35 protein-coding genes are annotated in these 40,400 nt (G+C 61.0%); 11 read left to right on the top strand and 24 right to left on the bottom strand.

Features of this window, described 5'->3' with window-relative positions; genetic code table 11:
* The 13 genes from MTX36_RS27520 to MTX36_RS27460 all read right to left on the bottom strand — a co-directional run.
* Positions 1–982 (bottom strand): YncE family protein (locus MTX36_RS27520; protein ID WP_243622837.1); only part of this gene is annotated, 982 nt, incomplete at its 3' end.
* A gap of 197 nt (positions 983–1,179) precedes the next feature.
* Positions 1,180–1,920: a metallophosphoesterase gene (locus MTX36_RS27515; RefSeq protein ID WP_374230556.1), complete on the bottom strand. Its 741-nt coding sequence runs from the start codon at positions 1,918–1,920 to the stop codon at positions 1,180–1,182.
* A 176-nt stretch (positions 1,921–2,096) separates the two neighbouring features.
* A complete protein-coding gene (locus MTX36_RS27510; RefSeq protein WP_243622835.1) occupies positions 2,097–3,488 on the bottom strand; it encodes a CoA transferase in 1,392 nt (463 codons plus the stop codon).
* A 29-nt stretch (positions 3,489–3,517) separates the two neighbouring features.
* Entirely contained in the window at positions 3,518–4,396 is an 879-nt protein-coding gene (locus MTX36_RS27505; RefSeq protein ID WP_243622834.1) for a 3-methyladenine DNA glycosylase, read from the bottom strand.
* A 3-nt stretch (positions 4,397–4,399) separates the two neighbouring features.
* Positions 4,400–5,488 carry a hemolysin family protein gene (locus MTX36_RS27500; RefSeq protein WP_243622833.1) on the bottom strand — a complete coding sequence of 363 codons (1,089 nt, stop codon included), beginning with the start codon at positions 5,486–5,488 and terminating at the stop codon, positions 4,400–4,402.
* Positions 5,481–6,860, bottom strand: coding sequence for a hemolysin family protein (locus MTX36_RS27495; protein WP_243622832.1), 1,380 nt, complete (start codon positions 6,858–6,860; stop codon positions 5,481–5,483). The genes MTX36_RS27500 and MTX36_RS27495 overlap by 8 nt, the downstream gene beginning before the upstream one ends.
* A gap of 317 nt (positions 6,861–7,177) precedes the next feature.
* The gene (locus MTX36_RS27490; RefSeq protein ID WP_243622831.1) at positions 7,178–8,614 is read right to left on the bottom strand and encodes a GuaB1 family IMP dehydrogenase-related protein; all 1,437 of its coding nucleotides are present in this window, start codon (positions 8,612–8,614) and stop codon (positions 7,178–7,180) included.
* 3 nt (positions 8,615–8,617) lie between these two features.
* The gene (locus MTX36_RS27485) at positions 8,618–9,499 is read right to left on the bottom strand and encodes a DMT family transporter (protein WP_243622830.1); all 882 of its coding nucleotides are present in this window, start codon (positions 9,497–9,499) and stop codon (positions 8,618–8,620) included.
* Between the two features lie 5 nt (positions 9,500–9,504).
* Entirely contained in the window at positions 9,505–11,013 is a 1,509-nt protein-coding gene (locus MTX36_RS27480; protein ID WP_243622829.1) for a DEAD/DEAH box helicase, read from the bottom strand.
* Between the two features lie 56 nt (positions 11,014–11,069).
* Positions 11,070–12,527, bottom strand: a complete 1,458-nt coding sequence (gndA, locus tag MTX36_RS27475; protein WP_243622828.1) for an NADP-dependent phosphogluconate dehydrogenase — start codon at positions 12,525–12,527, stop codon at positions 11,070–11,072.
* Between the two features lie 216 nt (positions 12,528–12,743).
* Entirely contained in the window at positions 12,744–14,801 is a 2,058-nt protein-coding gene (locus MTX36_RS27470) for a DEAD/DEAH box helicase (RefSeq protein WP_243622827.1), read from the bottom strand.
* Between the two features lie 261 nt (positions 14,802–15,062).
* Positions 15,063–16,016 (bottom strand): M56 family metallopeptidase, encoded by a 954-nt coding sequence (locus MTX36_RS27465; protein WP_243622826.1) that lies wholly within the window; start codon positions 16,014–16,016, stop codon positions 15,063–15,065.
* A 35-nt stretch (positions 16,017–16,051) separates the two neighbouring features.
* Complete coding sequence (locus MTX36_RS27460) at positions 16,052–16,456, bottom strand: BlaI/MecI/CopY family transcriptional regulator (RefSeq protein WP_243622825.1); 405 nt, start codon at positions 16,454–16,456, stop codon at positions 16,052–16,054.
* Between the two features lie 174 nt (positions 16,457–16,630).
* Here MTX36_RS27460 and MTX36_RS27455 point away from each other — a divergent pair, with 174 nt between their 5' ends.
* Positions 16,631–19,204 carry a rhomboid family intramembrane serine protease gene (locus MTX36_RS27455; protein ID WP_374230555.1) on the top strand — a complete coding sequence of 858 codons (2,574 nt, stop codon included), beginning with the start codon at positions 16,631–16,633 and terminating at the stop codon, positions 19,202–19,204.
* A 51-nt stretch (positions 19,205–19,255) separates the two neighbouring features.
* Here the strand turns inward: MTX36_RS27455 and MTX36_RS27450 are convergent, their stop codons facing one another.
* From MTX36_RS27450 to MTX36_RS27440, 3 genes are read right to left on the bottom strand one after another with little or no spacing between them, the layout of a single operon-like run.
* Positions 19,256–20,128 (bottom strand): ABC transporter ATP-binding protein, encoded by an 873-nt coding sequence (locus MTX36_RS27450; protein WP_243622824.1) that lies wholly within the window; start codon positions 20,126–20,128, stop codon positions 19,256–19,258.
* The gene (locus MTX36_RS27445) at positions 20,125–21,219 is read right to left on the bottom strand and encodes an iron chelate uptake ABC transporter family permease subunit (RefSeq protein ID WP_243622823.1); all 1,095 of its coding nucleotides are present in this window, start codon (positions 21,217–21,219) and stop codon (positions 20,125–20,127) included. Before MTX36_RS27445 ends, MTX36_RS27450 begins: the two co-directional genes overlap by 4 nt.
* Positions 21,216–22,667, bottom strand: coding sequence for an iron ABC transporter permease (locus MTX36_RS27440; protein WP_243622822.1), 1,452 nt, complete (start codon positions 22,665–22,667; stop codon positions 21,216–21,218). The genes MTX36_RS27445 and MTX36_RS27440 overlap by 4 nt, the downstream gene beginning before the upstream one ends.
* 223 nt (positions 22,668–22,890) lie before the next feature.
* Here MTX36_RS27440 and MTX36_RS27435 point away from each other — a divergent pair, with 223 nt between their 5' ends.
* Together MTX36_RS27435 and MTX36_RS27430 are read left to right on the top strand one after the other, a co-directional pair.
* Positions 22,891–23,643, top strand: coding sequence for a hypothetical protein (locus tag MTX36_RS27435; RefSeq protein ID WP_243622821.1), 753 nt, complete (start codon positions 22,891–22,893; stop codon positions 23,641–23,643).
* A 258-nt stretch (positions 23,644–23,901) separates the two neighbouring features.
* Positions 23,902–24,330, top strand: coding sequence for a PaaI family thioesterase (locus MTX36_RS27430; RefSeq protein ID WP_094272916.1), 429 nt, complete (start codon positions 23,902–23,904; stop codon positions 24,328–24,330).
* Positions 24,331–24,399: 69 nt separating this feature from the next.
* Here MTX36_RS27430 and MTX36_RS27425 read toward each other — a convergent pair whose 3' ends face one another.
* Complete coding sequence (locus tag MTX36_RS27425) at positions 24,400–25,797, bottom strand: NAD(P)/FAD-dependent oxidoreductase (RefSeq protein WP_243622820.1); 1,398 nt, start codon at positions 25,795–25,797, stop codon at positions 24,400–24,402.
* 974 nt (positions 25,798–26,771) lie between these two features.
* Positions 26,772–26,921, bottom strand: coding sequence for a hypothetical protein (locus MTX36_RS27420; RefSeq protein ID WP_243622841.1), 150 nt, complete (start codon positions 26,919–26,921; stop codon positions 26,772–26,774).
* A 118-nt stretch (positions 26,922–27,039) separates the two neighbouring features.
* On the opposite strand from MTX36_RS27420, the gene MTX36_RS27410 reads away from it, so the two are divergent.
* From MTX36_RS27410 to galE, 5 genes are read left to right on the top strand one after another with little or no spacing between them, the layout of a single operon-like run.
* Positions 27,040–29,136 carry a glycosyltransferase gene (locus tag MTX36_RS27410; RefSeq protein WP_243622819.1) on the top strand — a complete coding sequence of 699 codons (2,097 nt, stop codon included), beginning with the start codon at positions 27,040–27,042 and terminating at the stop codon, positions 29,134–29,136.
* A gap of 29 nt (positions 29,137–29,165) precedes the next feature.
* Complete coding sequence (locus MTX36_RS27405) at positions 29,166–29,438, top strand: PqqD family protein (protein ID WP_243622818.1); 273 nt, start codon at positions 29,166–29,168, stop codon at positions 29,436–29,438.
* A gap of 3 nt (positions 29,439–29,441) precedes the next feature.
* Positions 29,442–30,323, top strand: a complete 882-nt coding sequence (locus MTX36_RS27400; protein ID WP_243622817.1) for a hypothetical protein — start codon at positions 29,442–29,444, stop codon at positions 30,321–30,323.
* Complete coding sequence (locus MTX36_RS27395) at positions 30,302–31,432, top strand: nucleotidyltransferase family protein (RefSeq protein ID WP_243622816.1); 1,131 nt, start codon at positions 30,302–30,304, stop codon at positions 31,430–31,432. Before MTX36_RS27400 ends, MTX36_RS27395 begins: the two co-directional genes overlap by 22 nt.
* Positions 31,429–32,463 carry a UDP-glucose 4-epimerase GalE gene (galE, locus tag MTX36_RS27390; protein WP_243622815.1) on the top strand — a complete coding sequence of 345 codons (1,035 nt, stop codon included), beginning with the start codon at positions 31,429–31,431 and terminating at the stop codon, positions 32,461–32,463. The genes MTX36_RS27395 and galE overlap by 4 nt, the downstream gene beginning before the upstream one ends.
* Positions 32,464–32,638: 175 nt before the next feature.
* Here the strand turns inward: galE and MTX36_RS27385 are convergent, their stop codons facing one another.
* Positions 32,639–32,911 (bottom strand): hypothetical protein, encoded by a 273-nt coding sequence (locus MTX36_RS27385; RefSeq protein WP_243622814.1) that lies wholly within the window; start codon positions 32,909–32,911, stop codon positions 32,639–32,641.
* 200 nt (positions 32,912–33,111) lie between these two features.
* Here MTX36_RS27385 and MTX36_RS27380 point away from each other — a divergent pair, with 200 nt between their 5' ends.
* The gene (locus tag MTX36_RS27380; RefSeq protein WP_243622839.1) at positions 33,112–33,867 is read left to right on the top strand and encodes a metalloregulator ArsR/SmtB family transcription factor; all 756 of its coding nucleotides are present in this window, start codon (positions 33,112–33,114) and stop codon (positions 33,865–33,867) included.
* Positions 33,868–34,506: 639 nt separating this feature from the next.
* Here the strand turns inward: MTX36_RS27380 and MTX36_RS27375 are convergent.
* The 3 genes from MTX36_RS27375 to MTX36_RS27365 form a co-directional block, all read right to left on the bottom strand.
* On the bottom strand, positions 34,507–35,085 hold the full coding sequence (locus MTX36_RS27375) for an RES family NAD+ phosphorylase (RefSeq protein WP_243622813.1): 579 nt from the start codon (positions 35,083–35,085) through the stop codon (positions 34,507–34,509).
* A 69-nt stretch (positions 35,086–35,154) separates the two neighbouring features.
* Positions 35,155–35,751 (bottom strand): hypothetical protein, encoded by a 597-nt coding sequence (locus tag MTX36_RS27370; protein ID WP_243622812.1) that lies wholly within the window; start codon positions 35,749–35,751, stop codon positions 35,155–35,157.
* Positions 35,752–35,819: 68 nt separating this feature from the next.
* The gene (locus tag MTX36_RS27365) at positions 35,820–36,593 is read right to left on the bottom strand and encodes an alpha/beta fold hydrolase (RefSeq protein ID WP_243622811.1); all 774 of its coding nucleotides are present in this window, start codon (positions 36,591–36,593) and stop codon (positions 35,820–35,822) included.
* Positions 36,594–36,818: 225 nt separating this feature from the next.
* Here MTX36_RS27365 and MTX36_RS27360 point away from each other — a divergent pair, with 225 nt between their 5' ends.
* Positions 36,819–37,277 carry a MarR family winged helix-turn-helix transcriptional regulator gene (locus MTX36_RS27360; RefSeq protein ID WP_243622838.1) on the top strand — a complete coding sequence of 153 codons (459 nt, stop codon included), beginning with the start codon at positions 36,819–36,821 and terminating at the stop codon, positions 37,275–37,277.
* On the opposite strand, the gene MTX36_RS27355 is transcribed toward MTX36_RS27360, so the two are convergent.
* A complete protein-coding gene (locus tag MTX36_RS27355; protein WP_243622810.1) occupies positions 37,244–38,251 on the bottom strand; it encodes a hypothetical protein in 1,008 nt (335 codons plus the stop codon). The genes MTX36_RS27360 and MTX36_RS27355 overlap by 34 nt on opposite strands.
* Positions 38,233–39,147: a hypothetical protein gene (locus MTX36_RS27350; protein WP_243622809.1), complete on the bottom strand. Its 915-nt coding sequence runs from the start codon at positions 39,145–39,147 to the stop codon at positions 38,233–38,235. The genes MTX36_RS27355 and MTX36_RS27350 overlap by 19 nt, the downstream gene beginning before the upstream one ends.
* Before the next feature lie 247 nt (positions 39,148–39,394).
* Between MTX36_RS27350 and MTX36_RS27345 the strand changes: the two genes are divergently transcribed.
* Complete coding sequence (locus tag MTX36_RS27345; RefSeq protein ID WP_243622808.1) at positions 39,395–39,856, top strand: antitoxin Xre/MbcA/ParS toxin-binding domain-containing protein; 462 nt, start codon at positions 39,395–39,397, stop codon at positions 39,854–39,856.
* The last annotated feature ends 544 nt before the right edge of the window (positions 39,857–40,400 follow it).

Raw genomic sequence — 40,400 nt, 5'->3', positions numbered from 1 at the left:
TATTGACGGTGGGGGATGTGGGATCGGTATCGATGGTCAATACCGTGCCGTTCTCTCGGTTGGTGACGTAGGCGCGACTGCCGTCGGGTGTGAATGCGATCCCCGCCGGATTCCCGCCGACCGGGATGGTGGAGGTGACGGTATTGACGGTGGGGGATGTGGGATCGGTATCGATGGTCAATACCGTGCCGTTCTCTCGGTTGGTGACGTAGGCGCGACTGCCGTCGGGTGTGAATGCGATCCCCGCCGGATTCCCGCCGACCGGGATTGTCCCGGTGACGGTGTTGACGGTGGGGGATGTGGGATCGGCATCGATTACCGACACGGTGCGGTCTTCGGTGTTGGTGACGTAGACACGGGAACTGTCAGGGGTGACCGCAACCATCATCGGACCCCAACCGACGGGGATCGTGGCGGTGACGGTGTTGACGGTGGGGGATTCGGGGTCGATATCGATTACCGACGCCGTGGTTCCACCCCAGTTGACTTTGTAGTTGGCGATGTAGGCGTGTTTGCCGTTGGGGGCGATCGCGATCCCCATCGGATTATCTAGGACGGGGATGGTGGCGGTGACGGTGTTGACGGTGGGGGATTCGGGATCGGTGTCGATTACCGACACTGAGTGGCCCCACTGGTTGGTGACGTAGGCGCGACTGCCGTCAGGGGTGATCGACACCCCAGTCGGCGTTTCGTCGACCTGGATGGTGGCGGTGACGGTGTTGACGGTGGGGGATTCGGGGTCGATATCGATCGCCGATACCGTGTCGCCGATGGCGCTGATGACGTAGGCGTGGGCACCGTCGGGGGTGATCGCCAATGCAGTCGGATAGTTGTTGACAGTGATGGTATTTACGACGGTGTCCGCGGCTGCGGTACCGACCGCGGCGCCGAGGGTGACGGTGACGGCTACCGCGGTAGCGCTGAATGCTGCGGCAGCTTTGCGCCCTCGCTGGGGTGGGTGTCGCCGATCGAGAACAGTCACAGATGTGTGCCCTTCAGGTTGTTCGCACCCCGTTGGCGGGCTGCGTGGGCGGTCGCGGGAAGGCGACCACCGATTGGAAGATATCGGACATTTCGGTCGTGCGTGGTGATTTGGTGTGGCCGGTTGCGGCCAATATTGAGTCTTTATTTTGGTGGCCACAAGTGCCCCCTTTGTGTACCTAGGGTGCACGGGCACGCCTATCCCACGATTCGGTGTCGCCCTAGGTCGTCGAGGTTGATCACGACCATGTTGTTGTCGATCGGACCCTTGTCGCGTCCGAGTCCGTCGACGACCGTCCGATAGTCGATTCCCTCGAGGATCGCCTGGTAACGGTGGTGGAAATGGCCATGCCAGAGGCGACGGGGTCGTACGCCGTCGACGATCTGCCTCAGTTTCGCCCGGTTCGCTTCGGAGGCAGACAGTTCTGCCTCCGGGAATCCGTACCGGGCTCGGTCCATCGCCGGCCCGGTGATGCCGGAGGGGCAGTCGTGGCAGAACATGACGTCTGCACCGCCGGCCCCGGCGATGTCTCGGACATCGTCGGCAGTCAAGACTTCCTGGGGCCACCACGCTCTACCCGGCATCCGGAGAATGCGGTCGATCGAGTACGCGCCACCGACTGCCAGGCAACGTGTCTCGCCCCACGACCAACGGAACCCACGGGGGAGATGAACGATCCGATCGCGTAGATACCGCAATCCATCCGGTGCGATGGGTTGTGCGAGTAGCCAGTCGAAATTCTCGTGGTTGCCGTCGACAAATCCGAGGACAAGATCGTGTTCCTCGAGCGCACCGTCGAGAGCATTCAGATAGGGCTCGGTGAAGGTGAACCCGAAATCTCCAAGGTGGACCACAACATCCGCATTGCGTTTGCGCGCGTGCGCTATTGCTTCCGTGCCGTATCGGGTATTGGCATGCCAATCTCCCGCGATTGCCACACGCCTTGGTGGAGAAAGGAATTGCGATGCGCTCGATCCACCAGAAGGGTTACCGTGCATGGACAACCTCCCAACCGAGCAACTTCGCCGTGTCACACGTGTGAGAAGCCATCCGCACTGATAGGCGCAATGAAGGCGCGCCTCATCGGCTGTCTTCACGATACGCCCGCGTCGGCCTACGGAGAACGGTCGAACCAAGTCAGCTGATCAGTTCCCCACGCATGTGGCGGCGCCGGATAATCGTCGAATTCGGCGAGCGCCGGCCGGGCTGTTGTTACCTCACCGTGGGTGACGACGACGTCTTCCCCGGGTGCGGTGGGTGGATCGGGGTGGAGGTTTCGGCCCGGGGCATCGAGCAGTCGCGCCCCGGTTCGGGCCAAAGCTACGTCGACATCGCGTCCGCTACCGTCCTGGGCGCGCAAGGTCAGTGCATCCACGATTCCCGCAGCGAGGAAGTATCCGGTCGCATGATCAAGTGCCTGGGCGGGCAGCGCCCCGGGCTTGTCGACGCCTTCGAGGAACGAAATTCCCGATGCAGCCTGAACGATGGAGTCGAATCCGCGCCGATCCGCCCACGGTCCGTCCCAGCCCCATGCGCTGACACGTCCGTGTATCAAGTGCGCGGGGAGTTCTTGCCCGATCAGGGATTCGATTGCGCCGGGCCGGTAGCCCGTGACCAGCACGTCAGCGCTCCCTAGAAGGTTCCGGAAAATTGCCAACCCGTCGGCGTTCTTCAGATCGAGGACAGCTGAGCGCTTCCCTTGACCGGTGTCGAGGTGCTGCCATTCGATTTCGGGGATAACCGGGGGATCGATGCGTAAGACGTCGGCGCCGAGAAGCGCAAGGGCACGCGTCGCGACCGGACCGGCAATGACACGCGTGAGGTCGAGAACACGGAAACGCGTCGGACGCTCCCGTGGCGCTCCAGCGGCCCTGTCCCGAATGGATACAAGCGGCGCCGACCGTGCCGCAGCGGACTGCTCGCTCAACCGCCATTCGTTCTCGGTGCGCACGCGCACTGCAATGGCACCGTTCTCGGCAGCGGCCTGCTCGATCTCTATCGCATCCCTTGCGGATATGCGGTGCGCGACTTCCGCTTTGGAGGCGCCCGGTGCTAGTTCGAGGATCGTGAGGAGGCGGTCCCGATGGTGCGGATAGTTTCCGTGGGTGCGTAGCCAGCCGTCACGGGCGGCAAAGAAGCCGGAGTATTGCGAGAACGCGTCAACGGGCTGACCGCCTATCCGCAGTAGTCGGTCGCTGGTGAAGGAGGCGGCAATTCGTTGCGGATCGAGTTTCCAGCGGGCGCTTCCCGTGCTCGAGTGCACAGAACTTGCGTCAACTCGCGGGTTTCCGCCTACATCGTGAACTTGTGGACGATTACGCACGGTCGCGCGATCGATCGCCGAAGCAAAGGCTGCCACCGAACCCGCAGCCAGATCGAACACGGGAAGATGCGCCGAGAGGTATCCCGCGGAATCAGGGCATTCGATAAACTCGCGGCGGTTGTCGACCTGTAGTCCGACATCGCGCAGATACTCGTCCAGATAGAACCCGTACCCATGCTCCATGCGTGATCCTCCCGTATACCGACAGTGCGTTACATCTCGAGCAGAACTTGGCACTGCTGCGTCAGAGCGGCCCGCAGCGGTAGTGCCCGATCAGCCAGCTGCTGTTGCTGACGAACGTACTCGGCGCGGCCGGCCGGAGTTTCGATCGCAATCGGGGAATACCCGTATTCGCTCAGATCGTAGGGGCTGGCGCGCATGTCGAGTTCGCGGGCCAGAAGTGCGTGCTCGAAGCACTTCATCACCAAATCCGAATCGACCAGCGGCAATAGTTTGAATGCCCATTTGTAGAGGTCCATACCGGCATGTAGGCAACCGGGCTGCTCGTAGTCGATCTGCGTGTCCCGGACCAGGGTCAAGGCATTCTTGGGCGCAGCATCGGGTGTGAAGAACCGGAATGCGTCGAAGTGTGTGCATTTGAGCGGCAAGGACTCTACGACGGCGTCGGTACCGGCGAACCCGAGCCGAAGGGGAACTGCCTGGTGACGGATTGCTTCCTCACCGCCGCGGTAGACCATCGCCCATTCGTGGAGGCCGAAGCATCCCAGAACGGCAGGGCGAGTGGCAGTTCGGCTCAGGAGATTCCACACGAATTCGACGGTGTTGCGTCGACGCTCCAACACGGAGTCGTCGACGGTTGCACAACCTGATTCATCGACGCGATATCCGGAGAACTCGGCGTACGAGGAACCGTTTTCCAAAGCCACGCCGTACCCGGGATGCCAACGCCGCAATTGGGCGGGCTTGAAGTTGTAATACGTGAACAGAAAGTCGTGCACGGGGTGCGAGATCCCGGCACTACGACGCGCTCGGTGCGGCCCGACAAGCTGCTCCACCTTGTCGAAATGGAGTGCTTGCCGGGCCGTCCACTCGCTGTGCGCGAGTGCGAGTGTTGCCACCGAACGTGTCATGGGTCAGTTGTTCCGTTGTCCGGGAACAGCATCGGTTCCGCGGTGAGTGCCGTCGCGAACTGTTCCGACGTACTCCTCGAGGAGATCTTCGAGGGCGACGATGCCGATGACAATGCCGTCGGCGTCGGTGACCGCACCGAGGTGCGAGCTTGCCCGGCGCAGTCCTGCCAGTGCTTCGGCCAGTGGGGTGCTGAGCGGAATGATGGGCAGGGGACGGATATCCGACGTCGGAACGACGGTGTCGGGGCCGGCTGCTTCGTCGAGTACCTCGTCGAGCACGTCCTTGAGGTGAACATATCCGGCGAGAGTGCCGTCGGTTGCCCGGACGGGGTACCGCGAGTAGCCCGTCTCGATGACAGCCCGCTCGATGTCGCCCAGCGTGGTGCCGGACGGCGTCAGCGGGATGGTGCGCACCTTGTCGAGGGGAATGAGAACCTCGGAGACGGTGCGATCAGTCGATTCGAGGGCCTGCGTCAACCTCCGGTGTTCTTCGGCGTCGATGAGACCTTCGGATCGTGATTCGCCGATCATCGCGGACAACTCGACTGCTGAAACTGTGACGTCGAGTTCGTCCTTCGGCTCGACCCGCAGAAGCTTCAGTGTTCCGTTTGCACAGAGGTTGTAGAACGAGATGAGCGGTCGAGCAACTTTGAGAAACGCCAGGTGCACCGGAATCAGCAACATCGCGGACTTCTCCGGCCCGGCCAGGGCGATATTTTTCGGAACCATCTCGCCGAGCAGGATGTGAAGAACAACCACCAGCGACAGAGCGATGGCAAATGAAATCGGATGCAGCAGACCGTCGGGCAGGCCGACGGCTTCCATCGGCACCTCGAGGAGATGCGCGATGGCAGGCTCGGCGACTTTACCGAGCAGGATCGAACAGATCGTGATGCCCAACTGCGCGGCGGCAAGCATCAGCGACAGGTTTTCACCGGCCTTGATGACGGTCAGCGCGCGTTTCTTGCCTTGAGCGACCAACGCTTCGAGGCGGTCACGTCGGGCGGAGATCAGTGCGAATTCCGCTGCGACGAAGAAGGCGTTGGCGGCCAACAGTACGACGGTGAGGAGAACGCCGAAGAGGTTATTCATCGTCGGACTCCTTCTTGTTGTCAGCGGATTCGGGTTCGACCTCTCCCGGTACCGGGGTGATGGTCACGCGGTCGATACGTCGGCCGTCCATGCTGGTCACCCGCGCTATCCACTTTCCGCGATGATCGCCCGAGGAATCGACGTCAGGCAATTCGACTTCATCACCTTCCTCGGGGATGCGACCCAATTCGGTGAGCACCAATCCGCCGAGCGTGTCGTAGTCGCCTTCGGGCGCCGTATATCCGGTAGCCGAGTTGACCTCGTCGATACGCAGGAGACCGGAGCAGGACCAGCCGTCGCCGGCGCGTCCCACGTCCAATTCGGGCTCGTCGTGCTCGTCTCGCACGTCGCCGACGATTTCCTCGATGAGGTCTTCCATGGTGACGATTCCGGCAGTTCCGCCGTACTCGTCCACCACGAGTGCTACCTGCATGCCGTCGGAACGGATGCGTTCCATGACGGCGTCACCATCGAGGCTCGACGGTACGACGGGGACGCGCTGGGCCAGGGTGTCGACTCGCGTCGTACGACGACGGTCCGCCGGAACGGTGAACGCGTGCTTGATGTGGACGACGCCGACGGTGTCGTCCAGGTCGCCGCGCACGACGGGGAACCGTGAGTAGCCGGTCCGTGACGCTGTCACGATCAGATCCGCGACGGTGTCGGAGAGTTCCAACGATTCGATCTTCACTCGCGGAGTCATCAATTCTTCTGCGGTGCGTTCACCGAACTGCAGTGACCGATCGACCAGGAGCGCGGTGCCCTTGTCGATCGAACCGCGTTGCGCCGACGTCCGAACCAGTGAGCCGAGTTCCTGAGGCGACCGTGCGGAGCGCAGTTCCTCCGCAGGCTCGATGCCCATGCGGCGCACGATCCAGTTTGCGGCTCCGTTGAGTCCGTTGATTGCCCACCGGAAGATCAGTGAGAACCCGGCCTGCATGCCGGCGGTCGCACGCGCGGTGGGCATCGGCTTGGAGATCGCCAAGTTTTTGGGGACAAGCTCACCGAAGATCATCGAGAACGACGTGGCGAGGACCAGCGCGATCACCAATGATGTTGTGGAGGATGCGGATTCACTCAGTCCGATGGCCTTCGCTACCGGGGTGATGAAGCGGGCCAGAACAGGTTCGGCGAGGTAACCGGTGATGAGCGTTGTAATCGTGATGCCGAGTTGCGCGCCGGACAACTGGAACGAGAGTGTCTTGTGCGCGTGCTGAACCTGACGCGAACGACGATCGCCGTTACGTGCTGCTTCGTCGACAGTGCTGCGTTCGAGAGCAGTGAGGGAGAATTCTGCCGCCACGAAGAGGGCGGTGCCTGCAGTCAGGGCAACGAAGCCGAGCAGGCTGAGAATGGTGAAAACGATGTCCATGGGTCATCGCCACCTGAGAATTGAGCGTGAGCGGAGCGCGCCGGGTTTGTCTCCCGGCTCGCTAGAGGAGCCCTCCGAACCAGCGGAATCGGATGATTCCTCGGATATGACGACGGGTGTTGCGCCGGGTAAGTGTGTGGGTGCCTCGGGCACCGGGTTCCTCTCGTCGAGGCCGAAGAATTCTCGGCTCTAGCGGACTCGGTCGGGTTACCCGTAGGGCTCCCGACCGAGTTTTCTTTATGTTTCCGAGTCCAATGATACCGGCGGGTGCTCCGGTATTGGGACCGGAGCACCCGCCGATCGGCATTACCTGCGTCTCACCAACCCGACGGAAGGGGGCGTCCCTCGGCAAACCCGGCAGCGGACTGCACTCCGAGCACAGCTTTCTCGTGAAGTTCCTCCAGCGAACGAGCGCCCGCGTACGTGCACGTACTGCGAACACCGGAACAAATCTGGTCGATCAAATCCTCGACGCCCGGACGTTCCGGGTCGAGGCGCATCCGTGAACTCGAGATGCCTTCCTCGAACAGGCCCTTCCGTGCCCGGTCGAAGCCTGTTTCGGTGGCAGTGCGCGCAGCGACCGCACGCTTGGACGCCATTCCGAAGCTCTCCTTGTACGCGTTTCCGGCCTGATCGACCTTGAGATCGCCGGGGGACTCGTACGTTCCGGCGAACCACGAGCCGATCATCACGTTGGACGCGCCGGCAGCGAGCGCCAGTGCGACATCGCGAGGATGACGCACACCGCCGTCGGCCCAGACATGCTTACCGAGCTCACGGGCCGCGGCGGCACATTCGGCAACAGCTGAGAACTGCGGACGGCCGACGCCCGTCATCATGCGCGTCGTGCACATAGCGCCGGGTCCGACGCCGACCTTGACGATGTCGGCGCCGGCCGCGATGAGGTCGCGGGTTCCCTGCGCCGACACCACGTTTCCGGCAACCAGTGGCACACCTAGATCGAGGGCCTTGAGTGTGGTCAGCGCATCGATCATGCGTTGTTGGTGACCGTGCGCGGTGTCGACGACGATGACGTCCGCTCCGGCGTCGACAAGCGCCTTGGCCTTTGCCCCGACATCGCCGTTGACACCGACCGCTGCCGCGACGCGCAGTGCGCCGCGTGCGTCCACTGCGGGATCGTAAATTCCGGCACGAATGGCGCCGGTACGGGTCAAAACGCCGGCCAGGGTGCCGTCGTCGTTGACGATCACAGCCAGCGGATCGTGCTTGGCCTCGAGAAGTTCGAACACCTCACGCGGCGTCGCTGTGACCGGTGCGGTCACGAAGTCGGTGATCGCTACGGCACGTAGGCGGGTGAAGCGGTCGACGTCTGCACACGCAGCTTCGGTGACAACACCGAGCGGCTTGTCGTTCTCGGCGACAATGACCGCCCCATGAGCGCGTTTGGACAGCAACGCCAACGCGTCGGAGACGGCGTCGTCAGGGCTCAAGGTCACCGGTGTATCGGCAACCAGATGACGGCTCTTCACGAACGCCACGGTCTCGGCGACGGCCTCCGTCGGGATGTCTTGGGGAATGATCACGAGACCACCGCGGCGCGCGACGGTTTCAGCCATTCGGCGGCCCGCAACAGCGGTCATGTTGGCGACGACGACAGGAATGGTGGTTCCCGATCCGTCGTTCGATGCGAGAGAAACATCGAACCGGGACGTCACATCGGTCCGGTTGGGGACGAGGAAGACGTCGTCGTAGGTCAGGTCATATGGCGGGCGTTGCCCTTCGAGGAACTGCACGCTTCACGAGACTACCGGCGACGGCGCAGTTACGCCGGGTGTTTCGCGGCCTTGCGACCGCGAGAGCGCGATGGTCGTGAAGATCATGACCGCCACCGCGCACCCGATGAGGGCAATTCCCGGACCGTCGACACGGAGCCTCTCGTCGAGCACCGTCATTCCCAGGAAGATCGCCGCGATGGGCTCAGCGATGGTCAAGGCCGGCAACGACGCCGACAACGGGCCCACTTGGAATGCTCGTTGCTGTAGGTAGACGCCGACAGCCCCGGATGCGATCAACGCCCAGGTTTGCCACGCGCTGAGGACTCCGGTCAATCCGTGCCCGAGCAGATCGGTCACGTACTTGGTGAAGGCAACCGCAACGCCGAAGAAGATGCCCGCGGCCGCACCTAGGAGCAATGCACGCCAGCCGGCATCGAGTTTCGACAACCCGGCGATGGTGGCGACAACCGCGAAGCCCACCGTAAGTGCCAGCGGCGCAATCCAATCCGAGAAGGCAGCATTGCTGTTGCCTTCGGTGGGGTCACCGACAACCAAGAACACCGCCAACGCAATAGCCAGCATGACGGCACAGGACCACGCATATCGAGTGATCCGGATACCCGAGAACTTCGCGGACAACGGCAGTGCGAACAGCAGCGACGACACGATCAGCGGCTGGACCACCAACACCGAACCGAGCGAGAGCGCCAACGCCTGCATGACGTACCCGCCGCCGTCGCCGAGCAGACCCGCCCACCAGCGCGGACTCCGAATCAACGACGCGACCAGCGCCTCGTCTTCCGCTACCGCCGACGCGGCCCGCTGTTGGGCCACCGAAGCACATGCGAACAGCAGTGCGGCAGCAAGAGCACAGATTATCGAGATCAGTGGTAGATCGCCCATAGATCTCAGTGTGCGCGTTTGCCGCCAGCTTTTCCGGCGGTTGGGCGACCAGAGTTGGGCATGCCCGTTCCGCGGCGCGGTGTCAGGCCCTTGGATGCCAAACGCTCCGCCCGAGTGGGGACAGGCGTGCCGTCCGCACGGATCTTCTTCACACTCTTGGGATCGCTGACCCGACGCGAAGGTGCGGCGCGCTTGTCGCCTTCCTTCTTCATGCGGCCACCGACTGCGGTGCGGCCCGCGGTGTCGTGTTCCTGACGGCCACGCTTAGCTGTGTGCTGGACCTCGACCGTGGTGTCCGGCGCTGCAACGGGAATGCCCGTCGGTTCCATCGCTCCGGTAATGCGGGTGAGCTCGAGATCATTCGGGCGAACACGCACGCTGTGCACCTTCACGCCCGCCGCTTTGGTGAGCTTTTCGACGGTTTCGCGCTCGTCGTCGGTGACGATGGTGACCACAACACCCGATTCACCAGCGCGGGCGGTGCGACCGGCGCGGTGCAGGTAGTCCTTTGCCTCTGCAGGCGGGTCGACATGGACAACGAGGGTGACGTCGTCGACATGGATGCCGCGGGCAGCGACATCGGTGGCAACCAGTACGGGCGTGGTGCCGTCGGAGAAGGAGGCGAGAGTCTTGGTTCGGTTGTTCTGCGTCTTACCTCCGTGCAGAGATCCGGCAGACACACCGATCAAATGCAGCTGCTGAGCCAGACGATCCACTCCGTGCTTGGTCTTGACGAACATAATGGTGCGCCCGGCACGCGAAGCGACGTGGGCGACAACGGATCTCTTGTCCACCGGGTCCACGAAGAGCAGGTGATGGTCCATCGTCGACACGGTGGCTACCGGGGGAGCTGTGGAATGCGATGCCGGATTGCGCAGGTAACCGGCGACCAGATCGTCGACCTTACCGTCCAGGGTTGCCGAAAAGAGAAGGCGTTGACCATCTTTCGGAGTCGTATCAAGAATCTTCGCGACCTCGTCGATGAACCCCATGTCAGCCATGTGGTCGGCCTCGTCGATGGTGGTGATCACGACGTCGTCGAGGAGTACCGACTTCTGCTCGACCAGATCGAGTAACCGTCCGGGAGTGGCGATCAGCAGATCGACACCGCGGGCCAGGATGTCGGCCTGACGCTTGATCGGGACACCGCCCACCGCACTGGCAACGCGCAAACCGACCTCGGTTGCCGCGTCATCGAGTGCTTTGTGAATCTGGATCGCAAGTTCGCGGGTGGGAGCGAGCACCAAACCGCGCGGACGATTCCGTTTGCTCGCCCCACCTTTGAGGCGAACCAGCATCGGAAGCCCGAAGGCCAAAGTCTTTCCGGAACCCGTCGCACCGCGTCCGAGGACGTCACGGCCGGCAAGAACATCAGGGATGGTTGCGGCCTGGATGGGGAACGGGGCATCAATCCCACTGCGGCGCAAAGCATGCACCATCACGGCGGGGATTCCGAGGTCGATGAACGAGCGCCCGTCGGTAGAGGTGGGCGAGTCGATCGTCGATTCAGGCATTTACCCAGGGTACCCGGTGGGCAGAGCGAACTCTGCCCACCGGAACCCGATGTGAGTCAGGCCTCGATTTCGCTACGGTCGCCGCTCCACAACGTGTGGAACTTGCCCGGCTTGTCGACGCGCTCGTAGGTGTGAGCGCCGAAGAAGTCACGCTGACCCTGAGTCAACGCAGCGGGCAGACGCTTCGCACGCAGACCGTCGTAGTACGAGAGCGACGACGCGAACGCCGGAACCGGGATACCGAGCATCGTCGCAGTGGCGACAACACGTCGCCAGCTGTCGATACCGGCCTCGATGGCTTCACGGAAGTACGGAGCCAGAATCAAGCTCGGCAGCGCCGGATCCGTCTCGTAGGCATCCTTGATGCGGTTGAGGAACTGCGCCCGAATGATGCAGCCGCCGCGCCAGATGGTTGCCAGGTCAGCAGGCTTGACGTCCCAGTTGTATTCGGCACTGCCGGCGGCGATCTGGTCGAAGCCCTGCGCGTACGCCACGATCTTCGACGCGTATAGCGCAGCCTGAATATCTGCCGCGAACTGCTCGGCATCGGACGGCTTGTCGCCGAGCGCACCGGAAGCCAGATCCAGAGCCTGAGCGGCAGCGCGCTGCGTGCGGCTACCCGAGAGCGCGCGAGCGAACACAGCCTCGGCGATACCGGTGACCGGCACGCCCAGATCCAGAGCGGACTTGACCGTCCAACGACCCGTGCCCTTCTGCTCGGCAGCATCGACGATGACGTCGACCAACGGCTTGCCGGTCTCGGCGTCAACCTGACGCAGGACCTCGGCCGTGATCTCGATCAGGTACGACTCGAGAGTGCCCTTGTTCCACTCGGTGAAGACGTCGGCCACCTGGCCGGCGTCGTAGCCCAGAGCGTCGCGGAAAAGGTTGTACGCCTCACCGATGAGCTGCATGTCGGCGTACTCGATGCCGTTGTGCACCATCTTGACGAAGTGGCCACTACCGTCGGGGCCGATGTGTGTGCAGCACGGGGTGCCGTCGACGTGAGCCGAGATGGACTCGAGAAGGGGGCCGAGAGCCTCGTAGGACTCCTTCGGGCCGCCCGGCATGATCGAGGGACCGTTGAGTGCGCCTTCTTCGCCACCGGAGATTCCAGCGCCGACGAAATGCAGTCCGCGGGCACGGATCGCAGCCTCGCGACGGATCGTGTCGGTGTACAACGAGTTGCCGCCGTCGATGATGATGTCGCCGGGCTCCATCGCATTCGCGAGCTCTTCGATGACGGCATCCGTGGGATCGCCGGCCTTGACCATGATCAGGACGCGACGCGGCTTCTGCAGCGCGGCAACAAACTCTTCGATGGTTTCGGTACGCACGAAATCGCCCTCGGAACCATGATCGGCGATCAGCGCATCGGTCTTCGCGATGCTTCGGTTGTGCAGGGCAACGGTGTGTCCGTGGCGGGCGAAATTGCGGGCAATATTCGAACCCATGACGGCCAGGCCGGTGACGCCGATCTGAGCTCGGGGTGATTCGGTGCTATTGGTTGACATGCTTACAGCTTTCCCTCTCGGTCCGCGGCTGTGAAATCCTGCGCCTCACGCAGCAAAAAAATTCTGTGGCCACGACGCGCGTGAACAACAGACCGTGCATACAAAGCACGGATGCAGATCACTTTATTGCAGTGACCTGCATCCGTCTCGATACAGCGTCCGGCGTGGCCGGCGTGTAATCAGTATTCAGTTGATGAGCCGCAGCTCAACGGGTGTTTAGCGCTGGTCGCGCTTCGGGCCGTCAAAACCGTCGTAGCTACGACGATCGGTGCGGCTACGGAAGCCACCACCGCTGGTCGATGCAGCGCGGTCTCCGCTGTCGCGGTTGCCCTGGTATCCACCGGACGAGTTGCTGCCCTGGTATCCGCCCGAGGAGCGGTTTCCCTGGTAGCCGCCGGTGGACGGGCGGCTGTCGCGGTTGCCCTGGTAGCCGCCGCGGCTTTCGCCACCTTCGCGGTTGCCTTGGTAGCCACCGGTGGACGGGCGGCTGTCGCGGTTGCCCTGGTAGCCGCCGCGGCTTTCGCCACCTTCGCGGTTGCCCTGGTAGCCACCCGACGAACGGTTGCCCTGGTATCCGCCACCTTCGCGGTTTCCCTGGTAGCCACCGGTGGAGGGCCGGCTGTCGCGGTTGCCCTGGTATCCGCCACCTTCGCGGTTGCCCTGGTATCCACCGCGGCTTTCGCCGCCGTCACGGTTTCCCTGGTAGCCACCGGTGGACGGACGGCTGCCCTGGTAGCCGCCGCGGCTTTCGCCGCCGTCACGGTTTCCCTGGTAGCCACCCGTGGACGGACGGCTGCCCTGGTAGCCGCCGCGGCTTTCGCCGCCGTCGCGGTTGCCCTGGTATCCACCGGACGAACGGTTGCCCTGGTATCCGCCGCCTTCGCGGTTGCCCTGGTATCCACCGGACGAACGGTTGCCCTGGTAGCCACGCGATCCGCCGCCACCGCCGAAGGAACGCTCGCCACGAGAAGAGCTCTCGCGCAAGGGTTCTCCGGTCGGCTTCTTGGCGCCGGTGATGCGAGTGAGTTCAGCGGAACCCGGGGTGACGGGAACAGCAGCGGCGTCGACGCCGGCCATGCTGGTCAGACGCTTGAAGCCACGCTTCTGGTTCGGCAGAACGATCGCAACGACGGTGCCCTTCTCGCCTGCACGAGCCGTACGGCCTGCGCGGTGAAGGTAGTCCTTGTGATCTGCCGGGGGATCGACGTGCACAACGAGGTCGATGCCGTCGACGTGGATGCCGCGGGCAGCGACGTCGGTGGCGACGAGGACCGGAGTGCGGCCGGTCTTGAAACGCTCGAGGACGCGGGTGCGCTGGTTCTGTGCCTTGCCACCGTGAAGTGACTCGGCAGCGATACCGACTGCGCGGAGGCGATCGGTGATGCCTTCGCAACCGAGCTTGGTGCGAGCGAACATGATGGTGCGTCCGTCACGGGCGCCGATCTCGGAGAGGACGGAGTCCTTCTGGCCGCGATCGACGAGGAGGACATAGTGCTCCATGGTGTCGACGCTGGCGCGGCCGTCTTCGGTGGAGTGCGTGACGTGGTTGGACAGGAACTGGCGAACCAGCGACTGGACCTCACGGTCGAGAGTTGCGGAGAACAGCAGACGCTGTCCGTCGGCCGGGGTCTCGCCGAGGATCGAACGAACCTCGGGCAGGAAGCCCATGTCGGCCATCTGGTCAGCTTCGTCGAGTGCAGTGATTTCCACCGAGTCGAGGATGCAGGTGCCCTGACGCAGGTGGTCGCCGAGACGGCCCGGTGTTGCCACCAGGATGTCGACGCCGCGTCGGAGCTGGTCGACCTGCTTGGAGAAAGGTGTGCCACCGACGGCGGGGCGGACGGTGAGTCCGAGAGCGCCGGCATAAGCGGTCAATGATTCGACGACCTGGAATGCGAGTTCACGGGTCGGGACCAGAACCAGGGCGCGGGGGCGCTTGGCTGCCGGACGATCTTCGTGGCGCGCGAGGCGGGTCAGCATCGGCAGGCCGAAGGCCAGCGTCTTACCCGAACCGGTCTGGGCGCGGCCCAGAACGTTGATTCCATTGAGCGCATCGGGAATTGCGAGCGCCTGGATGGGGGACGGGCTGGTGATGGAGTTGCGCGCAAGTGCGGCAACGAGCTGCTCAGGCAAGCCGATTTCAGCAAACGTAACGGTGGGCTCGGCGGAAACTGCTTCGGTAGCAACTTCTTCTTCACGAGCGGGGATAACGACTACATCTTCTGCGACATCTGTGATGTTCTCGGAAGACGACATTTGGACAGCGTTGGTCACGCGGAAACCTCTCCGGACTACGGGCACGTCGCGGAGCGGAAGAAGCCATGCTTGAACACACGACACAGTTCGCAAAGGGACGAGCCAGGGCACATGTCACCTGGCAATCCGAACGCATACTGCGGGGAATTGGGCTGTGTGCCATTAAATGTTGATGAACCACGATGGTGGCCGTGATCCACTGTACGCCACATGCCCTGCCTAAGTCAGGTAGCCCGGTCTGTGACCTGTACTACTACACCTAGTTTCGCTGGTCAAGCATCAGTAGGCGTTGAAAAGCAGCCGAAGCTCTGTGAGCCACGGCACGGCGACTGCAACGGTCGGCACCACCAGAATGGCAACCGCTCCGAGATATGCGCAGACCGCAATGCGCGGATCGGCGTCATCTGCCGAGAGTCGTTGCACACGAATCAATGTGGAGGGGCCACCCGCAGCCATTGCGCCGCGCGGTGCGGTCGAGCCGGCACATGCGACGAGCGCCCGGGCGAGTGGCGTCGGACCGGTGACCCGCACAGCCGAATCGTCGGCGAGCAATTCCACGAGAAGCTGTACAGATCCCAGCGCGGACTTGCTACGAACGAAACGGGGGAAAGCATGGTTCACGGCAGTGAAGGCTTCGAGAACCAAATCATGGCGGGCACGCAGATGTGACCGCTCGTGCGTCAGGATCGCCTTGACCTCGGCGTGGTCGAGATTCTGCAACGTTCCCTGACTCAACACCACACGCTGGCGGATTCCGGGCAGGCAGTAGGCGATCGGCTCTTCGACATCGATAACCCGCAGGTCGGGAGTTCGTTCCACCGAAGCCGGCATTGCGCAGTCGTCGAGTAGATCCACCAGGATTCGATGACGCGAGCGTCGACGACGCGTGCGCACCCCCACCTGGATGATCGAGAAGATCAGCTTCGCGCCGATGAGCAGGGTCAGTGCGAAGACCACGACGTACAGAATCCACAACGGCAAACCGAGAGCGTCGATTTCAGCGGTCGGCGCCGTAGTCGGACGCCCGTCGGCACCGGGTACCAGTAGCTGACTGGCAATTGCCAAACCTGAACTGAATGCTGACAGCACGGCAGCGAGGGCAACAGCCTGCCAGAGGACGAGCGCCGCGCGGGGCGCGCGGTACGGCCACGTCGAGCGGCTCAAGAGTGCTGGGATCGGTCCTGCGAGCAGCAATGCAAGGAGGCCGAAAGCCAGTGCAGTGGTGGCGTTCATGACCTAGACATCATGCACGAATAATTCAGTGAGGCCTAGACGTTTCCGGGCTGCGCAGCATTTTTCGTGGATTCACGAACCTCGAGGGCTGCGAGCGCTTCCCGAAGGGCATCGGCTTCGTCGGCGTTGACCTGGCCTACGAAGTGCACCAATGCTGCTGCCCGGCCACCGGACTCCGGAGCCTGGGCGAGAGCGTCGACCATCAAACTGGCAACCAACTCTTCACGCTTGTTCACCGGAAGGTACCGATGCGCACGGTCGTCACGTTGCTGAATTACCAGATGCTTCTTCGCTAGACGCTGCAAAACCGTCATCACTGTTGTGTACGCCAACTCGCGATGCGTCGCGAGAGCTTCATGTACTTGCCGCACAGTTTGCGGTTCCGTGGTGGACCACAAATGATCCATCACTGCGCGTTCGAGTTCACCTAGACCTGCCATCCTTCGATTCTACGGACTCCCACGACGAAATACGTACTACTGGTAGTAGTAAGGACCCCCGAGGCGGTGTGGTATTGGCCATAGTGAGCTGCACTACAGATAGCGTGAGGGGAGATGGTAAGCACGTCTGTAGGCGGTCATCACAGTCGATCAGCAGAAAGTAGCCGCACGTTGATGAAGATCGACAGTTCCCCGGAATTAGCGAGTCCAACGAACCGCCTGGCCGGGTACGTCGGCAAAGTCGGTCACATCGTTCGCTTCGGTATCCGAGATGCTCCGATGACCACATCGCTGGTCATTGTCATGTGGGTATTGGGCGCGGTAACCGGAAGCCTCGTGCATGGACCGTCGCGAGCCCTTGCCTATCACATCGCGACCGGGATGGGTTCGCTGCAGCACGGACGGATCTGGACACCGCTCACGTCCGCGTTGTGGGAAGGCAACCTGCTGCGATACATCGGAGCGACGATCCTGTTGTTCGTCGTTGCGGCACCCCTCGAGCGCCGCATGGGTACTCGGAAACTGGCCATCGCAGCCGTCAGTACCCAGATCCTCGGAGTCATACTCGGACTGGGATGGGCATCGCTTGCGAAAGTCTTCGACTCCAGTTGGGGTTTCCGCCTTCACGTCGGAATAGCCGTGGGGGCCAGCGCCTGGATCGTCGGCGCATTGATGGTCGCGAGTGCAAACATGGGGACGCTGTGGCGTCGACGCATTCGCGTCGGCATTCTGGCGCTGACCATCACGCTGGCCTTGTTCAGTGGTCAGTTACAAGATGTGATCCGATTGTGCTCGGGGGTTGTCGGATTGGTGATCGGTGCGTGGATCGTGGGCAGATCTGCCCGTGGCGATCGGATCGTGGGAACGCAACGTGAAGGCCGGGTGCTGGTTGCCATCGTGGTGGCGGCCAGCGCGATCGGCCCGATGATTGCCGCTCTGTCGCCTCAAGCGGTCGGTCCGCTCGCCGTTCTCCGCGATCTGTTTCGCGGAGTCCCCTGGACGGTGTCCGAGGTGCGGGACCTGTGCGCCGAGTCGGCCACCGACCCCGACTGTCGGCGAGGACTGTTGGAACTCCGACTTTCCGGCGTCGGCCCGACCCTGCTTTCGTTGATGCCGTCGATCTTCGTGCTCGTACTGAGCGACGGATTGCGCCGCGGACGACGATTCGCGTGGATCGCCGCGGTCTGCGCTCAGGTAGTACTGCTGATTCTCTCGATCGGTAACTTCGTTGTCCGCTTCATCGAGGCTGCCGACAGTGACAGCTTGTTCTACGGCATCGGGGATCCCAACGTGTACCGGACTCTCGTGCCGTTCCTTACACCACTGTTCGTGTTGATCATGCTGATTTTCACGCGGCGGTATTTCGACGTGGCTGCCCCGGTCAGGACCTACCGCAAACTGGGTGTCTCGCTATTGGCACTCATGGCGGGTTTGATCGTCGTCTACGTCGGGGGTGGGATGCTGGCGCGGCACGGATTCGACCGTGAGCCCACCGTACTAATGCTTCTCGCAGATTTTCCCCAACGACTGGTGCCACCGGTGTATCTGCAGTTGGTCAACCCTCGCCTCCTGCCCGTCGACGTCGAAGCGACGTTGCTCTTCGAATGGACCGGCGTCGTATTCTGGGTCGCCGCATCGATTCTGGTGTTCGCGACGCTCTTGAAACCTGCCAATGAAATCGATCCACGAGCAACTGGCCGTGCGCGAGCGATGTTGCGCGCCGGCACCGGCAGTCCGCTGTCCTGGATGACGACCTGGAAAGGTAATTCGTACTGGTTCAGTTCCGACGGTTCCAGCTACGTTGCGTACCGCGTCGTCGTCGGCGTCGCACTCACGACTGGTGATCCGGTGGGTCCGCCGGATCGGATGCGACGGACGATCGAGGAATTTGCCGAGTTCGTGTCCGACAACGGATGGATCCCGTGCCTGTACTCGGTTACGGACGATGTGCGGGCAATCACCGATTCGATGGGCTGGAGTGGCCTCGAGGTCGCGGAGGAGACTGTCCTTGATCTCGGAGAGATCGCATTCACCGGCAAACGCTTCCAGGATGTCCGAACCGCCCTGAATCGGGCGAAGAAGACCGGCATCACGGCCGAATGGATTCGATTCCCCCACGCACCGCTGGCGATCAAGGACCAGATCGTAGCGATTTCCGAGGAATGGGTCGCAGATAAGGGAATGCCGGAGATGGGTTTCACCCTCGGCGGACTCGACGAGGTCGACGACGATGAAGTGAGATGTCTGGTCGCGCTCGACGAGGAACGCACCGTCCACGGAGTGACGTCCTGGCTGCCGGTGTACCGAGACGGTCAGATCGTCGGCTGGACCCTCGATTTCATGCGACGCCGCGCCGAAGGCTTCCGCCCGGCCATGGAATTTCTGATCGCGTCGGCCGCCCTCACACTCGAAGAAGAGGGAGTCGAGTTCCTCAGTCTCTCCGGTGCGCCACTCGCCAAGGTTGCCTCGGATCGAGAGGCAAATCTCGACGAGCAGGATGCGACGACGCTCTCGGCAGTGATGGACAACGTCCTCGACCTCTTGGGCCGCACGCTCGAACCGGTATACGGGTTCCGCTCACTTCTGGCCTTCAAATCGAAGTTCCAGCCCAGATACGTCCCGATGCACATGGTGTTCGCGGATCCCGCTGCTTTGCCGAGTATCGGCAACGCAGTCGGGCGGGCGTATCTGCCGACGGTATCTCTCGGTCAGGGAGTGAAGTTGGTGCGGACTATCCTGGGCCGCTGATCGAGCGAACGTACCTCTCGGTCGATCAGCGGCGCCGAGAGGTACGTTCGCTTATACCGAGGTGTGGGAATTCGTGTGCCGCGCAACCGGACCGCCGACCGTGCCGAATACATGCCGGGTTCCGATCGGGACGATCAGCGGCCGATCCGATACGGGATCGTCGATCACCACGGCCTCGAGGCCGAACACCTCCAGGAGAAGTTCCGCCGAAATGATGTCCTTGGGAATGCCCGCGGCGACAACGGCGCCGTCGCGCATGACGATCAGGTGGTCGCTGTAGCGCACAGCGAGGTTGAGGTCATGCAAGATCATGACAACGGTTCGGCCCATTTCCTCGTGCAACTGATCCACGAGGTCAAGGACTTCCATGGAGTGTGCAAGGTCGAGATACGTCGTCGGTTCGTCCAGCAGAAGGATGTCGGTGCCCTGAGCCAACGCCATCGAGATCCAGGCCCGCTGACGCTGACCACCGGAGAGTTGATCGACAGGGCGATCCGCCAGATCGGACACTCCGGTCAGTTCGAGGGCCCGAGCTACCTCGCCCTCGTCGTCGGCGGACCATTGGCGGATCCACGATTGGTGAGGATGTCGTCCGCGCGCGACCAAGTCTGCGACAGTCAGTCCCTCCGGTGCTACCGGGGTCTGGGGAAGCATGCCGAGGATCCGCGCAACTTCTTTGGTCTTCATGGAACTGATTGCCTTGCCGTCCAACACCACTGACCCACTCTTGGGCTTGAGTAGGCGCCCCAGAGCTCGAAGGAGTGTGGATTTCCCGCAACCGTTGGGGCCGATGACCGTCGTGATCACACCGGTCGGGATCTCGAGATCGAGTCCGTCGACGATGATGCGATCGCCGTAACCGAGAGTGAGATTTTTTGCGACAAGCCGCGACGGTGCGTCGACGGACGTGGACATGGTGGTCATCCCGTGACCTTTCGATTGTTGCGGACCAGAAGGTAGATCAGGAACGGTCCACCAAGTGCTGAGGTGACGATGCCGACGGGCAGTTCCACCGGAAGAATTGTTCGAGCGATCACGTCACTGCCGACAACTAGCACGGCACCGGTCAGTGCGGACGCGACAATCGGGGGACCAGCCGATCGCACCAGACGCATCGCGACCTGCGGCGCGGCCAAGGCCACAAAACCCACGGGGCCGGCGGCTGCAGTCGCGATTGCGGCCAGTGCCACCGCCGAGAGTAGAAGTTTGGCCTGCGACGACTGAAGTCGCACGCCCAGCGACGTTGCATTGTCTTCACCCAATCGCAGGGCGCCCATCGTGAACGATGCGATGACGGCGTATCCGCCGACTACCAGGAGAGCAATTGCGACCGGCCACATCTGGTTCCAGCTCGCGCCGTTGAGAGACCCGTTCAGCCACACCTGTGCGCGTGACGCGTCGTTGATATCTGCGGAGATCAGGAGCCAGCGGGTGGCCGCGACCAACATGGCGTTGATACCGATGCCGATGAGGATCAACCGGAATCCTTCGACACCTTTGCGCCACGCCAGCGTGTAGATAACGACCGCGGTGATGAGGCCGCCGGCCAGAGCTGCCAGCGGAATGCCGAGCGTCGAAAACAGGCCCACAAACGATCCGCCGCCGCCCAGGACGATCAGAGCGACTGCGGCTGCACTGGAACCAGCGGTGATACCGAGGATATCGGGACTTGCCAGGGCGTTCCGGGCAATCGTCTGAGTGATGGCTCCGGCGATAGCGAGTGCCATTCCGATGAAAAGTGCGGTGAGCGCACGGGGCATGCGCATGTCGAGAACGATCAGATTCTGCGTCTTCGAGCCGTTTCCGAGGAGCACTGAAATGACATCCGGGATCGAGATCGGGTAGTCACCGCGTCCGAGATTGATACAGAGCAGCAGGAACAGGGCGACCACGAGCGCCAGGCACACCGCGACCGGCAGTGGGCGGTACACCAGCGAGAACGAACCGAGACGAAGAGCTTTGCGAGAGGGAACGGTTCGGGGCAGGACTCGACGTTCGTTGTGGGTGAGCGTCACAGGCTGGCCAACTTTCTGCGGCGTACGAGTGCAATGAAGAACGGTGCACCGAAGATGGCAAGAATGATTCCGACCTGCAGTTCACCCGGGCGGACGACAACCCGGCCGACAACGTCGGCGGTGATCAACATGATCGCGCCGAGCAAACCTGCGTAGGGCACGAGCCAGCGGTAGTCGGGACCGGTGATGGCGCGTGCGACGTGGGGTACCACCAACCCGATGAAGGCGATCGGACCGCACGCTGCGGTGGCGGCACCCGTGAGCAGGGTGATCGCGACGATGCCGAGTGTCCGACTGAATGCGATGTTGGTTCCGAGTGCCCGAGCCACGTCGTCGCCGAGGCTCAGAACGTTCAGGCCCGGCGTGCTCGCGAGTGCGATCACCAAGCCGAGTATCAGGAAGGGAAGGACTTGCCACAGCACGTCGAATCCTCGACCGGATACCGAACCGACCACCCAGAAGCGGTAGGCGTCCAAGCTGGTCTGATCGAGAATGATGACGGCATCGGTCATCGCCTGCAAGAAGAACGCGACCGCAGCACCGGCGAGTGCCAGGCTCAGCGGACTGGAACCGCCGCTACCGATCGAGGACAACCCGAATACGACGACGCTCGCGGCAAATGAACCGGCAAACGCGAACCACATGTACTGACTCGGAGCCGTGAAACCGAAGAAGTAGATAGCCAGGACTACGAAGAACGCGGCGCCGGCGTTCAATCCGAGTAGGCCGGCATCGGCGAGGGGGTTGCGCGTATGACCTTGAATGAGCGCACCGGCAATACCGAGTGCAATGCCGACAGCCAATCCCAGGGCTGTTCGGGGGGCACGCAATGTGCGGACGATGATGTCGGTCTGCGAGCCTTCCGAACTGAAGATCGCGTGAAAGATCTCGGCGAACGTCAACGGTCGCGCCCCGACCGCGATACTGGCGAGCATCACGAGTAGTAACAGGATCGCCAGTATGGCGAGCCCGGCAAGTCTGCGGCGCCTCATGGTGCCGGCGCTGTTGTCCCGCTCGAGTTCTTCGAATCCTTCGTCGCGCGCAGTGCTTTCGCGAACAACTTCGATTCCGGCTCGATTGAACGGGCGTAGGAGCGCGCGACGAGGTCCGATCGGCTGCTTCGTCGACGCGTCACGGGTGGTCAGACCGACCCAGCCTTTGCCTGACGTCCGGCCGGTGTTGCCTTCGCGGAATCCGAGATTCCAGATCGCCAACCCGAGCGCGGCGGCGATGGCTGTGCCACCGAATACTGCTCGGTCGGCTTCACCGCCGCCGTTCGCGTCACGCAGTGACGAGACGACGTACCAGCCGATCAGTAGAGGCAACGCGAAGATGCCGGCGTCGAATGCGGCGGCGAGTACACGCAGACGAACAGGTGCGGGTCCGCGCGGGACGATACGTCGCCCGTAGGTCTCGCTGGGCCCGGGAGGTCGTTCGTTCCGGGGCATGTCGGTCATGGTCACTGGTGGATCGAGCTCCTGGTCTTTGCTCGCAGGGGATTCGAATCTTAGGTTACGGAACCCTATGAAGCCGGGGTCGGTGCGGGTTAGGTTCGGATCTGATCCGGGTGCTCAGGGTCACAGCAATCAATTTCTTGAATTATGGTGAGGCTAACCTATGTTAAACGGGCAACATAACTTCGGCGAATTGGAGCGCATGGTGACCATGACCATGACCACCCAGCATGTGCAGTCACGAGATCTCGACCTCCGAACTGACGCATTCGCTTGCACATGCGCCCGGCTGCGGGCCCTCAACCGTGACTACCCGCGGGTCTACGCGGTGGCCGCGATGGCAGGCGAAGGAAAACGGCGGTGGTGGAAACTGAGCACCGGCTTGGAGTCGGACCGAGTGGACCACTTGCTGGCGAGATCGTTGCAAGACCTCGGCAATCGCGAAGCTGCCGCAATGCAAGTGGCAACGTCGTTGATCCATGCCGTCGTCGGCAGGGTAGCGGCGTCAATCGTGGCAGACGGATCCGCCTGGGACCCGGGCCTGGAGAATCTCTGGATCCACATGGACAGTGACAGTGGCATCGATTGGGCCGGTATCACTGACGAAACACTGCGCGTTGCTCCCGGAAGCTCCCAATACGGCCGCGATGGGGTTGTTGAAATGCCCTGCGAGGCGGCGTTGTCCATCTGGGTAGCGCATCGATGCCTGACGTCGCTTCGCGCGGTGCACGGCGCGGTGTCGCGGCGTGCACCCATCGACTCCGTCCGATTCTGGGGTCTGGTCGGGGAATCGATCTTGGGTGCGACTGCCTATGTGCCCATCCTTGCGGGTGGAGGCGAAACTGCGGCGTGGCGACGTGGACAGGGATTGCTCGACGCATTTGTCGACGCCGGAGTTCCCGTGCGGACGCGTCGAAAGGCGGCTGGTTTGCGTCCTCGTTGGCGAACGTTCGACGAAGCCCTTGCGTAATTAGGTAAACCTTGCCTATGCTTGGGTGGCACGGAGCGGGAGTTACAAGCCCGCACGGTGCAATCAACTGCCGGACCGCGCCGGAGTCCTGAGGGCTGCAGAGACTCCCGGTCCTTCCCACGGCGGGTTTCGCATCACACGATGCGGAGCCCGCCGGTTCCTGTTTCCGGACCTGAGTCCAGGCTCGAGTAGCTACTCGTGTAGGCAAGTAGTCAGCGGCAGCCACTCCGGCGCCGCGGAACCCCAGATGGAGAAGGCATGGCCGACACAGCTGACATTGCCGAATTGAAGAACTTGTTGGGAACCGGCTTCGACGCCACCATCGGCTTGGAATACACCGAAGTGACACCGGACCGCGTCCGCGCACAGTGGACCGTCAAGCCCACGTTGCATCAGCCCGCCGGGATTCAGCATGGCGGCGTGTATTGCTCCGTTGTGGAGTCACTGGCCAGCATCGGCGGCACTGTGTGGCTGGGGGAGCGCGGGCATGTTGTCGGCGTTAACAACAACACCGATTTCTTGCGGGCAACCCGCGAAGGAACTCTCACCGCCGAGGCCAACCCGATCCACCGCGGTCGGACATCCCAGTTGTGGGAAGTCCGCATCAGCGACGAGAGCGGCCGGCTGGTCTCCAAAGGACAGGTTCGTCTGGCAAACATCACCGATACGGCAGCGATCGGAAACTGACGCTGATCGGCTGAAACACGAGAACGGCGGCGGACTTGATTCCGCCGCCGTTCTGTCCAGCTGAGGATCTCAGCCAGCTGCCTTTTCTTGCTTGTCAGCAGACTTCTCAGTCTTGATATCTGACTGTTTCTTTTGGTGTTTCTCCAACTCGCCCATGGCATTTCGAGCAAACACCTGCTGTTCCGTCGACGCCATCTGAGCCCGGCCGCGACCGAAGAACGTCACGACCCACGACAGAATCGTGGAAGCGCGGGAGCGGAAGCCGACCAGGTACAGCAAGTGAATGGCAAGCCACGCAACCCAGCCGATGAAACCGCTGATTTCAAGTTTGCCGACCTTTGCCACCGCGCTGAAACGCGAAATGGTCGCCATGCTGCCCTTGTCAAAGTACTTGAACGGCACCCGCGTCGTCGGCGCTTGTCCGTCGATCTCGGCTTTGATCTGCTTGGCGGCGTACTTGCCGCCCTGCATCGCGACCTGCGCCAAACCGGGCAACTTGTCTAACGACATCATGTCACCGACAACAAATACATTGGGATGACCAGGCAACGACAGGTCCGGATTGACCATCACACGACCAGCGCGGTCAGTTTCGCCGCCACTCTGCTCAGCCAACTGCTTGCCGAGAGGGCTGGCCTGAACGCCGGCCGACCACACCTTGCACTGCGACTCGATGCGGCGCAGCGTGCCGTCCTTCTCCTTGATGATCAGCCCGTCGTTGTCGACGTCGGTGACCATGGCATCCAACTGGATCTCCACGCCGAGGCCCTCGAGCGTTTCCGCTGCTTTACGGCTCAACTTGCCGCCGTAGACCGGAAGAACTGCCGACGCACCATCAAGCAAGACAACGCGAGCTTCACGTGGATCGATCTTGCGGAACGCACCGTCGAGAGTGCGCCGCGACAACTCCGCGATCTGACCGGCCAACTCCACACCCGTCGGGCCGGCGCCGACAACAACAAACGTCAGTAACCTGGCGCGCTCGGCAGGATCGTCGGAAAGCTCAGCCTGTTCGAAGGCGCCGAGAATGCGACCGCGAAGCTCGAGAGCATCGTCAATCGTCTTCATGCCGGGGGCGAACTCAGCAAAATGGTCGTTTCCGAAGTACGACTGACCGGCACCCGCGGCAACTATCAAACTGTCGAAGGGAGTGACGGTGACGCGCTCCAAGAGCCGTGATGTGACAGTTCGGTTTTCGAGGTCGATTGTCTCGACCTCACCGAGCAGCACCTGGGCATTTTTCTGCTTGCGCAGGACGAGCCTGGTAGCGGGAGCGATATCGCCCACCGAGAGAATTCCGGTAGCTACCTGATAGAGGAGCGGCTGGAAAAGATGGTGGGTGGTACGCGCGATCATCGTGATGTCAGCATCAGTCTTCTTGAGAGCCTGAGTGCCGAACAGTCCACCGAAGCCGGAACCAATCACCACAACTCTGTGGCGGTGCGATTCAACCGACTGGATGCTCATTCCATGCTCCTCGAGTTGTAGACGACGGGTCCTACGGTAGTCCCACGAGCGCTCAGGTTCTCTGCGAGTTCACAGGTGTCCACCTTGAGCGGAATCGATCCAGTAACAAGCCGGCGACTCCCCACCGTGATCATTTCGTGCAGGGAGTGGCCAGATTGCGGTCCGCGGTGGACTACTGCCGAATCGACAAGATAAACAGCGCAATACATCCGCCCACAAAAACCAGAATCGACAATGCGACCGACGCGTAGCCGACGCCTACACCGATTGATGCCCAATCCATGTGCTCACCCTCTCATTCATTTCGAACTGATGGTTCGATCACATCACCGTACTGATGCCTCGACGGAATCGACAGCGAGAGTCCGGTGCGGCGCGCCGCGTACTCCTGATTCGAATTCGAGGCGACTTCAAGGATGGGTGACAATAGTCACGAAAGTCTCGTCTTGAGGTGAGTGAAAGCTCCCCAGCAGCATGTAGGTGCACCTTCGGGACTGGCATAACTGGGAGTTAGCACCGATCAAACCTCAAGGTCGTAACATACGGTAAAAACGTGCAATTTGGCATAAATCGGACGAAAAACAGACCGAAGTTCGGCAAGTGTGCTCGAATAGTTACTCAGAGAATGCTAGGTTTCTGCCAGTTCGTCACGATCCGTGCTTCGGCACTCGAGACCCCAGGGACAACGTTATGAGCAACGACGCATTTCAGAATGTGCCGGTCGGTCGCCGGAAGTTCGTCAAGACGGTACTAGCCGCATCGGCAGTTTCGGTTCCGATTGTGACGTCCATCAGTTTGGGAGGTGCTGCACCAGCTTTCGCTTCGGGCGACACTCCCAACCTGTCTGGTGTTCCGAATCGCGGCCAGGGCCAGGGCCAGAACGGCCAAGGCGGACAGTCGGGCGATGGTGGAAACGGGACAGGCCAAGGCGGTAATGGCGGCCAGGGAAATGGCGGCGGGGGGACCGGACCCGGTCAGCCCGGAGATTCGGGGTCGTCGGGTAGTTCAGGTTCCTCGGGTAGCTCGGGATCGTCGGGTTCCTCGGGTAGCTCAGGGTCGGGATCTGGTAGCTCGGGTAGCTCATCAGGTTCAGGCGGCACCACTGCGCCCCCAGTCGAGCACACTGAACCGACTGAACCGACTGAATCGACAGAGCCCACGGTGCCGACTGAACCGACGGTTCCCCCAACGGATCCGACAGAGCCGACCTAGTAACCAGCCTGCAGCGAAGGGCAAATCACGATGAGTGAGTTCGATATCGCGCTGCACCGTGCTCTGAAGCTTCTTCAGAGCACGGACGCAGTGGAGGTTCAGGAGACACCGCCCCATGGAGAGTCCGTAGATCTCACGATTGCAATCGCGACGTACGACGATTTCGACGGCGCGTACTTCACGATCCATTCGATATTGACTCACCATCGTGAAGTTCTCGATCGTGTCGAGTTCGTACTGTTGGACAATTTCCCTGAGGGGTTGCCGGCGCCGATACTGGAGTCGTTCGCGAAGTACATTCCGCGGTTTCGGTACATTCCGTTCACGGATGTTCGGTCCACCGCGGTCCGAGATATTCTGTTCCGCAAGGCAACTGGAAAGTATGTACTCGTTCTCGACTCTCATGTGATTTTGGCTCCCGGATCACTGGCGTCGTTGTTGGCCCATTTCGATGCCGATCCCGACACCGACGATCTGATTCAAGGTCCAATGCTGTCGCAGGATTCTTCCCACATTGCGGCTACCCACATGGAACCTCGGTGGAAGCGAGGCATGTTCGGTGCCTGGGGTGTGGACCCCCGGGCCAAGGAAAACCCCGAGGTTCCCTTCGAGATCGATATGCAAGGGTTGGGTTCGTTTGCGTGCCGTCGCGGTGCCTGGCCGGGGTTGAACGCGCACTTCACCGGATTCGGTGGTGAAGAAGGTTACATTCACGAGAAGTTCCGCATCAATGGCGGAAAAGTGATCTGCCTGCCGAATTTCCGTTGGTTGCATCGATTCGAACGGCCGTCGGGCGTCCCGTACCGCATCAATTGGCCGGATCGGATTCACAACTACCTGCTGGGCTGGCAAGAGATCGGTTGGGACGTCGAATCCATCCACCGCCAATTCTCGATGTTTCTGGAAGGCTCCTATCCCAGCATTCGTCGGCAAGCTGAGTTGAGTGTACAGAAGCCTGAACTCGCTTTCGGCGGAATCCTGGTACTCAGTGATGATCGTCGAATCGCTCCGTGGCGTTCGTGTCTGGGAGAAGCCGAGTCGATCGAGTTGGCGATCCACCGCATGCTGCCGGCAGACGAAACACCGGATATGTGGCGGGTTACCAGTGCATTCGTCTCCGGTATCGACAAAGCGATTCTGTTGGGTTGGAAGTCGGTGGTGTTCCTGACGGAGGACACTGTGCTTGACGGTGCGCTCGCATACAAGCTCAGAAATATCGCTGACGATCTTGCAAGCGGTGTAGACAGTGCCGTCATCCATTCAGGGGGCGATGACCATGCAAGCTATGCGTTGATCGTGCGTGAGATGGCCTACCGGCGTCTGCGTGATCAGCTGTCCGAAATGATCGCAGGCACTGAAATTTCGGAATTCGGCCTGCCGGCATGGTTGCTCGCTGAGGATGCCGTTGACATTGAACTGAATCAGCCTCTGGCACTAGCGAGAACCGCTCTGTCGACTGATGAAACGTCGATGTCGGCTGAGTCAATCGCGACGGTCGGCGTGGTCGTGGTGAACCTCGACGCCGATATCGACAGATGGCATTCGTCGTGGCGGACATTCAATCAACTTCGGAATCTTGCTGAGGTAGTGAGGCTTTCGGCGTCCGAGGACCGTGCTAACCCGGACGTCGGATTCGCAGCGTCCTGGCGCCGTGCGATTGCTCTGGCAGCGGAAAAGGAGTGGGGTTCAGTTCTCGTCACCGCCGACGACGTCGACTTGCTGGATGTGTCCAGTTCGATCCTGGAATCGGCGCGTACCGAACTCGAACATAGTTCGTGGGATGTGGTGCAGTTGGGGCACGATGCAAAATCTCGCAGTGGTTCATTGCTCGACGGATCGTCGCTGATCCGTACCGCTTCCCAAAACCGTGGCGGTCACGCCGTTCTGGTCCATTCACGTGCGTTCGAGCGGATTCTCGACTCCATTCCCGACCCGAATTCGGATGTCGAGGGATATACGACGTGGGCTGGGCGCTACCACACCATCGGCGATTTCTTGGTTGACGGCAACGTCGCCGGTACGTTGACGTGCTGCTCGCTTTCACCGGGAATCGCCACCAACCGTGACTTGCTCCGCGCCGGCGCGGTTGAGGCCGACTACTCACGACGATTCACACTCGGCCATTAACAGTCCACCGACAGATGCAGGGAGATTCCGTGACCGAGTTGCTGGTAGATACGAGACCTCGTCGCTCATCGAGCGTCGAATCTAACGACCTCACCGACGGTGTTGTGTTGTACGACAGTTCCGTCGAGATTGCGCATCATCTCAATCCTGTCGCGACGTTGGTGTGGGAGTTGTGTGACGGGCGGACCGTCGGCAACATCGTCAACGCGGTTGTCGAGGTCTTGGAGATCCCCGTGATCGAAGCAGAGTCCATCGTCAACGAAACGCTCGGACAATTCATCACCTCCCGTTTGTTGGTGTGAATCGTGGTGAATGCACACGGAGCCCAGGAAATCCGCGCGCGTTACCTGTGGGTTGATGCCCTTGTCACCGGGACGTTGATACCCGAGGTCGGCGTCATCGACCATAAGCTCGCGAGCCCGTGGTCTGCCGATCAACGGGTTAACGCGAACATAATGCCGAATGAATCCGCCTCGGATCGCTGGGACGTGACGATTGATTCCACGATCGAAACAGACACGGAGACCCTGATCGGTCTCGACGGTCTGCATATCGCTGAGAGCATCTATCGCACAGTTCACCGGGATGTCATGTCGGCCGCTCGCGTCGAAGGGTGGACGCGCTTACATGCGGCTTTGGTTGATTGCGGCGGGGTGCGAGTGGCGATTGCCGGGCATTCAGGTGCCGGCAAGACCACTTTGGCTCTAGCACTGGCGCTACGGGGCGCTCAGCTTCACTCGGACGAAGGGATCTTCATTCGAGGGCAAGCTGCAGTAGGGCTACCGCGGCGGATACACATCAAGGCCGGAACTTTCGACGTTCTCCCCGAGATCCGTGCGCTCGAACTACTCCCTCTGCCGTACGAACCGCCGGTCTGGGCGCTCGATCCCACAACACTGCCGAATCCACCATCCGCCGCGTCAGCCGTACGCGGCATCGACGTGTTGTTGATTCTCGACGGGTGGGGGGACAGTGAGACAGCCATCCAGCCGATGCCCACGGCGGCGGCTTTGCAGTCGCTAGCTGAGCAGTCTGCATTGTGGTCCGACAGCCATGGTCTGACTTTGCGAAACATCGCCGCCTTGCTGTCGAACACCGCCTGCTACAGCCTCACTCGGCACCATGCTGATACCGGGGTCGCTTCCGTCGACGAATTGGTGGCGTCATGCGCGACACGCGGTACTTGATTGCGATGCTCGATCCTGCCGGTGGGCCAGACCTGATCCGTTCATATTCCGCCGAGGACTGGCCCCGGCTCATCGACGCAGCCGCCCGGCACAAAGTCTTGCCACTTCTGGCTGCCGCAGCGGTCGACGCCGGATTCGCGTCGACCTTACCGACAAGTTTCGCGAAGATGCTCGCGGAATCCACGTCCTCCGCTTCGAGTCCTGAATTAACCTTGAGTCTGGTCCATCACCGCAATGCGCTCCGTATCGCGGACTTGGAATCCCAGCGAGTCGAGTTGCAGGAGATGCTGCGAGGCAAGGGATTTCCGACAGTTGCGCTCAAAGGTGCGGCGCTTCTCGAATGGAAGGTCTGGCCCAATCCCGCGGCGAGGCGGATGACCGACATCGACCTCCTGGTCATCGATCCTGCTCACGCGGTGCCCGCCAACGACGCGATCATCGACTTTGGCTACCGGATGGTTCTCGCCGACGAAGTAGACAGTGATTCCATCGATCATGACGATCACCAGGAACCGGCACTGCTCCGCGACGACCGTCACGGGTCCGTCGAGATCCACTCGCATCTGCTCCCACGCTTTGCTCGTCATGCACTGACAAGGGAGATAGCCGCCCAAGGAATTTCCGCTACATCGGGATCGTCCACACTGTCAGTCGCCGATGTCGCACTTCACATCATCGCGCACGCACGGCTTGCCGATCGCGCTCTGATTCGCGCCGACCCTGCACTGAACAGCGTTTTCGATGTGGGTTACCTACTGGTGTTCGATCCGTCGCTTGTCGAGCAACTGGTGCGGCGCCCGTTGCCTCGTGATGTCCGCCGAGCAGTGACCGCACACCTGGCAGCGGTGGAATCGGTGTTCGGACGCCATGACCTGGGTACTACGCGTTCCGCGCGGCTGTGGTGGCGTTGGACGTTGTGGTTGGCGGATCGTTCACGCCTGCATTCACTTTACCGCGACGTCGTGATGGTGCCGTTGTTCCTCGATCGGGACAGGCTCTCCGTCAGAGAAGGCCGCGACCTACACGGACTGGCATTGGCACGCGCCCGCCTGTCACATTTCACCCGACGTGCGCGTATTGCGTTCGGAGATGCCGGGGGAGCAGCGTGAAGGTACTCATCACCGGCGGTGGCGGATTCATCGGAAGCACCATTGCGTCGAGATGCGCTGACGCCGGAATCGATGTCGTGATCCTCGACAACCTGGTGACAGGCCGAATCGAATTCGCACAACGCTTCCCGTTCTATCGGGGAGACATCGCGGACGAGGCACTTGTCGACACAATCTTTGTCGAGCATCCCGACATCGAGGCAACCGTTCACTGCGCAGCGCTGATCGTCGTCGGAGACTCCGTAACCAGCCCGGTGGCGTACTACGACAACAACGTGGTCAAGGCGCTCACACTGATCTCGAGTTTGCTCCGCAACGGGTGCACGCGATTCCTGTTCAGCTCGTCGGCCGCGGTGTACGCCTCCGACGACGGAGGATGTGTCGAAGAACGCTCGGTTATTGCCCCACAGAGTCCCTACGCGCGCAGCAAGGCGCACTTCGAATCGATGCTCGCGGACATCGTTGCAGCAACCAACTTGTCGGCCGTGTCGCTTCGATACTTCAACCCGGTGGGGACAGATCCGGAATTGCGCAGCGGACTGCAATCGGCGCGTCCGACGCATGCTCTGGGGAAACTCTTCGAAGCACATACGACAGGCACACCTTTCGCTGTCGCTGGAACGGACTGGCCGACGCGAGACGGCTCCGGAGTACGCGACTACGTCCACGTCTGGGATCTTGCCGACGCGCATATCCGCGCATTGGAACGGTTCGATCGGATTACAGCCGACTCGACCCGCACCACCGTCGTCAATCTGGGAAGCGGACGGGGGACAACGGTGTGGGAACTGGTCCGAGCCTTCGAAGAGGTGCTCGGACACGCCGTCGTAGTCAGGACGTCATCGAGACGACCGGGAGACACTGCCGGCGCCTATGCGTCGAACACTCTCGCAGCCCAGCTACTCGGATGGGTGCCCTCGCGCACCCTCGAAGCGGGGATTGAGGACACCGCGCGCTGGTTGGCCGTACGTGAGAGTCGATTGACTTGGAGTACTTTTCACGACGCACACCTGCACGGACACCACGTCTGATCTGGGTAGCCTTCGTAGGGGGTCGGCGAAGACCTACGATCCCTACGCGATCGAAACAGAACGGTCGACGAGTAGACGTCGACCTCGGCACGGTCCTGCTTCTTTCAGACAGTTGGGCTCCCGGGCGCTTCCTGGGTCCGGTTCAGAATTCTCGCTGCGCGGTGGTTTTCGGTCCTCATTGCAATGGTGCTGCCATATATTCCGAGCTTTGGCGAGGTCTGGCGATCATGGCGGTCAAGCAGCCGAGGAGTGCGAGGATTGCCGCGACGGACATGGCCCATGAGGTGCTCGCGTTGTCGACGATGAGCCCGCGGCCGAGGGTGCCTACCGCGATGCTGAGGTTAAAGACACCGGACCAGAGTGCGGCGGTCAGCTCGACACGCCTGGGATCGGCGATACGAACCCGGGACTGCGTGGAGACCGAGACGCTGCCGTAGCCAACCCCCAAAGAACGAGCACAACCATGGTCCCGACAATGCTGGTGGTCACCAGAGGTATATCGACCGACACCGTCGATCAGCGCATATCAAGAGGTTCGCGAGGCGAACCTAGACGTTGTTGATAGTTCGGACTATTTGGTCGGTTATCTGATGGTAGACATGCAGGTATTTAACTGCATATTATCGATGTATGGCGTCATCGATCGACATGGTCTTCAAGGCTTTGGCCGACCCGACACGGAGGTTCCTGCTCGATTGCCTCCGGGTGGACAACGGACAGACGCTGGGGGAGCTGTGCGAACGCGTCGCAATGACGCGGCAGTCAGCAACACAGCACCTCGCCGTGCTCGAGGCGGCAAATCTGGTGAGCACCGTCCGACGAGGCCGGGAAAAGCTTCACTACCTCAATCCCGTTCCGCTCGAAGATATTCGGGAACGGTGGATCGATACGTTCGAACATTCACGACTGAACACACTCAGCGACATCAAACGACAAGCGGAGGCCCACATGACTACCAAGCCCACCTACAAGTACGTCACGTATATCGAGAGTTCGCCCGAGGCGGTCTGGCAAGCCATTACCGATGCCGACACCTCGGCGTCGTACTGGGGCCACAGCAATGTCTCGGACTGGAATGTCGGCTCCTCGTGGGAACATCGCCGGATCGACGGGTCCGGCATCGCCGATATCGTCGGCACGGTAATCGAGAGCGAACCGCCACACCGACTGGTCACGACTTGGGCAGCGTCCGACGGTAGCGGCGACACCTCGTCGCAAGTGACCTTCACGATCGAACCCTTCGGCGCGATTGTGAGGCTCACCGTTATGCACGAGAACCTCGTCGACGAGGGGGAGTACAACGATATTTCCCAGGGTTGGCCGGCGGTTCTGTCCAATTTGAAGTCACTCCTCGAAACCGGGCACGTACTACCCGACACTCCTTGGGAGATGCCTTCGAACTGATGAGCGAATGTCGGTGTAGGGTCATCCCGCGTTCGAAGTAGATCGAAAGTCTGCCCGAACGCCGAGAAACCCTTTCCATGTTCGGAGTGTCAAATATCAGTCAACTACGGAAACATGAAGTTTCCCGAATCTCGGGAAGCGGTCTTAGTTCGCACCATTGCAAACCAGACACTCACAACCTCACGCCCTCCAAACCAATTCACCGCTATCGCAAGGAGATCGGGGAGTCAGGTGGCGAACCCCGCTGAGGACACACTGGGGGGTGTCCTCAGCGGAAGGGCAAATATGCCGCTGGTGTGGAACTGCGGCAAGGGTAGAAGGGGGCGCTTTTCGTTTACTTCGTTGACATTGGGGGACTTTGGCGCTTTCGCTGCCGTCCCGCGAGGCGCCTCGGACACGCTAGCCGGCGCGGTTGGGAGAGTAGTCTCCTTGCGCAATCGAATCGCGATCAAAAAAGTGGCGGTCGACCCCAATGTGGTCAACATTCGAAGCAATCAATATCAGCGGGTGACGGAACCATGAAATTTTCCGAATCTATATCCTAGGTCTACAAGTACCAACGCGACTTCAGTCTCAGCATCAACACCACCTTTGCCACCACTAATGACTGCACAAATCTTCGACCCGCGGGGTGGGTGTTCAGATCGGCCCTAGCGCTGCATTGTGAGCGGTCAGCAGCGTGCCAAGTAGGTAGTGACCGTCGGCGCAGTCGAGTGGAATCAGCCCAGCGACGGCCTCGACGGCAGGATGAGAAGAAACGCTGGGGGAGTCGGACAGCATCCAAGACAGAGTGTTCTCATCGTGTCGGGGCCGATACTGTATTCCGTCGACATCAGGATTCGCTGCGAGTATTGCCGCAGCCCATCGTCGTGTGTGGAGGTATCCGGACGGATCGCATTTGGTCAGCCAAGCGCCGGCATTGATTCGCGCTGCACCCGTTCCCGTCAGGTCGACCACGTGCACCGGACGGACAGTCCGAAGCTCACTAAGTACCCGGTCGACAATCTGAGCACGCGGGATGAGGCGAGGGGAATGATTCACCGGCAGGTTCCGGCACAGCGTCTCGCCCACCGCTGCGGCTGGGCTGTCGCCGAGATAGAGATATGAGTACGAACCGTCGATACTGTCGAAGCGGCCACCCACACGTACGCGAGGCCTCGAGATGGGGTTGAGATCCGCAGCGCCACGTGTTGCGCTGTGAATACGCCACAGTGACATACCGACAGGGATTGTGGTGATCAATGCAGGAGGTAGCGGCGAGGGTGGATCAGTGTAATCCAAATCCACTCAGCCCTGCGTCAGATCGTCGACCATATCGAGCAGATCCTGTTCATGCCCTCCCGTGACCGCGAGTTCGGCGGGCGAACGAGGGTCGTCGGCAAACGCAGTCGGATTCAGCCACCACGATGCGACGCCCCACGGATCATCTTTGGCGCCAAGGATCCGGTTGATCTGAGCGACGATCGGTCGCACCTTCTGATGTTCAGAGTCGAATTGGAAAGCTGGATAAAGCTTCTGCCCCGACGCCGGTAAGGCGATGACGGTACCGGTAGAGGTGAGTCGACTGGCTGTATTTCGACTTGTCGCAGATCTGCCCAGGACACGACTGACTGCAGTCGAGTCGAGCATCTCGTGCTCTTCGACAATCGAATTGAGTGCAGAGGCAACGATGCGGGTTCGGGCAACTGCGGCGGCGGCAGGATTCGCTACTGCGCACTCGTGCTGCAATGCCAGTGCAGGTCCCATAGCTAGAAGCGCAGTCACATCATCGCGCACTGGTCGCAGATTGGGTCGGCGTGAGAACTCCTCGGCAAGTAGCACCACAAGGTCCTGATCCGACAAGGCATGAATCGAATCACGTGCGCGGTCCCGGTCGACGAGCATGTCATCACCTCCAGTTGTGCCATCAGTGTACCGCGTACCTGCCGTGTCGGCGTGCAGGAGAGAACTTATTACGATCCGAGCGCAGAGCAGAGCGCTGCGTTGAGTTCAGCAGCCGGCAGCATCGGAAGGGTGTGGTGCGTCGCCGAATCGACAATCACTGTTCTGACGTGAGGAATCGAAGCCCGTACCAACGCTTCCAATCGTCGACTGTCATGAACCTTGCTTCGACCGGCAAGTATGACGGTGGTAGCGACGGACAACGAAGCAAGAGCCTTCTTGTCCGGGCGCTTCGGCACAATTGTTTTCGACTTCGGGAAGCTAGCTGCACCGAGAGCGAGCAGCGACAACCAGTCTTCGTCCAGTGACGCGCCATCGGTTTCCCATTCGATGAAGGCGCGTTCGCGCTTTTCGTTCGGACGCAAGAGGATTGGCAGCGCGTGCAGGAGGTACTGCGGCTTCATGCCCGCGAAACACGAGTTCGGGTCAATCAGCACTAGGCGATTCACGGCGTCAGGGTTACGTATGGCGCAGGCCAAGGCGATCATTGCGCCGTACGAGTGGCTGATCAGGCTGGGGGAGTCGAGCCCCAGACCGTCGATGACGCTCTCGAGCCAACTAATCAGGTCATCGACAGTCTTCACCGGCTTGCTGTGGGGGATACTGCGACCGGCGTCTCCGATCAGATCCACCGCGTAGACCCTATTGTGTGCGCTGAGCGCACTTGCATTGCCAAACCACACCGTCGAAGTCGCACCAGCGCCCGGGAGCAGAATCACCGGTGGGCCGTCCTGCGGGCCGCAGGTAATGACATGGGTTATGCCGTAATCAGATTCGAGTGCCATAGAAGCGGTTCCATCTGGCCACTTGGCAAGGACCGCGTCATAGGCGCGATGGAAAGCCTCACCAGCGCCTGTGGACGCAAACTGTTCGATCGATGATCTGGTCAACATTATCTCCATCTCATTTATCTCGATGATCGAGATAATAGACAATGGAACTAATTTCGTCGAGCAAAGGGAGTCGAAGTGACTGATCAGAAGAAGGCGCCGAGCGCCAGCGGACACGAGATGGTGCATCAACTACGCGCACTGGTGGTGCAGCTGGACTTGTTCGGCGCGGAGTTCGCGACTCAACACCGACTCCACGCCACCGATGTGCGTGCGCTGATCTGCCTTCTCGATGCCGAACGCTCTGGTCGCCATGCGACACCGGGATGGCTGGGCCAACAGTTGGGCTTGAACTCCGCATCCGTGACAGCCTTGATCGATCGCATGAACAAAAACGGCCTCGTAGAGCGCGAACGGGATGACAACGACCGCCGACGGGTGCTTCTCGGTGTTACCGACAGCGCGAAGGACCTGGGTTTGTCATTCTTCGGCCCCCTCATCGGGCACGCCATCGATGTCTTGGAAACCTTCACACCGCAGCAGTTGGAGACGATCGGTGAGTTCCTGACCAAGATGAGCACGGCGGTCGAGACCACACGCGCAGATCAGGCCGGTGCCCACAAACCGTCGGGGGAGTGACACCAAATTCTCATGTCGCCGAGAGCCAGGAAGTCATTGTTCAACCAATAGGTTGTGTCGGGGTCCCAGCCGGCAAGCACGGTCGCACCGGAATGTTCAGTGAGAGGGATCGTAATCCCTGGCGTCGAAAGATAACCCATCATCGTGAGGTGTACGGCGTCGTAATCGGCGACAACTCCGGTCCAATCCGGAATGAACCAGTCGTGATACTCACCAGTGGTGTACTGCCAGACTGAACGACGCGATGCGGCCACAGCGAGGGGATAAGTATCAACGAGGTGCGCCCAGTCGGCTGGGCTCGTGATCTCGTAGACCCGAGGCGCTCCCTGTACCTGCACTGGCCAGATACGCGCGTGTCCCCATCCGAAGCCGTCTTCTTCAAGTATGAGGTCCATCGCTCCGATGCATTCCCGTGATCGGGTCGTGCGATACACCCCGTCAGCGAGAGGTATCGACCACCATTCACTGCCATCCGTGTTGTCGGGATCCTCGATCAGATACTCGACGAACTTTGCTTCCTGGGCGACTGCACCTTCTCGCCACCGCTGCAGTCCGTCGCCCACCGGTTGAATGAGCAGCGGTAACTCGGCCACATCACGAGTCGAATTGAACTTCTGGACCAATCGCTGGTTGGCAAGGTCTACGGGCTCGGTCCACCAACTCGCAATTGCCGACGCCAACAACACCTCAGCAATTGGCTTCAAAACTGCGACGCTCTCCGGGCGTGCAAACACGATGTCTTCTTCGTCCGGCGTCTGCCAATACCGCGCGCAATCGACGGCATATGCCAGTGCATTGAGTATCTCGTTTTCGGGCAACTGCTCAATCGTTCGAACATCGACTTTCGCGAGGACATCCGGAAACGCAGGTCGGAGACCGCGATACGAACCATCGCCATTCATGCACGCATAGCCGATGTTCACGCAAAAGTGCCGGCCACGCGGCGAATTCAACATCAGCGAAACGGAATCCATGTGTCAACGCTAACTGGTAGCTTCTGCGGCGACGGAGTTGACGAGGCCTCTACCCACGGGCCGTCAGGCGAACGACGCCATTCCGTCATGGTGTCGCCGATAGTGATGAAGTCACTGCACAGCCAGTTCGTGACGTCGGGATTCCAGCCGGCAAGGACCGTGGCACCTGAGTGTTCGGCCAGAGGGATCGCGATTCCTGGAGTCGTGAGATAGCCGACCATAGTGAGGTGCACGGCGTCGTAATCGGCGACCACAGCGGTCCAATCCGGAACGAACCAGTTGTGATGCTCACCAGTGGTCTCGTGCCAGACAAACCGACGCCATGCCGGTATAGCGAGGGGATAGGCATCAACGAGGTGAGCCCAGTCTGCGGGACAGGTGATCTCGTAGATACGAGGCGTTCCATGGACACGCACAGGCCAGACACGTGGATAGCCAAATCCGGGGCTATCTTCTTCAAGCATCAGTTCCATCGCGCCGATGCCATCGCGTTCTCGCGTCGTGTCATATACGCCATCAGCCGCCGGGATCGACCACCATTCGCCGCCGATATTCCTGTCAGGATCCGCCTTCACGTATTCGACGAACTGTGCTTCGTAATCCAACATGTGGGCGTGCCAGCGTTCGAGGCTGTCCCCGATTTGACGAATGCGCAGGGGCTCCGCGGGCGAGTCAGGAATCGATTCGAATTTCTGCACCACTCGCTGGTTGGCGAGGTCGACTGACTCACTCCACCAACTGGTGTGCGGTGACTCCAAGATCGCTTGGGCAATGGGCCTCAAAGACTCTACGATTTCCGGGTGAGCGAAGATCAGGTCTTCTTCGTCCGGCGCTTGCCAGTAGCGAGCAAAATCCACGGCATATGCCAACGCGTTGAGTATCTCGATTTCGGACAACTGTGAAATCGCTCGAACATCGACTTTCGCGAGTACATCAAAAACATCGCGTCGAAGACCGCGATACGAACCATCGCCGTTGGTGCAGACAAAGCCGATGTTCGCGCAAAAGTACCGACCCCGCGGTGAATTCAACATCAGCGAGACGGTGTCCATTAGTCAAAGGTAACCGTACGGTCCTGCATTTCGGGGTCAGCGACATAGTGTGGGTATGTGGTCATGGTCCATCGTGCATGGAGGAAGTCTGATGACATTGAGTGGGAACGACGACCTGGACGAAGAATCGTGGGGGACTGTGCCCACTCGAACTGAAGCGTTCGAAGCGATCGTTGGGAATTTAGCAAACCAGTACGCTGCTCGGCAGGCTATCGCTGCCACCGGCCTGACGTGTAAACAAGCCGCACACCTACTGGGTATCCGCGAACAGGCAATCACAGCCAAGATCGACGAGGGCAAGTTGATTGGCCTTAAGCGGGGACGCGAATGGCGTTTACCGGCTTGGCAATTCGTGCCGGACAATGCTTCCGGAATTGTTCCACGCCTGGACACGCTACAAGCCGTATTTCCTGGTGGGCCGGTGAGCTTGTCGGCCTGGATGAACAAGCCGAGCAATGAGTTCGCCGGCCGAACGCCGCTACAGGAGCTGCTTGCACACGGCCCGGACGGAGTTGTGGCGCATGCGCAGCGCCTCACTGGTTCAGCATGGTGAATCGCTGAGGTCGCCGCATCGACCGACGTCTACAGTTCGTCGGCAGTAATTTCGTCGGGGCGACCACTACGGGAGTTATGGCAGCCAAGGCATCGAGCGCCGCAAGTTGCGGGTAGCTTTCGCGTCGGATCCATCGTCTGTAATCGTCATTCCAGTAGCTCACCGCTCGTTGAACAGTGATTTCCAAGAATCTGGGGTTGTCCCTGATGAACTGAACGTAGGCAGCCTGGAGTTGAGGATGTTGCGGCAACGTGGACGTGATGAATTCAAGGACATCTTGACCAATTTCGATCACATAGTCACCACAAAGTTGGATGACGAAGGGGATTGTCCACTGTGCATCTGATTCGAGGAGTTGCCGAAGTGCTTTCTGTCGAACTCTGCCGTCGTGATGTCTCGACATCCAAGCTGCGAGAACTGTCAACGGCATCTGAATTTTGACCCCTTTCCGGCATCTGAAAATTGACCCCTGCATGCGTTTATGCGATCAGGTCTCGGTGTTCCGGTCGGTCATCGGACGGCCGAGATCACGATCCTTGAGGCG

Source organism: Rhodococcus sp. ARC_M6, assembly GCF_022810305.1.
Classification (GTDB): domain Bacteria; phylum Actinomycetota; class Actinomycetes; order Mycobacteriales; family Mycobacteriaceae; genus Rhodococcus_F.
This window is presented reverse-complemented; position numbering and strand designations above follow the sequence as displayed.

Bases quoted from the DNA above. Each gene is read 5' to 3' on its own strand.
- MTX36_RS27510 (WP_243622835.1), bottom strand. From the start codon at position 3,488: ATGGAGCATGGGTACGGGTTCTATCTGGACGAGTATCTGCGCGATGTC.
- MTX36_RS27505 (WP_243622834.1), bottom strand. From the start codon at position 4,396: ATGACACGTTCGGTGGCAACACTCGCACTCGCGCACAGCGAGTGGACG.
- MTX36_RS27500 (WP_243622833.1), bottom strand. From the start codon at position 5,488: ATGAATAACCTCTTCGGCGTTCTCCTCACCGTCGTACTGTTGGCCGCC.
- MTX36_RS27495 (WP_243622832.1), bottom strand. From the start codon at position 6,860: ATGGACATCGTTTTCACCATTCTCAGCCTGCTCGGCTTCGTTGCCCTG.
- MTX36_RS27485 (WP_243622830.1), bottom strand. From the start codon at position 9,499: ATGGGCGATCTACCACTGATCTCGATAATCTGTGCTCTTGCTGCCGCA.
- MTX36_RS27480 (WP_243622829.1), bottom strand. From the start codon at position 11,013: ATGCCTGAATCGACGATCGACTCGCCCACCTCTACCGACGGGCGCTCG.
- gndA (WP_243622828.1), bottom strand. From the start codon at position 12,527: ATGTCAACCAATAGCACCGAATCACCCCGAGCTCAGATCGGCGTCACC.
- MTX36_RS27465 (WP_243622826.1), bottom strand. From the start codon at position 16,016: ATGAACGCCACCACTGCACTGGCTTTCGGCCTCCTTGCATTGCTGCTC.
- MTX36_RS27460 (WP_243622825.1), bottom strand. From the start codon at position 16,456: ATGGCAGGTCTAGGTGAACTCGAACGCGCAGTGATGGATCATTTGTGG.
- MTX36_RS27455 (WP_374230555.1), top strand. From the start codon at position 16,631: ATGAAGATCGACAGTTCCCCGGAATTAGCGAGTCCAACGAACCGCCTG.
- MTX36_RS27450 (WP_243622824.1), bottom strand. From the start codon at position 20,128: ATGACCACCATGTCCACGTCCGTCGACGCACCGTCGCGGCTTGTCGCA.
- MTX36_RS27440 (WP_243622822.1), bottom strand. From the start codon at position 22,667: ATGCCCCGGAACGAACGACCTCCCGGGCCCAGCGAGACCTACGGGCGA.
- MTX36_RS27435 (WP_243622821.1), top strand. From the start codon at position 22,891: ATGACCACCCAGCATGTGCAGTCACGAGATCTCGACCTCCGAACTGAC.
- MTX36_RS27430 (WP_094272916.1), top strand. From the start codon at position 23,902: ATGGCCGACACAGCTGACATTGCCGAATTGAAGAACTTGTTGGGAACC.
- MTX36_RS27425 (WP_243622820.1), bottom strand. From the start codon at position 25,797: ATGAGCATCCAGTCGGTTGAATCGCACCGCCACAGAGTTGTGGTGATT.
- MTX36_RS27410 (WP_243622819.1), top strand. From the start codon at position 27,040: ATGAGTGAGTTCGATATCGCGCTGCACCGTGCTCTGAAGCTTCTTCAG.
- MTX36_RS27395 (WP_243622816.1), top strand. From the start codon at position 30,302: ATGCGCGACACGCGGTACTTGATTGCGATGCTCGATCCTGCCGGTGGG.
- MTX36_RS27380 (WP_243622839.1), top strand. From the start codon at position 33,112: ATGGTCTTCAAGGCTTTGGCCGACCCGACACGGAGGTTCCTGCTCGAT.
- MTX36_RS27375 (WP_243622813.1), bottom strand. From the start codon at position 35,085: ATGTCACTGTGGCGTATTCACAGCGCAACACGTGGCGCTGCGGATCTC.
- MTX36_RS27370 (WP_243622812.1), bottom strand. From the start codon at position 35,751: ATGCTCGTCGACCGGGACCGCGCACGTGATTCGATTCATGCCTTGTCG.
- MTX36_RS27365 (WP_243622811.1), bottom strand. From the start codon at position 36,593: ATGGCACTCGAATCTGATTACGGCATAACCCATGTCATTACCTGCGGC.
- MTX36_RS27360 (WP_243622838.1), top strand. From the start codon at position 36,819: ATGGTGCATCAACTACGCGCACTGGTGGTGCAGCTGGACTTGTTCGGC.
- MTX36_RS27355 (WP_243622810.1), bottom strand. From the start codon at position 38,251: ATGGATTCCGTTTCGCTGATGTTGAATTCGCCGCGTGGCCGGCACTTT.
- MTX36_RS27345 (WP_243622808.1), top strand. From the start codon at position 39,395: ATGACATTGAGTGGGAACGACGACCTGGACGAAGAATCGTGGGGGACT.